The 57,671-nt window shown below is 69.2% G+C and carries 44 protein-coding genes (1 of these 44 running past the window's edge); 21 read left to right on the top strand and 23 right to left on the bottom strand.

Annotation, left to right across the window (positions count from 1 at the left end; genetic code table 11):
* Both E8A74_RS27050 and E8A74_RS27045 read right to left on the bottom strand, forming a co-directional pair.
* Positions 1–625 carry the 5' portion of an STAS domain-containing protein gene (locus E8A74_RS27050; protein WP_232379761.1) on the bottom strand. Its footprint begins 305 nt before the window's first position, so the window shows 625 of its 930 coding nt (coding positions 1–625); the start codon lies at positions 623–625; its stop codon lies off the left edge, out of view.
* Positions 626–907: 282 nt separating this feature from the next.
* Positions 908–2,131: an oxygenase MpaB family protein gene (locus E8A74_RS27045; protein ID WP_136931967.1), complete on the bottom strand. Its 1,224-nt coding sequence runs from the start codon at positions 2,129–2,131 to the stop codon at positions 908–910.
* A 96-nt stretch (positions 2,132–2,227) separates the two neighbouring features.
* On the opposite strand from E8A74_RS27045, the gene E8A74_RS27040 reads away from it, so the two are divergent.
* Positions 2,228–2,887 (top strand): TetR/AcrR family transcriptional regulator, encoded by a 660-nt coding sequence (locus E8A74_RS27040; RefSeq protein WP_136931966.1) that lies wholly within the window; start codon positions 2,228–2,230, stop codon positions 2,885–2,887.
* A 106-nt stretch (positions 2,888–2,993) separates the two neighbouring features.
* Positions 2,994–3,779: a class I SAM-dependent methyltransferase gene (locus E8A74_RS27035; RefSeq protein ID WP_136931965.1), complete on the top strand. Its 786-nt coding sequence runs from the start codon at positions 2,994–2,996 to the stop codon at positions 3,777–3,779.
* Between the two features lie 337 nt (positions 3,780–4,116).
* Here the strand turns inward: E8A74_RS27035 and E8A74_RS27030 are convergent, their stop codons facing one another.
* Both E8A74_RS27030 and E8A74_RS27025 read right to left on the bottom strand, forming a co-directional pair.
* Positions 4,117–4,524, bottom strand: a complete 408-nt coding sequence (locus tag E8A74_RS27030; protein ID WP_136931964.1) for an Mpo1-like protein — start codon at positions 4,522–4,524, stop codon at positions 4,117–4,119.
* Positions 4,525–4,554: 30 nt separating this feature from the next.
* Entirely contained in the window at positions 4,555–5,346 is a 792-nt protein-coding gene (locus tag E8A74_RS27025; protein ID WP_136931963.1) for an enoyl-CoA hydratase/isomerase family protein, read from the bottom strand.
* Positions 5,347–5,522: 176 nt separating this feature from the next.
* On the opposite strand from E8A74_RS27025, the gene E8A74_RS27020 reads away from it, so the two are divergent.
* The 5 genes from E8A74_RS27020 to E8A74_RS27000 all read left to right on the top strand — a co-directional run bounded on the left by E8A74_RS27020 (position 5,523) and on the right by E8A74_RS27000 (position 11,300).
* The gene (locus E8A74_RS27020; protein WP_170229404.1) at positions 5,523–5,795 is read left to right on the top strand and encodes a phosphopantetheine-binding protein; all 273 of its coding nucleotides are present in this window, start codon (positions 5,523–5,525) and stop codon (positions 5,793–5,795) included.
* A gap of 67 nt (positions 5,796–5,862) precedes the next feature.
* Positions 5,863–8,088, top strand: coding sequence for a beta-ketoacyl-[acyl-carrier-protein] synthase family protein (locus E8A74_RS27015; RefSeq protein WP_136931962.1), 2,226 nt, complete (start codon positions 5,863–5,865; stop codon positions 8,086–8,088).
* Positions 8,088–8,876, top strand: coding sequence for a hypothetical protein (locus tag E8A74_RS27010; protein WP_136931961.1), 789 nt, complete (start codon positions 8,088–8,090; stop codon positions 8,874–8,876). The genes E8A74_RS27015 and E8A74_RS27010 overlap by 1 nt, the downstream gene beginning before the upstream one ends.
* On the top strand, positions 8,873–10,792 hold the full coding sequence (locus E8A74_RS27005; protein ID WP_136931960.1) for a beta-ketoacyl synthase N-terminal-like domain-containing protein: 1,920 nt from the start codon (positions 8,873–8,875) through the stop codon (positions 10,790–10,792). Before E8A74_RS27010 ends, E8A74_RS27005 begins: the two co-directional genes overlap by 4 nt.
* Before the next feature lie 31 nt (positions 10,793–10,823).
* Complete coding sequence (locus tag E8A74_RS27000; RefSeq protein WP_232379760.1) at positions 10,824–11,300, top strand: hypothetical protein; 477 nt, start codon at positions 10,824–10,826, stop codon at positions 11,298–11,300.
* Between the two features lie 336 nt (positions 11,301–11,636).
* Here E8A74_RS27000 and E8A74_RS26995 read toward each other — a convergent pair whose 3' ends face one another.
* The 3 genes from E8A74_RS26995 to E8A74_RS26985 are packed head-to-tail and all read right to left on the bottom strand — an operon-like array spanning position 11,637 to position 14,113.
* Entirely contained in the window at positions 11,637–12,554 is a 918-nt protein-coding gene (locus E8A74_RS26995) for a patatin-like phospholipase family protein (RefSeq protein WP_136931959.1), read from the bottom strand.
* A 58-nt stretch (positions 12,555–12,612) separates the two neighbouring features.
* Entirely contained in the window at positions 12,613–13,302 is a 690-nt protein-coding gene (locus E8A74_RS26990) for a hypothetical protein (protein WP_170229393.1), read from the bottom strand.
* Entirely contained in the window at positions 13,277–14,113 is an 837-nt protein-coding gene (locus E8A74_RS26985) for a class II glutamine amidotransferase (RefSeq protein ID WP_136931957.1), read from the bottom strand. Before E8A74_RS26985 ends, E8A74_RS26990 begins: the two co-directional genes overlap by 26 nt.
* Before the next feature lie 271 nt (positions 14,114–14,384).
* Between E8A74_RS26985 and E8A74_RS26980 the strand changes: the two genes are divergently transcribed.
* Together E8A74_RS26980 and E8A74_RS26975 are read left to right on the top strand one after the other, a co-directional pair.
* Positions 14,385–15,203, top strand: coding sequence for a PDZ domain-containing protein (locus tag E8A74_RS26980; RefSeq protein ID WP_136931956.1), 819 nt, complete (start codon positions 14,385–14,387; stop codon positions 15,201–15,203).
* Between the two features lie 3 nt (positions 15,204–15,206).
* On the top strand, positions 15,207–15,728 hold the full coding sequence (locus tag E8A74_RS26975) for a TrmH family RNA methyltransferase (protein WP_136931955.1): 522 nt from the start codon (positions 15,207–15,209) through the stop codon (positions 15,726–15,728).
* Between the two features lie 8 nt (positions 15,729–15,736).
* On the opposite strand, the gene E8A74_RS26970 is transcribed toward E8A74_RS26975, so the two are convergent.
* The 6 genes from E8A74_RS26970 to E8A74_RS55620 form a co-directional block, all read right to left on the bottom strand.
* Positions 15,737–16,873 (bottom strand): deoxyhypusine synthase family protein, encoded by a 1,137-nt coding sequence (locus tag E8A74_RS26970; protein WP_136931954.1) that lies wholly within the window; start codon positions 16,871–16,873, stop codon positions 15,737–15,739.
* 59 nt (positions 16,874–16,932) lie between these two features.
* Positions 16,933–20,055, bottom strand: coding sequence for a hypothetical protein (locus E8A74_RS26965; protein WP_136931953.1), 3,123 nt, complete (start codon positions 20,053–20,055; stop codon positions 16,933–16,935).
* Positions 20,056–20,109: 54 nt separating this feature from the next.
* Entirely contained in the window at positions 20,110–20,931 is an 822-nt protein-coding gene (locus tag E8A74_RS26960; RefSeq protein WP_136931952.1) for an undecaprenyl-diphosphate phosphatase, read from the bottom strand.
* A 7-nt stretch (positions 20,932–20,938) separates the two neighbouring features.
* Entirely contained in the window at positions 20,939–21,457 is a 519-nt protein-coding gene (locus E8A74_RS26955; RefSeq protein WP_136931951.1) for a helix-turn-helix domain-containing protein, read from the bottom strand.
* 417 nt (positions 21,458–21,874) lie between these two features.
* Positions 21,875–23,908 carry a TolB-like translocation protein gene (locus E8A74_RS26950; RefSeq protein WP_136931950.1) on the bottom strand — a complete coding sequence of 678 codons (2,034 nt, stop codon included), beginning with the start codon at positions 23,906–23,908 and terminating at the stop codon, positions 21,875–21,877.
* Between the two features lie 100 nt (positions 23,909–24,008).
* Positions 24,009–27,401, bottom strand: coding sequence for a hypothetical protein (locus E8A74_RS55620; RefSeq protein ID WP_170229389.1), 3,393 nt, complete (start codon positions 27,399–27,401; stop codon positions 24,009–24,011).
* A gap of 795 nt (positions 27,402–28,196) precedes the next feature.
* Between E8A74_RS55620 and E8A74_RS26940 the strand changes: the two genes are divergently transcribed.
* The 8 genes from E8A74_RS26940 to E8A74_RS26900 all read left to right on the top strand — a co-directional run bounded on the left by E8A74_RS26940 (position 28,197) and on the right by E8A74_RS26900 (position 36,953).
* Positions 28,197–29,120, top strand: a complete 924-nt coding sequence (locus E8A74_RS26940; protein ID WP_136931949.1) for an RNA polymerase sigma factor — start codon at positions 28,197–28,199, stop codon at positions 29,118–29,120.
* A 66-nt stretch (positions 29,121–29,186) separates the two neighbouring features.
* On the top strand, positions 29,187–30,410 hold the full coding sequence (locus E8A74_RS26935; RefSeq protein ID WP_136931948.1) for a peptidase associated/transthyretin-like domain-containing protein: 1,224 nt from the start codon (positions 29,187–29,189) through the stop codon (positions 30,408–30,410).
* 2 nt (positions 30,411–30,412) lie between these two features.
* The gene (locus E8A74_RS26930; protein WP_136931947.1) at positions 30,413–31,576 is read left to right on the top strand and encodes a hypothetical protein; all 1,164 of its coding nucleotides are present in this window, start codon (positions 30,413–30,415) and stop codon (positions 31,574–31,576) included.
* Between the two features lie 955 nt (positions 31,577–32,531).
* On the top strand, positions 32,532–33,266 hold the full coding sequence (locus E8A74_RS26920) for a hypothetical protein (protein ID WP_136931946.1): 735 nt from the start codon (positions 32,532–32,534) through the stop codon (positions 33,264–33,266).
* Positions 33,267–33,474: 208 nt separating this feature from the next.
* Positions 33,475–33,681 (top strand): hypothetical protein, encoded by a 207-nt coding sequence (locus tag E8A74_RS26915; RefSeq protein ID WP_136931945.1) that lies wholly within the window; start codon positions 33,475–33,477, stop codon positions 33,679–33,681.
* Positions 33,682–33,992: 311 nt separating this feature from the next.
* Positions 33,993–34,955 (top strand): carbohydrate kinase family protein, encoded by a 963-nt coding sequence (locus E8A74_RS26910; protein ID WP_136931944.1) that lies wholly within the window; start codon positions 33,993–33,995, stop codon positions 34,953–34,955.
* A gap of 160 nt (positions 34,956–35,115) precedes the next feature.
* Positions 35,116–36,312, top strand: coding sequence for a putative sensor domain DACNV-containing protein (locus E8A74_RS26905; protein ID WP_136931943.1), 1,197 nt, complete (start codon positions 35,116–35,118; stop codon positions 36,310–36,312).
* Between the two features lie 233 nt (positions 36,313–36,545).
* Positions 36,546–36,953, top strand: coding sequence for an RNA polymerase sigma factor (locus tag E8A74_RS26900; protein WP_136931942.1), 408 nt, complete (start codon positions 36,546–36,548; stop codon positions 36,951–36,953).
* A gap of 39 nt (positions 36,954–36,992) precedes the next feature.
* On the opposite strand, the gene E8A74_RS26895 is transcribed toward E8A74_RS26900, so the two are convergent.
* The 3 genes from E8A74_RS26895 to aspS form a co-directional block, all read right to left on the bottom strand.
* Positions 36,993–37,787 (bottom strand): hypothetical protein, encoded by a 795-nt coding sequence (locus E8A74_RS26895; RefSeq protein WP_136931941.1) that lies wholly within the window; start codon positions 37,785–37,787, stop codon positions 36,993–36,995.
* Between the two features lie 95 nt (positions 37,788–37,882).
* Positions 37,883–38,164 (bottom strand): hypothetical protein, encoded by a 282-nt coding sequence (locus tag E8A74_RS26890; protein WP_136931940.1) that lies wholly within the window; start codon positions 38,162–38,164, stop codon positions 37,883–37,885.
* 263 nt (positions 38,165–38,427) lie between these two features.
* On the bottom strand, positions 38,428–40,233 hold the full coding sequence (gene aspS / locus E8A74_RS26885) for an aspartate--tRNA ligase (protein WP_136931939.1): 1,806 nt from the start codon (positions 40,231–40,233) through the stop codon (positions 38,428–38,430).
* 212 nt (positions 40,234–40,445) lie between these two features.
* Here aspS and E8A74_RS52725 point away from each other — a divergent pair, with 212 nt between their 5' ends.
* On the top strand, positions 40,446–43,475 hold the full coding sequence (locus E8A74_RS52725) for a hypothetical protein (protein WP_170229392.1): 3,030 nt from the start codon (positions 40,446–40,448) through the stop codon (positions 43,473–43,475).
* 541 nt (positions 43,476–44,016) lie between these two features.
* On the opposite strand, the gene E8A74_RS26860 is transcribed toward E8A74_RS52725, so the two are convergent.
* The 5 genes from E8A74_RS26860 to E8A74_RS26840 all read right to left on the bottom strand — a co-directional run bounded on the left by E8A74_RS26860 (position 44,017) and on the right by E8A74_RS26840 (position 49,473).
* Entirely contained in the window at positions 44,017–44,415 is a 399-nt protein-coding gene (locus tag E8A74_RS26860; protein ID WP_136931938.1) for a response regulator, read from the bottom strand.
* 158 nt (positions 44,416–44,573) lie between these two features.
* The gene (locus E8A74_RS26855; protein WP_136931937.1) at positions 44,574–45,563 is read right to left on the bottom strand and encodes a hypothetical protein; all 990 of its coding nucleotides are present in this window, start codon (positions 45,561–45,563) and stop codon (positions 44,574–44,576) included.
* 28 nt (positions 45,564–45,591) lie between these two features.
* Positions 45,592–46,905: a serine/threonine-protein kinase gene (locus tag E8A74_RS26850; RefSeq protein ID WP_136931936.1), complete on the bottom strand. Its 1,314-nt coding sequence runs from the start codon at positions 46,903–46,905 to the stop codon at positions 45,592–45,594.
* A 68-nt stretch (positions 46,906–46,973) separates the two neighbouring features.
* Positions 46,974–47,273: a hypothetical protein gene (locus E8A74_RS26845; protein WP_136931935.1), complete on the bottom strand. Its 300-nt coding sequence runs from the start codon at positions 47,271–47,273 to the stop codon at positions 46,974–46,976.
* 85 nt (positions 47,274–47,358) lie between these two features.
* Entirely contained in the window at positions 47,359–49,473 is a 2,115-nt protein-coding gene (locus tag E8A74_RS26840; RefSeq protein WP_170229391.1) for a D-alanine--D-alanine ligase family protein, read from the bottom strand.
* Positions 49,474–49,627: 154 nt separating this feature from the next.
* Here E8A74_RS26840 and E8A74_RS26835 point away from each other — a divergent pair, with 154 nt between their 5' ends.
* Complete coding sequence (locus E8A74_RS26835; RefSeq protein WP_232379759.1) at positions 49,628–51,958, top strand: ATP-dependent helicase; 2,331 nt, start codon at positions 49,628–49,630, stop codon at positions 51,956–51,958.
* Between the two features lie 152 nt (positions 51,959–52,110).
* Positions 52,111–52,932: a PAS domain-containing protein gene (locus E8A74_RS26830; protein WP_136931932.1), complete on the top strand. Its 822-nt coding sequence runs from the start codon at positions 52,111–52,113 to the stop codon at positions 52,930–52,932.
* Between the two features lie 7 nt (positions 52,933–52,939).
* Here E8A74_RS26830 and gpmA read toward each other — a convergent pair whose 3' ends face one another.
* Positions 52,940–53,686 carry a 2,3-diphosphoglycerate-dependent phosphoglycerate mutase gene (gpmA, locus tag E8A74_RS26825; protein WP_136931931.1) on the bottom strand — a complete coding sequence of 249 codons (747 nt, stop codon included), beginning with the start codon at positions 53,684–53,686 and terminating at the stop codon, positions 52,940–52,942.
* Between the two features lie 175 nt (positions 53,687–53,861).
* Here gpmA and purU point away from each other — a divergent pair, with 175 nt between their 5' ends.
* Entirely contained in the window at positions 53,862–54,758 is an 897-nt protein-coding gene (gene purU, locus E8A74_RS26820) for a formyltetrahydrofolate deformylase (RefSeq protein ID WP_136931930.1), read from the top strand.
* Positions 54,759–55,104: 346 nt separating this feature from the next.
* Here the strand turns inward: purU and E8A74_RS26815 are convergent.
* Positions 55,105–57,671 (bottom strand): MGH1-like glycoside hydrolase domain-containing protein (locus E8A74_RS26815; protein WP_170229390.1); only part of this gene is annotated, 2,567 nt, incomplete at its 5' end.

The following is a 57,671-nucleotide window of genomic DNA, read 5'->3' as shown; positions in this document are numbered from 1 at the left end:
CCTGCTGCGCGCGCGCGCCATTCACGACGCCGATGAGCGGCATGACCACCACGCCCTTGGCGATGGGGATGAGCGGCGTCGACAGGGCGCGCAGGGCCTCGGCCTGCATGCGAATGATCTCCTCCTGGAGGCGTACGTTTTCGGCCTCGGCGCGCTGCGTCTGCTCGATGGCCCGCTGGGCCCGCTGCTGCGAGGTGACGTCGATGTTGAATTCGACCACGTACTCGGTGCCGTCGTCGCCCTGGATGGGGATGTAGGTGGTCTCGGTCCACACCACGCGTTCGTCGACGGTCGCCAGGGTGGACCCCGCGGTATCGTACGAGGTCGGCGGCATCGTGATGTTCGTATGCTCGGCGGCCGCCCGCTCGAAATTGGCGACGAACCCCATCGATATCGATGCCGGATCGCTCAGGATGTTGAATTTCCCGATGATGTCGTCTCGCACACCCCCGATGACGTCGAGGGAATTGCGGTTCATCGCGACCGACAGCCCATCCCGCCGGTAGACGCCCAGGCCCACGGGGATGGCATCGAAAATCTTACGATAGGGAACGCGCCGCTCGTGTTCGGTGAGGGTGTTTTCCAGCACCTCGCGCTCGGCGAGCGCACGCTCGAGCTCGGTCACCCGCGCGCGCAGGGCTGCGTTCTCGGCGCGTAAGACTTCGTAGGTAGGCTCGTCGTTCACGCCTCTCCTCCTTCCAGGGCCGCACCGCCAGCACGCATTGGTTGGGACAGCAAACAGCCGGAATGCACCCGCGTATCGTATCCGCGAGCAACACCCGCGAGGAAGGGAATCCGTGCGGCACGAGGCAGGATCCTTCGTCTTGTGGGGCGGTGTAAGGAAGGCGATGCGACAGCCGATTGACGCCCACGGCTTTCTTCTTCCGCGGAAGCGTATCTCGTGATTCTAGCGGCCCTCGCTTCGCGGCGGGTACGGCCGGTACGCGGGGGGCTTGCCTTCGAGCGCGCGCTCGACGTTGCGCCGGACCCGGTCCCGGCGGATGCGCGTGAGGAGCGCATTGCCGCCGGGGATCACGAGCCGTACGATTTCGGTCGCGAAGTTCCACGCCGCGCTGCCGAGGACCAGCCATTTCCACGCGTTGTTCGGCAAACCGAGCTCGTCGCCCGCTTCGTCGCCCAGCACGAGCCGCGAGAAGCCCGCGCGCCACTGCGCGTCGACATAGACGAGCGGCCGTGGGCGATCCGGCTCCACCGGCACGGCGAGCAGCGCGGCGGCGAGCTTGCGGCTGTCCTCGTCGCCTCCGGGCTGCGTGGCGGCCGAAAGGTAGACGAGCGCGCACGCCTCCTCGAAATCGCGCGGGAGCAGGTCGAGGCGGACGCCCATGAGATACCCGACGTACCGCCAGAAATGCACGAGCGCGTCGGCCTCGCGTCGCGTGATGATATGGCCGAGGGTGCGGAGGCCGATCACGAACACCGCCGAAAAGAGGAGGTTCGTCGCGAGCAGGTCGGCCTGGTTCACCGGCAGGCCCCACGCCTCGTTTTGCCATCGCGGATCGTCCGCGAGCCGGACGCGCACCATGGCGTGCATGAGCCGGACCATCACGGCGCCGCGAAACCCGGCCGAGTCGCGCGCCACCGTACGTGACGCGTACAGATCGAAGACGAACTTCGACGTCTCCGCGAGCCGCCGATACGCCATCGATTCGAGGGCGCCCGTGAACGCGATCGGCTTGTTCGCGGCCGACGAGCGGTAGCCGCCGGTCAGGCAAATGCAGCTCAGGACCCGCTCGCCGCTCATCCCCACGCGATCGGCCGTCCGCGCCGCGAGCTCGAGCTTCTCGTCGTCGACCCACGCCGGCCGGGCGTCGAGCTCGGCGAAGAGCGCGACGAGCGCCGCGGGCGCCTCCGGAAGGCTGTGGATGCCCTCATCGACGGCGCGCCCGAGGAGCCGATACCCCTCGCCGCGTGGCAGCTCGGCGAAGCTCCGGACGACCTCGTCCGCGAGCGGATCACCGTCGAAGAGGGTGTCGCGGAAGCGCGTGATGTGCTCCTCGCGTGGCGGCGGAAGCCGGTACGCCTTCCGGAAGAGCGCGTTGCGCGGGCTCTCCTTCACGAGAGGGTCCTGGTACCGGGTCGGAACGGCGCGGGCGCTTGTGTGGGCGGCCATGCGGGTCTCCTGCGTCTCCTGGTTGCCCCCGATCATGATCCGAGCAAGAACGTCGATCAGCTCGGATTCCTCCCCTCGCCTCGGCGGTGCACGCGCATGATCGGAAAAGTCTTTGATCCGAAGCCGCGGAAGTGGCCCCGGCAGGGGCGGTCCCGGGCCACCTTCGACGCGATCCTGGATGCGACGGCTCGGATTCTCGAAGAGCGCGGCTACGAGGGGCTGACGACGAACGGGGTCGCGGAGCGGGCCGGCGCGAGCATCGGGACGCTCTACGAGTATTTCCCCGACCGCGAGACGCTGGTCGCGCTCCTCGTCGAGCGTGAAGCGCGCCGGGTGCTCGCGGCGCTGGAGGCGAGCATGGCCTCCCTCCATGGCCTTCCGCTCGAAGCGGCGATGCGGATCTGGCTCGAAGCGATGTTCGCGGAGCTCGAATCGCGCCGGGCGCTCGTGGCCGCGCTCCTGACGGGCGTCCCGTTCGTGGGCCTCTTGCCGATCGCGACCGAGTTTCCGGCGCGCCTCGTCGGCATCGCGGCCGCCGGGGGCAGCCATCGGCGCGAAGAAATCACGCTCGACGGGCTCCCTTCGGTCTTTTTCCTGATGGCGAACATGCTCCGCGGCGCCTACCTCGCGATGCTCCTCGAACCCCCGGCGGGCCTGTCGCGCGCGTGTTTGCTCGACGATCTGACGGTGCTCGTGATGCGCATGCTCCGCCCTTTGCAGCCGGCGACGCCCCCCGCCGCCGACGAGGGCGCGTGACCCGTTTGTCAAGCTGATCTTCCCGGACGCCAAGCGGCCATGCGAGGGAGGCGGGGCGGACGAGACGGCCCTTGAGCCGTCGGGGGTTGCCAGTCATGCTCCGTCGATGCCGACGTCCGACGGAGCGAGGAGCACGAGCTACGAGCGCCTGCACCACATCATGGCGGCGGCCGAGGATCGCAGCGGCCCGTGCGCGGCGCAGGTCTTCGGCCTCTTGCGTGGCCAGGGCATGGAGATCCGCAGCGTGCTCGATGTCGGCTGCGGCCTCGGATCGTGGCTGGCCGCCGCGCGGGACGCGCTCGGCGCGGAGGTGCTCGGCGTGGACGGGCCCTGGACGAACCTCGATCTGCTTCGAATCGACCGCGCCCGCTTCCAGGTGGCGGACCTCGAAAAGCCGCTCGCCCTCGGCCGCTCGTTCGATTTGGCGATTTCCGTCGAGGTGGGGGAGCATCTCCCCGCGGAAGCGGCCCCGGTGCTCGTGGCCTCGCTCGCGCGCCACGCCCCCGTCGTCCTTTTCTCGGCGGCGATTCCGGGGCAGGGCGGCATCTCGCACGTGAACGAGCAATGGCCCGCGTATTGGGCGGAGCGATTCGCAGAGCACGGATTCGGTTGTTACGACGTGCTGCGCCCGATCCTGTGGGAGCGCAGCGACGTCGATTGGTGGTACAAGCAAAACCTGCTGCTCTTCGTCCACGAGGCGAGGGCCGCGGAGGCAGGGGTGCGGCTCCACCTGGGCAGCCCCGAGACGCCGCGCCGGCTGGTCCACCCCGATGTATTCGCGGTGCGCTGCCCGCCCCGCAACATCGATATCTTTTACGAGAATGGGACGGCCAAGGGCCGGTATTGGGAGTGCGATCGCGAGACCGGTGAGCTGCGGGAAAGCGGTCGCTGAGAAGGTCACCAGGTCGCGCGCCGACCTCCGCGCGCGTCCTCGTCGAGCGACCAGGTCCCGCTCCCTCCTCCCGCCGCACCCTGGCGAGCTCACAAGGTCGCGAGCGGACCTCCCCACGCGTGCTGTTCAACCCACCAGCGCAGGATCCCGACGCCTCGTGCGTCCTGGTCCATGCACCCGAACGGGATCCCGGCTCCCTGCGTGTGCTGGTGGGCTGACGCGTCGGCGATCCCGCGGAGGTTTGTGACCTGGCGAGGCGGCCAGGCCTCTCCGGCGGCTCGGTTCGCGTCCTTGTCGACGTGCGAGGGATGGATATCCCTGCGGTCGACGGGGTCCTTCAGTTCACCCCGTTCGTGCCGGCCTGGTAGTGCGTGTAGCCGGCCGTGGCCTCGTCCTCGTCGTGGCCTTTGCCGTTGCTCGACATGACGCGCTCGACCTCGGCGTCCATCGTGCCCTTGAGGATCTTGCTCCACATCACCCAGTCGGCCGCGAAGGACCAGAGCGGGTACTTGAAGCTCGCGGGCTTGTTCTTCTCGATGAAGAAGTGGGAGAACCACGCGGGCCCGTAGCCGGCCACGAGCGCGATCGGGACGAGCGCCGGGCGGCGCAGCGCGATCGCCGCGAGGGCCGTCAGCCCCGCCGCGGTCGTCCCGGCGAAGTGGAAGAGGCGCGTCGCCTTGAGGCTGTGCTCGCGCACGTAAAACGGCCAGAACTCCTCGAAGCTCTCGATGTCCTTCGTCGACATGCCTGACGTTCTACCACGCCCGGCCGCGGTTCACTTGCCCTGGAACGACGCCTTGCGTTTCTCGACGTAGGCCGCGATGCCCTCGCGGGCGTCCTCGGAGGCGAAGAGCTCGGCCTGGAGCTCCCGCTCGAAGGCGAGACCCTGCTCCAGGCCCATTTCCATACCGGTCTGCACGGCGCGCTTGATGCGTCCGACGGCCAGGGCTGCGCGGCCCGGGGTCGTGAAGCCCTGGGCATATGCGATCGCGCGGTCGAGGAACGCGGCGTGGGTCTCCGTCTGCCAGACCTCGTCGACGAGGCCGTAGGCGAGCGCCGTGTCGAAGTCGAACGTCGTGCCCTCGCACATGAGCTTGATGGCGCGCGGTTTTCCGACGAGCCGCGCGAGCCGCTGCGTGCCGCCCGTGCCCGGCAAGACGCCGAGCGCGACCTCGGGCAGGCCCACCTTCCCGGCGCCGCGCCGCGCCACGCGCAGATCACAGGCGAGCGCGATCTCCAGACCGCCGCCCACGGTGTGGCCGTTCAGCGCGGCGATCACGAGCTTCGGCGTGTGCTCGAGGCGCAGGAGCGTCTCGTTCGCGTGCAGGCAGAACTGGTATTTGAAGCTCGGCGCCGCGGTCTTCAGCATGTTGATGTTGGCGCCGGCGCAGAAGAACTTCTCGCCGTGACCCGTCACGACGAGCGCCTGCACCGCGTCATCGAAGCGGCAAGCGAGGATCGCCGCGTCGAGCTCCTTCATCATCTCGTGCGTGTAGCCGTTCACCGGCGGGTCGTTCAGCGTGAGGACGGCGACGCGAGATCTTGTTTCGCACTCGACAAGAGCCATGGCGCGCCCCATTTACCGTGGCGGCGCGACGGGATCCACCGCCTGCGCCACGGCGGGCACGCTCGCGATGCGCGCGTGTTCTCCTTACCTTCCGCGACGCCGGCCTCGGGGCGCGGCGGCGCGAACCACCTTCAAACGGGGCACGGTTTCGTGCTACCTGGGACGCGTTGAACCCCATGGATCCTGCGGACGTGCGGCAGAAGCTCAAGGAACTCATGGTCACCGAGCTGAACCTCGAAGGAAAAGCGCCGTCGGACATCGACGACGCGGCGCCGCTCTTCGGCGAGGGGCGCGGGCTCGGGCTCGACTCGCTCGACGCACTTCAGCTCGCCATGTCCGTGGAAGAAAAATTCGGCGTGCGTGTCCCGGAGGGGGACGAGGCCCGCAGCATCTTCGCCTCGGTCAACGCGCTCGCCGACCACATCGTGCGCGCGAAGGCCGCGGCCTGACGAGGACGTTTTCCTTTGTCGCCCGGCCGAACGCGCCGGGCGGCGCCGTGACGAGGCCGAGGGGCGCATGCGCATCTGGGTGACCGGCATTGGCGTCGTCTCGCCCCTCGGGCGCGGGGCCGGCGTCACCATGGACAGGCTGCTCGCGGGCGATCGTGCCTTCGGCGAGCTCTCGCTCTTTCATCTGCCCGACATGCGCACGCGGCTCGCCGCGGAGGCGCCCGGGATCTCGGCGGCCGAGGTCGCGCCGGAGGGCGACGCCGAGGCGTGGTCGCGCACGGACGCGATGAGCGTGCTCGCGGTGCGCGAGGCGCTCGTGCAGGCCGGCGTCGCGCCCGCGGCCGCGCCCATCGATCTGATCGTCGGCGGCACGACCGCCGGGATGTACGAGACCGAAGATTTGCTCGCGGAGCTGTCGCGGGACGCGGACGCGATCAAGCCGCTCCGGGCCATGCTCACGCACCCGCTCTCGTCGACGGCCGATCACGTGCGCGCCGCGGTGGGGCCGTTCCGCCGCGTGCGCAGCTTGTGCAGCGCGTGTTCGAGCGGGGCGAACGCGCTCCTGCTCGCGGCGGCCTGGATCCGCGCGGGCGTCTCGCATTGTGTGGTCGCGGGCGGCGCCGATGGGCTCTGCCGGCTCACGTACACGGGGTTCGGCGCGCTCTCGGCCGTGGACCCGAACCCGTGCCGCCCGTTCGACAAACGCCGCGCGGGCCTGAACCTCGGCGAGGGCGCGGCGTTCCTCGTGCTCGAACCCGAAGACACGAGCCGCGCGCGGGGCGTGACGCGGCCGATCGCGGAGCTCGTCGGCTGGGGCGTGGGCGCCGAGGCGCACCACATCACGAACCCCGAGCGCGAGGGGCGGACGGCGGCGCGCGTGATGCGGGCGGCGCTTGCGAAAGCGCGCCTCTCGCCCGCGGACATCGACCACGTGAACGCGCACGGGACGGCGACGCCGCTGAACGACTCGATGGAGGCGGCCGCGATCCGCGCTTGTTTCGGGCCGGAGGTCGAGCGCGTCCTGGTCTCGTCGGTGAAGGGCCAGATCGGGCACACGCTCGGGGCCGCGGGCGCGATCGAGGCGGCCGTGTCGGTCATGACGATCGCGCGGGGCGAGATCCCGCCGACGCAGGGGCTCGAAGAGGTCGATCCCGCATGCCCGCTCGCGCACGCGACACGCGCGACGAAGGCCGACGTGCGTGCCGTGATGTCGAACTCGTTCGGCTTCGGAGGAACGGACACGTCGCTCGTGTTCGCCGCGCCGGGCGTGTTTCCCGCTCCCGAGGCGCCGCCGCGGCGCGCGGTGGTGGTGGTCTCCGCGGCGACCATCGGCCCGCTCGGGGTGCTCGGCGCGCGGGAGAACGACGCGTACCTGAAGCCCGGTCCCGCGCCCGCGCCGGGGCCGATCGCCTTCCAGGCGGCCGATCACCTCGACGTGGGCCGCGCGCGCAGGCTCGATCGGGCGGGCCGGCTCTCGGCGGTGGCGATCCAGCGGGCGCTGCGGGACGCGGGCCTCGATCCGCTCGATCCCTCGATCGGCGCGGACGTGGGCGCGATCCTCGGCGCGGCGTTCGGCAGCGTGGATGGCTCGACCGCGTTCATGCGGCGCATCTACGAGAAGGGCGTGAAGTTCGCGAGCCCGGCGGATTTCCCGAACCTCGTGCCCTCGTCGCCCGTCGGGCACGCGTCGATCTACCTCGGGCTGCGCGGGCCCGTGTTCGCCGTGGCCGACCTCGGGGTGACGGCCGAGTGCGCGGTCGTGACGGCGGCGGATCTGATCGCGGTGGGCGAGGGGGAGGTGCTCGCGGCCGGCAGCGTGGAGGAGGCGAGCCCGATGATCGAGCGTTGCCTCGGGCCGATCTGCTCCGGGGAAGCGCGCGGCGTCCGCAGCGAGGGCGCGAGCGCGATCCTGCTCGAAGCCGAGGAGCACGCGAAGGCGCGGGGGATCCGGCCGCTCGCGCGTTTGCCCTGGTGGACGTCGTGGCGCGGCGCGGGCGCGGGCGTCTTCAAGGACGCACCGGCGCCGTCCCAGCGTTCCGCGGTCCTCACCGGGCAGGAGGATCTCCCGCCCGGCCTGCATTTGCCCGAGGCCTGGGCGCGTGTCCCGCATCGCGCCGTCGCGCCGCGGGCGGGCGTGCACGAGGGCGCGGGCGGGTTCGCCCTGGCCGCGGCCCTCGCCGCGATCGCGCGGGGCGAGCTCGACGCCGCGCTCGTCGTGGGGCACGCGCCCGAGCGGGGGTACGCCTTGCTGCTCACGGCCGAGCGATCGCCGGACGATTCCGGTTCGTCGTGATGGGCCGCGCCGGCTTGCTCGGGGCTTTTGCGGTGCTCCTCGGCGTGACGTCGTGCGCGGCGCCGGACGCGCTCGCCCCGCGCGCGGCCGAGGCCCCCACGCTCGCGCGCTGGCGGGAGGCGCGGCGCAAGCTCGCGGTGATCTCGAAGGCGGCCGAGGGCGAGGGCGCGCGGACGCTCCGGCTCGCGCTCGCGCTGCGGGAGCCTTTGACGGGCCGCACGCTGGAGGCGCGTGGCGCCGTGGCGATCGCGCCGCCGGACGCGCTGCGCATGATCCTGCTCGGGCCCGGCGGCACCACGGCGCTCGACCTCTGGGTGCGCGGGGAGCGCTTTCGTTTTGCGGTCCCCGCGATCGACCTCTTGAAGCGCGGCGACGCGTCGACGCCCCGCGCCGAGACACGCGGGCTGCCCGTGGATTTCCTCCGCTGGTGGCTGCTCCGGCCCGCGTCGGGGCGGCTGCTCTGGCACGAGGCCGCGCCTTCGGGGGATCGGTTCACGTTGCGCGACGGCGCGGCCGTGATCGAGCTTTACGCGGCGCATTCGGGGGCGCTCTCGGCACGGCGCACGACGTGGTCGAGCGAAGGGAGCCGCGCGGAAAAACTCGACGAGGAGAGCGTGGAGGCCGATCGGATCGGGTGCGGCACCGTGCGCTACCGCCAGGCCTCGACGGGGCTCACCGTCACCGTCACGTGCGAGGGCGAGGAGAAAGGGCGCGCGCCGAACCCGCGCGCCTTCGTGGATCCGGATGCGCCCGCGGAGGACGTTTCCGCGGGAGGAGGCGCCTCGTGAGTGATGCATGCGTGATCGCGGTCGGCGCCGTCTCGGCGCTCGGCGTGGGCCCGAGCGCGTACCACGCGGGGGACGTCGGCGCGCCGGCGCGCGTGGTCCTCGCCCGAGATGAAGAGCTCGCCCGCGCCGGCCTCGCCCGCCCCTTCGCCGCCCGCGCGCCCGGCGCGCTCCCGCTCCCCGCGGGCACGGCGTTCGAGGATCCCGCGGCGGCGCTGCTCGCGTGTGCGCTCGGGCAGATCGTGTGCTCCCTCGACGAGACGCGCCCCGATTGGCGGAACGAACGCCTCGGGATCGCCGTCGGCACGTCGAGCGGCGGGATGATCGGGGCGACGCGGTGGTTCGCGGCCCGCGAAGCCTGGGCCCGCGGCGAGGCGGCTCGCGAGGACGAACGCGCCGCGCTCGCCCGACGCGCCACCTACTTCGCGCCCTTCGACGAAGCGCTCGCCGCCGCGGATCTTTCGAGCCCCAACGTTCGCCGCGTGCACCTCGTCGCCGCGTGCGCCGCTTCGACCCTGGCGATCGGCCTCGGCCTGCGATGGCTCGACCGGGGCGCCTGTGACCTCGTGATCGCCGGCGGCTACGACGCGGTCTCGGGCTTCGTCGCGACCGGCTTCGAGGTTCTCCGCGCGACCACGGCTTCACGTCCCCGGCCTTTTCGCGTCGGCCGCGACGGCATGAGCCTCGGCGAAGGCGCCGGCCTCGTCGCGCTCGTCCGCGAACCGCACACCCGCGGCGCCTCGGTGTTCGTCCGTGTCGCCGGCTTCGGCGCCTCCACGGACGCCGTGCACATCACCGCGCCCGACCGCACCGGCGACGGCCTCGCGCGCGCAGGGGCCGCGGCGATCGCCGACAGCGGCCTCGCCCCCGCGTCGATCGGCCTCGTCAGCGCCCACGCGACCGCGACCCCCTTCAACGACGCGATGGAGTCCCGCGCGATCGCCCGGCTCTTCGAAGCCGTGCCCGCCCCCGTCGTCCACCCCTTCAAGGCCCAGATCGGCCACACGCTCGGCGCGGCCGGCGTGCTCGAATCCCTCGCCGCGGCCGACGCGCTCCGCCGCGGGATCGCGCCCGCCGCGGCCGGGGAAGGCGAGCTTGATCCGGACGCCGCCGTCGCTCTGCTCGATCACGCCGAGGCGCGCCCGCTCGACGCCGCGCTCAAGCTCTCGGCTGCGTTTGGCGGCGCGAACGCCGCGCTCGTCCTCACGCGCGCGCCGAGCGGACGCGCGCCGCGCCGAGCGCGCCCCGTGTACCTGCACGCGCACGCCGCGATCACGAGCGTCGACCTCGTCGAGCTCTCCGCGCTGACGGGGGTCGCGCGGGATCGCCTCGCGCGGCTCGATCCGCTCTGCCGGCTCGGGATGCGCGCCGTCGCCGAGCTCGCGCGTGTCGTGGGACGCGAGGCCCTCGCGGGCGCCGGCATCGTCGCGGGCCACGCGCTCGCCACGCTCGACACGAACGAGCGCTTCGACGCGCGCCGCCGGGCGCGTGGCCCCGGCGCCGTCGATCCACGCCTCTTCCCGGCCACCTCGCCGAACGCCGTCGCGGGCGAGTGCGCGATCGTCTACCAGCTCCGCGGCCCGAGCTTCGCCGTCAACGCGGGCCTCGACGGCGGCACCGAGGCGCTCTCCGTCGGCGCGGAGCTCGTCGCGATGGGCGACGCGGATCGTGTCGTCGTGCTCGCGGTCGACGAAGCCGGCCCTGCCGCGCGTGATCTTCTGTCATGCACGTCCGCCGCGGGCCGCGCCTACGCCGAGGGCGCGATGGCTGTGCTCCTCGGCGCTTCCGCGGAAAATGCGCTTGCTTCGATCGACCCTGACATCACGAGCGACCCTGACGCGGGCCCTCTCGGGCATCTTGCCTTGCAGGCAATCGTCCTCGATTTCGTGACAAAATGGCGGTCGGCTTGCCGGGGGTAGGGGTCCTCTGGCAAGTTGCGCGTGGACCTCGATGCCTTCGACCCGAACCCTTGCCGCCTTCGCGATCGCCCTCTCCACGCTCACGGGATGCGCCACGCGCTACATCCCCAACACCGACGTGGAGGACACCGACGAAAACCGCAAGATCATCGCATTTTGCGAGAAGTATCGGCACGCCGTCGAGGAGAAGGATCTCTCCGTCCTCTACAGCTTCGCGTCGCCCGACTATTACGAGGACGGCGGCAACGTCGATCCGGGCGACGACATCGATTACGCCGGCTTGAAGGCCTACCTGAGCGGCGCCTTTCAGGACGCGCGCGCGATCCGTTACGAGATCCGCTACCGCCGCATCTCGCACGAAGACGGCATGTTCTTCGTCGACTACACGTACAGCGCGAGCTACCGCATCCCCGGCACGCGCGGCGAAGAGTGGCGCCGCAAGGTCGAGGACAACCGCCTCGAGCTCGTGCCCTACAACAACGAGTTCCGCATCGTCGGCGGCATGTGACGAGGCCGCTGCGCTGGGGCTTTGCCCCAGGCCCCAGGAGGGGGCTGTCCGCCCCCTCCACCCCGGACCAGCGAGGCGCTGGACCCAAGCTCGATGACCTGCGCTCCGCGCAGCTCATCGAACAGGCCCGGTCAAGACCGACAACGACGTTCCCCACCAAAACAGCCGCGCTGCTGGTTCGGCTGGCACCCCGGCTTCTTCGTCGGCCTGTTTGAAAAACTGCGCGGAGCGCAGGTTTTCAACCCTGGGTCCAGCCCCTGGCTGGTCCGGGGTCGAGGGGGCGGACAGCCCCCCGCGGGGTCCGGGGCAGAGCCCCGGGCGCGGGCGGCTCCCGGGTCAATTCAGCGGGCTCGTCTGCTTGTTCGTCCGCTCGAACAAGCCCTTCTCCTTCGCATCGGCCAGCACCCGCAGCGCTTGCCGATATCCACGCAGCACGAGCGATCGCACCGCGAACCGGTTCAGGTAGCTGAAGGCCCCGATCTCCGGCGCGACGTCGAGGAACGTGACGTGCGGGTGGAGCTTTCCGTAAAGCTCCACGCCCTGCCGCTCCTTCTCCGTGAGCAGCACGCTGAGCGACTGCCGCAGCACGGGGAAGGGGCCGCGCCGCGCCAGGCTACGCCGCCCTTCGCGCACGTGCTCCGGCTTGTACACGTTCGAGACGATCACCACGTCGGCCCCCGCCGCGATCGCGATGTCCGCCGAGAGCGTGCGCGCCACCTCGCCGTTCACGTAGTACCGGCTGCCGATGCGGAACGGGCGAAAGATCCCGGGCACGCAGCAGCTCGCCGCGACGGCGCGGCTCACCGGCGTCGTCTCCTCGTAGCCCGGACCGAACACCACGCGCTCGCCCGTGTCGATGTCCACGGCCGTCACGAACACGGAGTTCGGGAGCTTGCGGAAATCGTTGATGGGCAAGAAGCTCGAGAGGTAGGTCTCCAGGCGGTCGGCCGAGAAGATCCCCGAGACGAGGTGCCCCGGATCGAGCAGCTCCGCGGGCCTCGGCAGGCCGAGGAACGTGGACGGGAAGAGCCGAGGGCCACGATGACGGCGCCGCCATGGAAGGCGATACGCGTCGAGCAGGACGTCGAGCGGGATGTCCTGGCCATAGGTCGCGGAGATGAGCGCGCCGGAGCTCGTCCCCACGAAGATCTCGGGCAAGACGCCGAGCTCCTCGCACGCCTTGAGGACCCCGAGGTGCGCGAGGCCTCGCACGGCCCCGCCCGACGCCACGAACGCGACCTTGAGGCGACTCATGGCAGGCATTGTGGTCACCCGCGCGAGGTCGGGCAATCGGGCAACCTGGCCCCGATTCTCAAGGCATCTGAAAATCTTCGACGAGTCGATAGATGCGGTATCGCTCGCCCTCGCGGCGCAGCCAGAGCACGATCTCCTCGCCGAGGAGTCGATCCGACCCCACGCGCGACGTCGTGATCGGCACGCGCACCACGACGTCCCCCATCGAGAGCGCCTCGACGCGGATCGCCGGGTGCGGCGAGGACGTGAGCGCATCCTCCGCGCGGTAGACCTCGAGCTCCACCTCGCGGAAGACGACCTCGCCGGCGAGCCGCGTGTAGTCGAGCCGGCGCATGCGTTGCGTCCAGAAGAGCGGCGCCGAAGGCGAGCTGCCGCTCGGGCCGTAGGTCGTGCTGATCGACAGCGCGTCCCGCGTGAAGAGCCCTTCGAGCGCCTCCATGTCCTCGTTCACGATCGCCCGGAAGAACCCGCTCACCGTGGTGAGCACGGCCTCCGTTCCGAGCGGCGTGCGCAGCGTGACGAGCCCCGCCTCTGCGTTCGCCACGTCCCGCGCGCGCGGCGGTGCGCTCGCCGGATCCACCGCGACGCCGTCCGGCCTCCGGGATCCTTCGGGCAGCTCCGACGTGGTGGCAAACAGAGGCGCCCCCGCGCCCCCGCAGCCAAGCAGGCCCATGGACAGGAGCACGCACGCCGCCAGGGAGACGCGCGCGCGGCGAGGCAGCTCAGATCGGCTCGACGAGAGGATCATCCGTGCGGGTGAGCGTGACGATCGCACGGTCCTGGACGGCCGTCCATCCGGGCGGCGTCTGGTCGTCGTCGAAGTCGGAGGCGAGGATCGAGAGGCGGCAGGAGGCGAAGTCGGGCAAGCGCATGCGCCCGAGGCCGCCGTCGCCGAGGATCCGTTCGAGATCCGAGGCGCCCTGGAAAACGCGGCGAACCATGCGGCCGCTCCCGTGCATGGCGATGACGTAATCAGGGGCCGCGACGAGGAGGTTCATGCGGCTCGGTCCCTTGCCCTCCTCGGCCGAGAGCCCGTCGACGAGCGCGATGCTCGAACGGAGCGCGCTGCGCGCCGTCTCCGGCGGTACGTCCTGACGTTCGAGGGCCCCTGCGTCATGGAGGAACGAAAGGAAGAGGTGGAAGAGCAGCTCGCTGTCCGTCTCGCCCCGAACATCCCGCTGCAAGAACTGCGGGAGCGAGTCCGAGAGGCGGCCGCGCAGCGTGGAGAAGGCCTCGATCGTGCCGGTATGCGCGAAGAGCCATTGCCGGTACCGGAAGGGATGCGTGTTCTCCGTGCGTGAGCCGCCGACGGTGCCGAGCCGCACGTGCGCGATCAACGTGTCGGCGCGCAGGCCGTGGGTCATCTCGGCGATGCTGACCTGCGGACGATCGTCGATGGGGCGGCGTTTCAAGAGGATCTCGCCACCCTGGTAGAAGCCGACACCCCAGCCCGGGATCCGATCGGGCTGCTTGTGGACTGCGAGGTGGCGCGCTTCGAGCTCGAGGACCCGTGCCCCGAGGTCCGGACGGTTGCCGACGAAGCCGACGAGACGAGCCATGGCTTTATTTCCCTCTCCGCGAGCGCGGTGAGACGTGGGGGGGGATGGACGGAGCCTGCTCCCTTTTGTGATGAAACGGAGGCGTCCGGGCAAGTCACTGCTTCGCTTGCCGGCCCGCATTCGGGCCGCAGACCCGAACGACATGGGGAGAGGGAGCGAGGCGTCATCGGGGGCCCCCGCAGCGCCCCACGATCTCTGATAGACAGGAGCTTCGTCCTTGGCCAGGGTGCCCCGGACGTGCCGTGACTCCGTCTCGAACTTCCCCTCCGCGATGAACACGAAAAGACTCGCCTCCGCGCTCGTGCTCGCGAGCACCCTCGCCGCCTCGGCGCTCTCGACCGGATGCGTCGCGCTGTATCCCGAGATCGGGACGAACATCCGCAAGATCACCGCCGAGCAGGCGCTCGATCCGCCGCCGCCCGAAGACCTGCGCTGGATCCGCCTCGTCTCCGCGACGATCAAGGACTCGATGCGGGACGGCAGGACCTGGAAACAAGCCCTCGGCAAGCTGCCGGATCCCTACGCCAAGCTGTACATCAACGACCAGGAGGTGCTGCGCACGAACCCCAAGAACGAGACGCTCGAGCCGAGCTGGGACGACGCGCCGCGCGGCAACTTCCAGGTCTCGTCCGCGGACAAGATGCGCGTGGAGATCTGGGACGCGAACACCGTCACGGACAAGCCCATCGGCGTGAAGGACTTCCGCGCGACCGAGGATCTCGTGCTCGGCGATCGCATCCGCATCGACGTGCCCGGCGCCGGCGAGGTCGTGATCGCCTACGAGCGCGCCCACGCCATGTTCGGCCTCGGGCTCTGGTTCGAGCTGCGCACGGACACCTGCTTTCTGACGCGCATGATCGGAGGCAGCCCCGCCGAGCGCGCAGGCGCGCAGCCAGGCGACGAGGTCGTCCAGATCGGCGGCAAGGACGTGAAGACGATGAGCAGCAACGCCGTGCGGAGCGCCTTCAACTCGATCCCCTCGGACGGCCTGCCCGTCGTGCTGCGGCACGCCGACGGGACGACCGCGAGCGTGACCTTGCGCGAGGGGCCCATCTACCCGGCGTTCGCCGAGTTCGGGCGAGTCGACTGATCCGTGAAGGTCCCCGCGTTCAACCTGTCGACCGACGAGATCCGCGAGGAGCTCGCCCCGATCCGGCACCCCTTCTCGATCGCCGTCTGCCGCGCGAAAAACCCCTTCAACATCGGCGCCATCATCCGCACCGCGCACTCGTTCCTGGTGCGCGAGATCTTCCTCGTCGGCACAGAGCCCTGGTACGAGCGCGCCGCGATGGGGATGGCCAAGTACGAGACGATCGTCGAGTGCCCCGATGAAGACGCCTTCCTCGAAGCCGTACGCGGCCGCCCGCTGATCGGCGTCGAGCGAGATCACGCGCGCACGACCTTGTGGGAAGCCGAGATGCCCGACGGCCTCGTGTTCCTCTTCGGCAGCGAGAACGACGGGCTCTCGGACCACCTCCTCGCAGCGTGTAGCCAGGTCCTGGCCATCCCCATGTACGGGATCAACCACTCGTACCCCGTCGCGATCGCCGCCGGCATGGTGATGTGCGAGTGGGCGCGGCGCCGCGATCCGCGGGGAAATCCCTCGCTGCGGTAAAGGGTCTCCTACTTGACCTCGGCCGTCTTGCTGCGGCGCTTCTCCAGCCGCTCGAGCACCGCGCGCACGATCAGCGGCCACGCGACCGTCGCGTCGGCGTACACCTCGGCGTAACGACCGCCCTCGTTCGGCGGGACGAATTTGCCCCAGCTCACGCCCTCCGAATAGGTGCAGCCCGAGAGCCCGCCCCAGTGCACCGGCTCGGGGCAGATGCGCACGCCGTACTGGAAGCGCGGGTGCGTCACCTCCACGCCGAGGCGGTGGCCCACGATGTCGTAGAACGGGCCGACCTGCTGCGCCCAGTTGCGCGGCACGCCGCCGCCGATCGTGAAGATGCCGAGCTTCTTCTTCGTTCCGATGAGCTTCGCGTAGCTGAGCAGATCGAGGAACGGGTTGTAGGCCGGCGGGGCCGCGTGCTTGAACGGATCGAAGTTCGGATCACGCCCGTGCTGGGCGTGGATCTGCCGGAGCTTCCACACCGCGACGTCGAGGCCCATCTCGCTGTCCGTGAAGGCCGGCACGTAGACGGGCACGTTGTGCAGGTAGGCGCTGCGCAGGATGCCGGGAGAGTCGCCCATCGCCGCGAGCGCCTTGCCGAGCTGACGGCAGATCATCTCGCTCGACCACGGCACGTTCGGGTCGAGCTGGTCGAGCTCTGCCCGGACGAACGCGTCGATCGTGTTGAGGTTCTTCTCCATCTCCAGCGTGTCGTAGACGCGGTTGTAGCCCTTCTGAAAGAGCACCTCGTCCGGCACGTTGGGGTTCGCCTTGTAGTGCGTGAGCCCCACGGCCTCGCTGAGCCCGTGCGCCATCAGCGCGCCCGTCGAGACGATCGCGTGGATCATCCCCGCTTCGATCATGCGGACGATGACGAGCCCCATCTTCGCGACCGTCATCGCGCCGGAGAACGTCGCGACGATCAGGCACTCCGGGTCGAGCGTCATCTCCGTCAGCACGTCGCACGCCTCGCCGAGCGAGCGGCCGCTGAAGGCCGTGCGGCCCATCGCCGTGACGAGATCGTCGAAGCTCTTGATCTGCAGGGGATCGAGCGCCGTGATCGGCACGAGCTGGTCCTCGACGCCGTCGCTCAGATCCCGGACGGCGCGCGGCGGCTCGTGGGCTGGGTGGGGAGGTCGGTCGGACATGACGAACACCTCTTGGGTTGTTCGGTCCTTCCGTACAAGTCAGGGGGAGACGGCTTCGATCACTTCCGCTCTTCGAGCGTGCAGGACAACTTGAAGACCTGGTCCTTGGCCGGCAGACCACGGTCGCCGCCCTCGGCCTTCTTGCCGAGGAAGTCCGCCCGCGCGAACGTGATCGGGCCCTTCTTCGCGGGCGGAGGAGCCCCCTTGCCGGGTCCCGGAGGCGGCGGCGGCGTGGGCCGCGCCGAGGCGCGGTCCGGCGCGTAGAGCGTGGACACCTGCGCGATGCAGGCGTCGTTCCCCGAGAGGCGCACATCGTAGAGCGCCGAGGCGAGCGAGCCGACCGCGCCGTCGATCGCGGCCCGGGCATACCCGCGCGTCACGAAGAACCGCACGCCCGCCTTGGGCTTCGTCCCGCATGGAGCGAGCTTGCCGACCAGGTTGCGGAGGTTCGGCACCGTCGCCCAGCCTTCGAGCGTCGGCGCGAGCGGCAGGGGCGCCGGCGCGCCCTTCTTCTCGGGCGGCGGGATCGGGAAGACCCGCATCGCGCTCCAATCGTTCGCGCTCAAAAGGACCGGGATCCCGTCCTTCGTCGGCTCGCCGAGCGTGCGCGTGCTCCGCGCCGCCACGTGCCCGATGATCCGCGGCGCCTCGCCCGTGACCCACACGACGAGCGCCGTGTCGCGCATCCACGCGATCGGCTCGCCCTTGTCCACGCCGAACACGACTTCGTTCGTGGGCAGGAGGTCGTAGCCGACCTCGGCCGTCTCCACGCCGCCGCCGGCCTTCGTGCGCACGAGCAGGTTCTTCGAGCTGCCGACGCGCAGCGTGAAGAGCGCGCGGGCGCCGCTGCCTGCCGCCGCGCGCAGCTCCGTGCCCCACGCCGTGCCCTTCGGCGGCGGGCCGCTCCACGTGCGCACCTTGCCGCCCACCTCGGCCGCGTCGTGCCAGGAGAGCGTCCACTTCGCCGGCTCCGAGCCGGGCTTGTCCGGTCCCTCTTCTTCGAGCAACGCGACCACGTCCATGAGCCCGTTGCGCGCCGTGGGCGCCGTCCGCGTCGCCCTCCGCGTGCCCTTCGGCGCCGCGCCCTTCTTGCCGAGGAGCTGCGCGATGAGGCTCGAGCTGGAGAGCGGCGCCGTGGCCTGGATCGAGCCCTCGCTCGTGCACGCGAGCACGCGATCCGCGCCCGGACCGTAGGTCGTCTCGGCGCGCGCGATCGTCACGTCGAACGGAGGCTCGGCGCGGTCCTCGCGTGGCTCCTCGGCGCCCCAGCCGATCCGCACGTGCCGATCGAGCATCAGGCCGACCTCGGATACGCTGAACACCGAGGCGTCGTCGAGCAGGCCGCTGACGTCGGAGAGCGACGCGCGCACGGGCTCCGGCAGCGGCACGCCCTGCCACGTCTTGCCGCCGTCGCTCGACGCGCTGATCCCCTCCTCGCCGATGGCGATGCCACGCCCGCCGCGGATGCGCGCGCTCGACGCGTCCTTGAGCCGGTGCGGCTTGCGCGCCTCCTTGCCCGAGCCCGCGGGCTGCGAGACCGCGTAGATCCCGTCGTCGTCGGCCATCACGAAGGAGAGCGTGTGATCGTCGTCCTCCTCGATCGCGCTGATCACGCGCAGCTCGCCGATCGGCTGGAAGTCGACCGTGGCGATGCGCTCCTCCTTGCCGTTCTCGCCGAGCGCGGCCACGTAGACGCGCTTGTGCTCGGGGACGGGTTTGTCTTCGCGATCGCCTTCGCCCTCCTCGCGCGGCTCCTCTTCCTCCTCGCGGTCGCGCCCGGATTCCTCCTCGTCGCGGCGCTCGGACTCGGGCACGTCGCCCTCCCAGAGGTTGCGCACGAACGCGATGCGGCCGTCGGAGAGCGGCCCGGCGCCGCGCGGGTAGAGGTCGATCTCGCCGTGCAGCGTGAGCCAGCGGCCGTCGGGCTGGCGCGCGCAGATGTCGCCGTCGTCGTCGGTGCTGCAGGGGCCGAGCAGGAGGACGCCGCCGCTCGGCGAGGTGCGGAGCTCGGCCTCGCCGCTGCGGAGGAGCGCCGGGCGCTCCGGCTTCAAGGTGCCGCCTTCGAGCGAGATGCGCATCACGCCGAAGGGATCGTACCGATCGCCGCCCATCTCCTCGCTGAGCGTGCAAGCGATCCACGCGTGCTTGCCGGCGCGGCTCATGCCACACGCGCCGAGCCCGTCGCCGCGCGCGAACTCCGTGGTGGCCGTGACCATGCCGGTCTTCGTGTCGACCCGCGCGAGCAGGCCGTGGCTCGCCACGAGCGCGCTGCCGTCGGGCAAGAACACGCCCGCCGCGGCCGCGGCCGCCAGCGGATCGCGGTGCGTCGCGCGGATCCATTTCACGAGCGCCGGCTCGTCCTCCTTCGGCGTGTGATCCGCGAGCCGCCCGAGGCGCGCCTGCGCCACGTCGATCGGCGCGTCGCGGCCCTCGTCGTACACGAACGCGCGGAGCATGCCGTCCCGCAGCGCGAGCTCGAACACGCGGAGCGCGTCGCCCTTCACGTCCTCGGTCACGCGCTTCCACGTCGCGCCGCCGTCGGCCGTGACCGCGAGGCCCACGCCGTCGAAGACGCCCGCGCCTTCCTTGCTGTCGCGGAACGCGACCGCGCGCAAAGGCAGGGGCGGCAGCGTGGTCACGGGCTTGATGCGCCCCGTCTCCACGTCGACGAAGCGAGGCATGTCGCCGCCGAAGGTCCACACCGCGACGAGGCCCGCGTACGCGCCCATCGCGCGGATGTCCTGCTCGGCCTGGGCGAGCGGCTTCGGGGCGCCGAGCGGATCGTCGAGCCGATAGACCCCGCGATGACCCCGCGCCACGAGGCGGCGTCCGCCACCCGGCATCGGGACCTCGACGACCTCTTCGAGCGGCTCGGGCGAAGGCACGGTCTCGGCCTTCACGGAGCCGTCCTTGCCCACGAGCGCGCGGCGCCCGCCGACGAGGACGAGCGTGCCCGCGTCGAGCTTCGGGCCCACCTCGGTCGCGCCGCCCGCGGACGACCAGCGCGATGGCGGCAGGGGCGCGGGCGCGGCCACCACCAGGGGCGGCGGCGCGGGCTTGGCGATGGGCTTGGGCGCGGGCGGCGGCGTGGACGAGCAGGCGGTGGCTGCCGCGGTCGCGAGCGCGGCGAGCGCCACGACGGAGGAGCCGGCGCTCGTCCGGCGAAGCAGGGACCTCTTCATGAGGCGCGCACTGTATCGACTCGTGATCTCGAAATGAAGCGCTCTTTCGTCGGCTCAGCCGCGCGCGATCCAGAGGACGAGCGCGCCGAGGGCGATGCGGTAGACGCCAAACGGCGCGAGCCCGAAGCGCGTGAGGTACCGCAGGAATGCGGCGATCACGAGCCACGCGACGACGAACGAGGCGGCGAGGCCGAGGGCGAGCGAGAGCGGACCCGAGGGGGACGCGAGGAGCGCCGCGCCGCCCTTGGCGAGGTCGTACACGGTCGCGGCGCCGAGCGTGGGGATGGCGAGCAGAAAGGAGAAATCCGCCGCGGCCTTCGTGCGCAGGCCGGCGAGCTGGCCGCCCACGATCGTGGTCATGGAGCGCGACGCGCCGGGCCAGAGCGCGAAGCACTGAAAGAGGCCGATCACGGCGGCGCGGCCGAGCGTGACGGAGGCGAGCTCCGGATCGTCGTCCGCGCCCGCCTCCGCGCCGGTCCTGCGCCGCCACGCGTCGACGCCGGTCATCACGACGCCGCCGACGATGAGCGCGAGGCCGACGGGCCCGGGGCCGAAGAGGCGCTCCTTGATGAAGCCGTGCAGCAAAAAGCCCACGAGCGCGGCCGGGAGGAAGGCGACGGCGAGCGCCGCGAGCAGGCGCAGGCTCGCGGGGTCCTTGCGCAGGCAGCCGCGGGCGAGCGCGGCGAGGCGGGCGCGGTAGTACACGACGACGGCGACCACGGCGCCGAGCTGGATCACGACGTCCAGGGTCTTCGCGACCTCGTCGTGTTTGCCGAGCCAGGCGCCGAGCAGGATGAGGTGACCGGTCGACGAGACGGGCAAGAACTCGGTGAGGCCCTCGAGCGCGCCGAGGAGCAGTGCGTCGAGCCAGGTCATCCGAGGGTCAAGCCGCAGCGCCGCGTCGGGCTTCGAGGCTGGCCTGGTCGGCGGCGGCCTGGGTGGTCGCGTAGCGGGCGAAGCGCTTCGTGCCGCCCATGAAGATGCGCCCCTGATCCTTGAGCACCTTCAGCGCGGAGCCGACGGCGGAGCGCGTGAAGCCCGACTGCCGCTCGATCTCGCCGACGCTGAGGCCACTTCCATTGCCGACGATGCGGGCGATGCGCTCGATGGCCGCGGCGCGCTCCTCGTGCGTCGGGCGAGCCGCGTTCCGGCGCTCGGAGACGGGGGCGCGGACCGTGGCCGGGGCGCGGTTCGGCGCGCGTTTCGTGCGCGAGGAGGTGGGCGCGGAGGGCGTGGAGGCCGGCGCGGACCGCACTTGCACCGTGCGCGGGTTGGGGGCGCGCGGGGCCGGCGCGCGCTCGATCCCCAGCCGGCGGAGGAGGAGCGCGCGGATCTGGTCCGCCAAATCGCGAGAAAACTTGCTGACGAGCTCTTCGAGCTCCGCGTCGAAGGGTTGCGCCATGGGACCCGACCCTAGCATGTTCGGGGTGATTTTCCGCGAGCGCGGGTTCTTGGTTCTCGAAGCCGCGGAGCTGGGGCTTTGCCCCAGACCCCAGCAGGGGCTGTCCGCCCCTGCACCCGGACCAGCCAGGGGCTGGACCCAAGCTCGATGAACTGCGCTCCGCGCAGTTCATCGAACAGGCCCGGTCAAGACCAGCAGCGGCGTTGCCCACCAAGACAGCCGCGCTGCGGGTTCTACTGGCAACCCCGCCTCTTCGTCGGCCTGTTTGAAAAACTGCGCGGAGCGCAGTTTTTCAACCCTGGGTCCAGCGCCTCGCTGGTCCGGGGTCGAGGGGGCGGACAGCCCCCCGCGGGGACCGGGGCGGAGCCCCGGGCGCGGCGCCGCCTCTCGCGCCGGGGGTGCCTGAGGGACGTTGCGTCACTTCGGCCCGTCGGACGCGCAGAAGCCGCCGATGCATTTCGCGTCCGGGTCGCAGCAATTCGCGGACGTCATGCAGGCCTCGCCGAGCTTCGAGCAGCCTTGCGCCTGGTCGGAGCAGACGAGCGCGCCGCTTTGCGCGTCGGGTTTGCAGAAGCCGTCGCAGCAGTCGAAGCCGGCGTTGCAACCCTCGCCGAGTTGCTTGCAGGGCGACTTCGCCCATTCGCCGCGCATGTTCTGGTTGTCGAGGCCCTGGCCGGGGAGCCAGAACGCCGGGTGGCTCGGATCCTGGCCGGGCACCGGATTCGCGTCGATCGCCGTCACCCAGAGCTGCTTGCGCCGCGTGTTCGGGTTCGTGTCGAGCAGCGTATTGCCGTACTTGCGCTCGGACACGATGACGAGCCAGAAATACCCGCCGAGCGAGAACGGATTGAACGTCGGCTCGTAGTTCGTCGTCGTCTGCTCGGCCTCGATGTGGTTCATGCCATTCGTGTTGTCGAGCGGGATGACCACCGAGCCGTCCGTGTTCGTCAGCCAGATCTCGGCGAGCGCGCCGCGCGAGCGCGCCATCGTCGAGCGCTCGAACGCGATCCATTTCGAGTCGGGGCTGAAGGTCGGGAACGTGACCGTGGGCCGGCCGGCGTCGTTCGTCACGATCTGCTTCGTGTTGGAGAAGGACGGGACGGCCAGGTTCACGTCCGTCACCCACAACGTCGATTGCGTGAAATCGAGCCCATTGCCGTCGGTGCGCATGCTGAACGCGATCTTCTGGCCGTCGCCCGACCAGGCCGGGTGCGAGGGGAAACCACCACCCGGGTTCAACTGGGCGAGCTCGACGTCGCTGTTGTACGTGCTGAGCGAGAGGAAACCCGTCCCATTGAAGGCGCCGTCGTTCCAGTGCCGCCAGAGCACGTGCGAGCCGTTCGGCGAGATCGCCTGGAAGCCGGACGAGGCATTCGTGTTGAAGAGCGACGTGCCCGTCGCCGTGTCGAACGTGCCCCAGGGGCTATACCCGCCGTGGAACGAGGCCACGAGCCGCGTCCCGTCCTTCGAGACGCTGTGGCAGGCCACGCAGCCGACGCCGGGGGGCGGCGTGAGGAACGCCTCGGGGCCGAGATCGCCCGGCTTGATGCGCACGACGCTGCCCGTGTTGACCTCCCAGTAATAAATGGTGCCCGCGAGGTTCGCCGGGGCGATCTTCCAGGTCTGCGTCTTCGCGACATAGGCCTTCGTCCCGTCGAAGCGGGCGATGTCCACCTGCACGTCGCCGTTCGTGGAGTCGGTGAGCTTGCGCCAGATGTCGTCGGGCAGCTTGGGGAAATCGAAGCGCGAGGGCGGCGGCACGGTGCGCCAGGTCTCGTATTCGAATGCGGGGCTCTTGATGTGAATGTGATAGACGTCGCCCGCGTTTCCGCCATTCCACTGGATCGTGGGCCCGAGCAGGCCACGCGGGAAGACGGTCTTGTCGTAGGGATAGAGGAGCGAGAGGGCCGGATCCGCCTCGGCAGCCGTGGGGAACTGCTGCTTGATGCTCGGATCGATCATCTGCGAATCGTCGAGGTAGCGGAGCTTGACGGTGGCCGTGGTCGAGCCTTTCACGCCGTCGGCCTCGAACGTGACGGTGCCCGTGCCGCCGAGCAGGCCGCTCGCGGTGAACGCGCCGTTCGCCGGGACGATGTTGCCGATGTCGCCGCGATCGTAGGTCCACGATCCGACGACGTCGACGACGCTGCCCGAGCTCGTGAGGCCGGTCGCCTTGTAGGTGATGGGCGGCGGGATCTGGCCATTGACGACCTCGATCACGAGGTCCTTCGGCGTGACGTCGATCGAGACGAGCTGGCCGACGCCGCTGTCGCCGAAGATGTCCCCGCCGAGGCCCTCGCCGCCGTTGCCCGCGCCGCCTGCGCCGCCCGAGCCGCTGCTGCTCGCGGCGCCGGCGCCCTGGGTGGTTTCACTGCCCGATCCGCCGCACGCGGCGAAGAAAGCGGCGATGAGGGGAATCGCGATGGCGGCGAGGGTGAGGGGACGACGCATGCGGCAAGCTCCAGTCTCAGGGTAGAGGGGGGAGATCCTACCTGAGGCGTGGGGCTCGCCGCATCTGGAAAGGTGGGGTTCGGGATCAGCGCTTGTCGTGCTACCTGCGGTTGCGGCGCCGGCCTGCGGCGAAGAGCGCGCCCATCAGGAGGAGCCCGAGGGAACCGGCGTTCTCCGTCGGAGCGCCGGACGCGTGGCAGCCGCCGCCACCGCCGGGGTCGCCGCCGCCGCCCGCGCCGCCGGCTCCACCATTGCCACCTGCGCCGCCGGCTCCGCCTGCACCACCGGCTCCGCCATTGCCGCCGGCTCCGCCATTGCCGCCTGCACCACCGGCACCACCACTGCCGCCATTGCCACCGGCGCCACCATTGCCACCTGCGCCGCCGGCCCCGCCGACGCCGGCGTTCGGCATCACGCAGACGCCCGCGTCGCAGGCCCCCGAATCACAATCCTCGCCCACGTCGCACGCGTCGCCCAGCGCCTGCGGGACCCGCAAGAGCCGCGCATGCACCCGGCTCGCCGCGTAGGGCATTTCCGGGACGAACCGCTCATAACTGACCAGCGTCTTGCCATTCCCCCGCGCGACGAGCGCGGGCGGGCCCTCGACCGGAGGCCCGGACGAGACCGGGAACGTTTCGAGGACGGTCCCGTCCGTCCCCACCCGCGCCCCGAAGAGATCCACGGTGGGAGTCACCTCGTCGGGCGGCGATCGCCAGACGACCACGAAGCTCTTGCCGTCGTACGCCACGGCAGGGCAGGGCCCGTAATACTGGGTGACGTAGAAGGACGAGCAAGGCGCGTCGTATTGCAGGCTCGGGATCTTGTCGACGAGCACGAAGCCACCCGGATCCAGCACCATTCCATTCGCGTCCACGCGCGCCGCGCGCAGGGTGGAGCCGGTATTGCTCGGGACGGCCGGCTCGGGCCAGACCACGAGGTGCATCGTGTCGTTCGACGCGATCGCCGGCCGCCCGACCTTGGCGGTCGGCGACGTCGAGACCTGCAGGAAGCTCGGATCGAGCAGGTTGCCCGTCGCGTCGAGCCTTGATGCCACGAGGCCCTGGCCGTTCAGCTTGTCCCGGAAGGCCAGGAGGTAGCCGGCGCCGCCATGCGAGACCGCGGGCCGGAGGCCGAACCAGTTCTCGATCACCTCGACGGCCATCGTCGGCGGCGCGGCGAGGGTCCCGGCCGAGGTCACACGCGCGATCTCGATGCCATCATAAGAGTCGTTCGCGAGGAGCGCCTCCGTACCGTTCGAGGCGATCGCAATGGGCTCATTCTCGTACCCCCACACATTGATCACGAGGGGGACGGCGTCGAGCACCGTGCCCGCGGGGCTCACCCGCACGGTCTCCGGGTTCCAGCTCGGATCGCCGCCGCCGGACGGCAGGCCGCCGATCCGCCAAGCGGCGACCACGTGGTTCGTACCGTCGAAGACGACGCGCGGGGCGAAATTCCAGCCCGCCGCGCTCCGGATCGGGATCCCGCTCGGGTCGAGGAGGACGCCGGCGGGGCTCACGCGCGCGCCCCAGAGATCCAGGAATTTGTTCCCCGTATCGTAATTGCGGTGATCGGCCCATACCACGAGGAAGTTCGTCCCGTCGAACGAGACGGCGGGGATGAACTGCGCATTGGCGCTCTTCGACAGCAGAATGCCCGGCACCTCCAGCGCGGCGCCGCCCGGCGCGAGGCGTGTCCCGGCCAGGAACGTGTCCTCGGCGGGTCCGTCCGACGTCCCGTCGTCCGAGTACACGGCGAGGGAAGGCGCGGGGGCCACGGTGATCGCGTGGCCCCGGCTGTCCGGGGCGAGCGCCACCGGCGTCGCGTCGAGCAACACGGCCTGCGCATCGAGGCGCGCGCGATACGAGCCCCACTCGTTTTCGTGAACGCCCTTCGTGAAAAGCACCACGGCGTCCTGCCCATCGGAGCCCACGGCGATGTTCGTGAAGTACGTATCCTCGTCGGCCGTCTGCGTGACGACGACCCCCGCCGGGTCGAGCACCACGCCATTCGGATCCACGCGTGCAGCGATCACCGTTTGGGGATAGAAGGTGTCGCCGCGCGCCCAAGCCACCATGTAGGCCCCGTGGACGAAAGCGAGCGCCGGGGCCTCGTCGCGATCATCGCCCACGACCGGCGGGCTCACGGGGAAGGGCGTGGCGTCGAGCACGTTGCCCAGTGGGTCGATACGCGCGCCGAGGATCCGGCCGTCGTCCCAGAGGAGGAGCGAGCCCTGGCCATTCGAAGCGATGGCGGGCTCGTGCCCGCTCCCGAGCGACGGATTGCCCAGGTCCGTCGCGGTGAGCACGCCGCTCGGGTCGAGCAGCACGCCCGCCGGGGTCACGCGCGCGCGGTAGATGTCGGAGCGGGAATCCGAATAATTGCGCCTGTCGTCCCAGACGAGCACGTAATTCGTGCCGTCGAAGGCGACGTCGGGGGTCCGCTCCTGTTTCGGCCCCGCGCTGATCGTGAGCTCGCCCCCGGCCACCTGGCCAGCGCTGGTCACGCGCGCGGCGTAGACGTTTTGCAGGGCCGTGTACGTGACCAGGAAGTCCTGGCCGTCGGAGGCCACGGCCGGGTCGGTGCCCCGCCCGAGATCGATGCCATATTCGTCGAGGACCGTGCCGTCCGGCTGCACGCGCGTGGCATAGATGTGATCCACGTACGCGCGTCGATCCTGCCAGACCACGAGGTATTGCCCGCCGCCGTACGCGATCGCCGGGTCGTCTTGCTGGTTGGCCGGCTGGACGAGCAGCGGCGCATCCATCCCCACCTCGGGCGAGACGATCGGGTCGAGCACCGCGGGGTACGCCGACGCGTCGATCGCGTCCGCCGGCACGGTGAGCTCGAGGGAGCCACCCGCGACGCGCACGGGCACGTCGGTCTTCACGCCCCGCGCGTCGACCCAGGTGGCCTTGCCAAACTTCACGCCGAGGTTCGTCCCTGGATCCACGAAATGGTGGCCCGAGGCAGTCTCGCCGGAGGGCGCCATGCCCGAGACCTCGATCCGGACGACGAGATCCCCCGCGCCGGCCGGCCGTTCGGCGAAAGAGTACGAAAGCTCGACGCCGCCCTCCGCATTGCGCAGGTGCTCTTCCACGGCGCCGCGGGGGATGGAGAGGTGGCCGTCCGGGGCCACGCGTGGGCTCGGCGCGCCGTCGAGGTGCGCCCCGCCGCGCGCGACGTCCACCGTGCGAAAGCGCGCGGCGGCCGAGGTGCTGTGATCGCCCGGCCGGGGCGCCACGTCGAACGCGCCCGCGTGATACGCGACCTCATAAGCAGGGCCGCCCCCGACGAAGTGGTCGCCGGAGGCCCGATAGGCGAGGCGCACGGAGCGCACGACGGCGTCGAGGTCCACGGGGGCGGAGGCGCGCGCGGGCGACGCGGCGGGCGGCGAGGCGGGCGCGGACGGGCCGGAGCTACAAGCCGGGATGACGCCGAGGAGGCCCCCGAGCGCGAGGGCGCCGAGGATGCGGGCGATGCTGGATTTCATAGGGCTGGCCGATCGTGTCTGGAAGGCGGCAAGATGCGTTGGCATACGTTCCTCCGAAGTGCCTCGCCGAAACGGCGGGGCGGAAAGAGCGGGCGCGGCAGCATCACCGCTGACCGTTGGGGTGCCAAGGGTTACGTCGAGCTGCGCACGAAAACGACCGACAGGCGTCGCGCACGCTCTGGCGTGACGCACATCACGTCGGGTCCTCCCCCTACGACCGGAACCGATGTGCGTATCGGTTTGGGTCCTCCCTCCCACGACCGGAACCGATACGCGTATCGGTTTGGGTCCTCCCTCCCACGACTTGAACCGATGCGCGTATCGGTTTGGGTCCTCCCTCCCACGACTTGAACCGATGCGCGTATCGGTTTGGGTCCTCCCTCCTACGACTTGAACCGATGCGCGTATCGGTTTGGGTCCTCCCTCCTACGACCTCTCCTGGTCTCGCATGACGGCCGGCTCCACCGCTCGCCTCCGTGGCCGAGCTTCTCAAGCGCGTGGTTGCCGAACCGAACGACCTCATCTATCTTCGCGGCGCTCGTCGTGGTGGGGGGCGTGCTCGTGATCCGTCGGCCGAAGGAGGCTTGAGGGCCGACGCCGCCTGAGTTGCCCCACGAGCGACCTGCCGGATCCGCGAGCGTGTCCTCCCGTCCTTGACGGGGCGAGGAACGTCGAGCGCGTTCATCCCGGTTCCTTCGCCCCATCCTCCTGTAGCCGACGCCACGGATCGGTCCCAAATCGACCTCCAGGCGAAAAACGGCAGTCACCTTTCCCATCGACCGGCCAATCGTAAACATGGCCAAAGATCCGAAGGGCAAGCCCGGGGCAGGCTTCCTCGCCCGGCTCGTCGAGGTGCGCGCAGACATCGAGCGCTTCCTCGCGAGCGAGGGCGTAAAACGAGCGAACGGCAACGACGGCGTCGAGGACAAGGCGCAAAACGTCCTCACCACGGCCGTCGAGAGCCGCAACAACTACGATCCCAAGGCCGGCGATCTCCGGGCCTGGACGCTCGGGATCGCCGCGAACGTCGCGCGCGAAGCAGACCGCGCCAAGCGGCGCTACGACGCGCGGTTCTCCCCGGAGGACGGCGAGGCGGATTCCACGCCCGCGCCGACGGCCTCGCCCGAGCGCCTCGCGCACTTGCGCGATGTGCAGCGGAAGGTCGTGAAGGCCATGGAGGAGATGCCTGCCGAGTTTTTCCAGGTACTCATGCTCGTTGGTTTCGAGGGCTGGTCGCATAAGGAGGTCGCCGAGGAGCTCGGCATTTCGGAAGACTTGGCGAAGAAGCGTCTCGAACGGGCTCGGGCGTTCCTCCTCAAGAAAAGCGGCCTTTCGCGCGATGATTTGCGCGCCTTCATGCCCCTTCTGTGGCTCGTCGGGGAGGGGCACGCGTCTCGCCTCGAACGGCTCCGCAAGCTCCTCGGTTCCGCTCCTCCAGCAGGAAACGCGCTCGGCGTGATCATCGGTCTGCTCCTGCTCGCGCCGGGGCCCGAGCGTGCCGTCGCGCATGCCGGGCTCCGGTACCGCACGCCCATCGTGGCCACCGTGCAGGAGGCGCCCCAGCAGCCGACCACGCCTCCGGTCGTCCCCGCGGAACCGGTGCCCGATTCCGCGGTCAAGCCTGCGAAAGCACAGGCTCCGCGTGCGCCGACCGTGACCCGCCCCGCGGTCGTGGTCGATCTTTCGGGCCTCTCGTTCCTCCCGAAGGGCAACCGGTAGCCCTCGCGTGTCGGTTTGTCTCGTCCCTCTTGACAGGTTTGTCGCGGGTCGTGTACTCTTGAGCGCATGGCGCGGTCGGCTCTCGTCATTGCTACGATTCTCCTTCTCGGGGCGCCTGCGCTCGCGGAAACCTCACCGCCGCCCGCGATGGACGAGGCCGTGGAGACCGCACGATTCACGGGGCTCGTCGCCAAGGCGGACCGCGAACGGACCGCAGGCAGGCTGCCCGAGGCCGCGATGGCCTATGCCGAGGCCTTCAAGATCAAGGAAGATCCGATTGTAGGCGGTCGGCTCGGCGCTCTGCTCGTCGAGCTGCGTAACCCCGTGCAGGCCGCGGATCTGTTGCTCGACGCGATCGAGCGCGGACGTGGGCCGGAGGTGTCGCCGGAGGAACGGCATGCCTGGCTCACGGCGTACGACGTAGCGATCTCGCAGGTTTGCCGCGTCGAGGTGACCGTCTCCGAGCCGCATTCGCGTGTCACCTTGGATGGTTTGCCCAAGAATCGGGACGGGCATACCGGGTTCATTCTGTTTGTGCCTCCCGGGGAGCACGAGCTACGGGCGACCCTCAAGGGATTCGAGGACGCGGTCATCGATTTCAAGGCGACCAAGGGCGGGACGTTGCGGTATACGTTGGCTCTGCGTCCGCTGCCCTCATTCGCGCCGATCGATCCGCCGGAGCGGCTTTTGCGGCGGCGTCAGATCGACCCGGCGACGAATGTCGAGGAGCCGCCCGAGGACGAGCCGCCGGAGCGGGAGCCGATCCGTGGTGGTGTGGTTGGCGACGAGAAAAAGAGCGGGAGCCGTGGCTCGATCAACGCGGGGCCGGTCGTCTTGTTCGGCGTGGCGACGTGGGCGCCCGCGGTGGGGGCGGTGGTCGGCGGCAGCTTGCAGGTACACGAATACGCGTCGCTCGGGCTGGAGGCGCGCGCGGCTTGGCTGACTTCGGGAATCGAGGGGCTCCAGATCGATGCGATGACCGCAGGCGGGATCGTGAGCGCGTGCGGCCACTATCGATGGTTCTTCGGGTGCGCGCTCGGGCACATGGGCATGATCAGGGTGGCCTTTTCTCGTGAGAGCTACGAGCCGGTGAGCGTCGTGGATGTGAAGCCCGGCGGCGGAGGCCGTATCGGCGCCAAGGTTCGACTCACGCCATCCCTCAGCCTACAGGCTGCGACAGAGGTCCTTGCCCTGTCGAGCGGCGTCAAGGTTTTTGTCGGCAACACCGTGGTTTCGTCTCAGCCGCCCGTCATGATCGGCGTGGGGGTGGGCGCAGGGTGGGAGTTTTAGTCATGCGAATGTCAATTCATTTGATGGTGGCGGTTCTATTTCCAACGCTCGCAGCCTGTTCGGCGCCGGACACGTTCGTGCAATCTCGCTGCGACCCGAATGCACCGATCCCCGACGAGTATTGTCGAGGGCTCCTGGCAGACGCGGGCGCCGATGGGGGTGGAAACGATGCGGCTGCCCCCGGCCCCACGCCGCAATCCATGGGCACCTGCACGGAAGCTTGCGTGCCCGTGCCGAGCGGCGGCGCTGGCTACTGGAGCGAGGTTCCGGTCTCGGTCCGGTTTGACAAACCGGAGGCGCTCCCGAAGTTCTGCCCGAGCAGCGTGCCGAACGAGAAGTTCCGCCTCTTCGACGAGCTCGTCGCGCCCCCGGCCGCGTGCGAGGCGTGCGCGTGCGAGCCCTCGGAAGGGACGTGCGAAGGCGGGCCGCCGCAGACGATCGAGATCCGCGCTGGGACTTGTTTTGAAAGCGCGGCCGTATCGCTGCCGTTCAGCGGGCCTGCTGGATGGGACGGCTCGTGCACGAGCTCGAACGCGCTTCCAGCCGGAGCGTCGTGCGGCGGCGAGTTCTGCGCGCAGTCTGTGCTGGCCTCGGCGCTTCCCGGTCCGACGAGTGAGTCCTGCGCACCGAAGAGCGCCGCACCCTCGTTCACCACGGAGAGAGAGTGGAAGCTCGGCGCGCTCGCGTGCATGGCGAACACGAACGACGACACGTGCGGCGAGAGTGCGACGAAGAGATACTGCGTGGCCGATCCCGGCCCCGATTATCTCTACTGTGTGCATGGCGAGGGCGTGCTGGAGCCGTGCCCGGACAACTACAACCACGAGCGTCACGAGATGTACCCCGAGGAGCCGCTCGATGATCGCGGCTGCGAGGCGTGCGAGTGCGGGGCGCCCGTGGGGAGCGTCTGCGTGGGATCGCTTCATCTATACGACGATGCAACGTGTTCGTCGCAGTTTGAGCAGGCCGGCCTCGCGTCTACCGATGAGAAGTGCATCGACATCCTGCCTGATGGGCGCGCCATCGGTGCGAAGGCGGTCACGGGCGTGACGTACGTTCACGGCACGTGCGGGAGCTCCGGCGGAGCGCCGAAGGGGTCGGCGTCGCCGAACAAGATCAGCGCGATCACGTTCTGCTGCCGCAGGTCGAACTGGATTGTCGAGTAGGCTGCGCGGCCGTTCGTCCACTCCGCTCGGTCATTCAAGGGGGCCGCGAGAGCCGCGGTTCCCCTTGCGGGGCGTTCATCGCCAACGGTACACTTTCGTTGCCCGACGCGCCTCGCCCGAGAGCAGGCGCTCGAGAGCGACATGCCGACGGATTCGGTTCGGTGTCGAGTCGATATCTTGGTGGTGGACGGAAAGCTGGAAGAGGCGCTTGAAGAGCTGCGAATGAGCCGTGGCGGCGCGCTCCGCGAGCTCCGCAAACGGCGGCGGCATGGGCCAAAGCCGAGCGAGAAGCGACGATACAAACGCTACTTCGCGCGCAGGTTCTTGCGCTGGCGCTGGAGGTGGCGTGACCAGGCCGAGGACGAGCTGGAGCGTGCTCGACGAGATCAGGCGATGTTCACGAGGAGAACGACCTCTCGGCGATGAGCGCTCCGTCCGACCGCCGCCGAACAAGGGCCTGAGCCGACGGCGCGGATGCGTTCGCGGTGCTCGCGGAAGGAGCTCAACGAGAGGTCTGCGGCCGTCGGTCGTACAGGAGCGTCGACAAGTAGGTCGCCGGGGTCTCGCCAGAAAAATCTCGTGCTTCGCTGTCACTGCGAGCGGCGTGCGGCCAATATCCATCTGAGGGGCGATGGAGCCTCAACGCTCGCAGCGAGCCTGCATGCGCTTTGGTGCATGCAGGCTCGCTGGGGGCGTCTGGGCATAAAACGACCCCCAGCCTCACCCTTCCCGGGCCGGTTTCGGCCTTGGGACGCCCTGCTCGCGCGCCTGGTCAGGAAAGGGCACCGCGATCGGCCCGGGAGGGGGAGGTTTTTCGTTGGCTCGTCGTTCGGGGACGGGGCGCGGGCGCGCGCCTGACTGCGTCATGGCAATGGCCAGGTCCGTGTAAAAACGGAGGGGTGCACGCACGCCTCGTCCTCGGGCGATGAGCCTTCGTTCGGAAGGAGAGCGCGTCATGCTCGCCCAGCAAGACCGACCTACGCCCGTTCCCACAGGTGACGACGAGGACGAGGACGCCGCAACGCTTGTTTGGCAGGAGTCGCCGATCGTGGACGGCGGCGCCGGTATGGCTGCGATGGCGAGCACGCCGACGGGCGCCGTCGTCCACGATCGGCAGACGCTCGCCGAGCCCCGCGTGGACGTTCGCGATACGGTCGTCGGGCCCACGGCGCTGCCGCTGTTGTTGCGGTGGAAGGCGGGATGGGCGTCGTTCTGGAGTGCCGTGGCGGATGCCTTCTTCGGCGGGTCGCGCGTGTCCGAACGGCTCCCGCCCGTTCCTCCGCTGCGTTCGCGGGAGGTGACGGGCGTTTCGTTCGGGAACGTCGCCGATCATGAGCATGGCGAGTTTCTACTTGTCGAAGTCGTGCTCGCGGCTCCGCTGTATCAGAGAGCGGCGATTGAGGTGGCTCGCGAGGCGTTGGCTGCCCGGCGTGAGGGGGAGGTCGCCTATACGAACTTCGTTATCCATCTGGCGATCTCACGGCTGCGTCCTGACAAGGATGGCCGGGTTTCAGTTGTCCGGTTGCGCGAGAAGGTCCCGCACCTTCCGTACGAGCGGGTGATCCTGCCGGCGCTCGTTCGTCTCGAAGAACAGGGCGTCGTGACGCTGGTGCAGGTCAGAACGGGGGACCCGATGGCGGAGATTCTCCGCGAGGGCGTTACCCACGTTGAGCTGCGGGTTCCTGTGTGAGCCGCCTTGTGAGGTTCCAAGGGATCGCCTTCGGCTATCGGGTTGAGCTGCGAGGACGAGTGATCGGAATGCTTCGGCGGGTCCGTAGGGAAGACGGGCGGTGCTGCTGGGGGGGCGAACTGCTGGAAGGTGCGTCGGTGCTGGAAGGACCCGAGCGGCTGCGGGATGCGACTCGGGTCTTGATCTCGATGGCCAGAGGCGCGGTCTGATGAGTAGGCCCGCGGGCCCGGAGCTGCGTGAGCTCGCCGCGGTGCAGGCCGCGCTCCGGTGCTTCGGCGTGGATGGTCCAGAGGTCGAGGATCTCTGCCAGGACGTGCTCGTGGTGGCCGTCCAGCGGGGCGTCAACTCTTGCGGGTGGCTGGTGCAGACGGCGTGGAAGTTGGCGGCGAACCATCGGCGCCTGCATAGCCCATGATGTGTGGTCCCGAAGGGTTCTAAATTTGTCTTGCGGATTGGGGACGTATCGTGAGATCCACACTTTGTGGGCCTGGGTGATGCTGGGAGCGTCTGGTCAACGAGCCACGGTCGCGCCGCAGGGTGGCGAGCCGTAGCGCCGATCCGCAGCGCAGCGCCCCTTCGCCTCTCATCGGGCGGGCCGGCATCATCGCGAACACGTCGGTCCAGATCCTTCCAAAAACCAGACTTTCAACCGTCGATTACAGTCGTTGACTATTGTGCGACTCGCCTCTCAGCACGGCGCTGTGATGCGTTTCCAAGGAGACCTCAATGATTCTGAGCTGTGGCGAAGCCCTGATCGACATGCTGCCGCGGAAAACCACGCTGGGTGAGTCAGCATTTGCCCCCTATGCGGGTGGGGCAGTGTTCAACACCGCCATCGCGCTGGGCCGACTTGGGGTGCCTGCGGGCTTTTTTTCGGGACTCTCGACCGACCTACTGGGCGATATCTTGGCCCAAACCCTAGAAAAATCAAATGTCGATACCTCCGTCGCCGCGCGCTCGGGCCGCCCCACGACGGTTGCGTTCGTCAAACTCGTAGACGGGCAGGCGACTTATACCTTTTACGACGAGAATACCGCTGGGCGGATGTTATCCGAGAATGACCTTCCCGATCCGGCCCGGCTCACCGCCGTGGATGCGCTGTTTTTCGGCGGTATCTCCCTCGTGAACGATCCCGCCGCTTCGGCGTACGAGGCGCTTCAGGCGCGTGAATCCCCGTTGCGTGTGACGATGCTCGACCCGAACATTCGCCCCGGCTTCATCGCTGGGAAGGAGAGCGTCTACCGCTCCCGCATCGAGCGGATGATTGCAAGAGCCGATATTGTTAAGCTGTCGGAGGAAGATCTGCATTGGTTGATGGGAGATGGAGACCTGAACCAACTTGCTCAGAAGATTATCGAGAAGGGGCCAAAACTCGTCTTCATCACTAAAGGCGCTCAGGGCGCGCGCGCCATTAGTGCGACGCAGGATCTTTTCATGGCTGCCGAGAAGGTCACCGTGGCCGATACAGTAGGCGCGGGCGACACCTTCAACGCGGGCGCTCTGGCTGCACTACACGCGGAGGGCGCGCTAACCAAGCAAGGGCTCGTCGGTCTGCCCGATCGGGTTCTCGATGCAGCGCTCATGCTCGGCACCCGGGCGGCTGCCGTCACTGTCAGCCGCCCAGGCGCGAACCCACCCTGGAGTCGTGAGCTATCAGCGGTGCTTAAGGTCAAGAAGTCTGGTCCGTGAACGCTTACGATGAATTTACCACATGCAATCTGGTTAGGCCGCCCAACAAGGGCTTGCTGACCGACACGTGGGTGCGCTGCGCGGCCAGCCACGCGCAGCAGAAGGCTGAGGTTGGGCCGGCGGCCGGTAGCGTACGGTGAGACAAGGTAGGATAGTGAACATGAACGCGATGGCTGAAGACGGTTCCGCGACGACGAACGCACCCGAGTATCCGCGTGCGGTATTCGAACGATTGCCCTGGCTTCGCGATGAGGAGCCGATAAGTCGCGACGTCTTCCTGAGAATTGTCGACACGGTGTTCTTCGCGAGCATGATGCCAGAAGAAGGCGAGCCGGTTCCGATTGCGGTTGTTGTCGACGCCGATAACTGCTTGGAGGAGGTCGTCGACGACAGTCCGTGGGGCGGTGACGAGCGTGCATGGTTCGTATGGCGATTCGCTGAGCTTGAGTTCAATCCGAAAAATCTCAAAAAGCTCGCGCACGGGATCGAGTACGGTCGCGACCTGGCAGTCGTGACCATTCGCGATGGTGTCCCCATCATGACCGGAATCGCTCGGCGGCAGCCGTTTACAAATGGTGGCAACGTCGTTCGCATCGCCGCTCCTCGCCCTGGAGTTCTGGTTCTCGAGGATCAAGACGGTCAACTCGGCGTTCGCTATGAGGCTGGTCACGAGATGCCGGCCGACGTAGAAGTCTTTCTGGAAGACGGGCCCGTGCGCGACGGGCTTCAACGCTGCGGTCTCTTAGATCGTGCGTGGATGCTGGCTGAGACGATTCGACACGCGCGAGTTTCTCAGGCTGGTGCGATGTTCCTTTGCTCGCCAGCTCTGGATTCGTGCTTTCTTCCCAAATATCGCTTCGTCGAGCCATCCCTGATGGCGCGCCTCACTGATCGAAAGCGAACTCTGAATTTAAAAAGAATTGCCTTGGCGCAGGTGGGCGGAAACGCGACCTCGGAGGATGCTGACGAGGACGCCGAGATCAGGAGCGAACTTGAGCAGGTTCGTGCAAGCACGACTGCGGCTATCGAGATGCTGGGACGCCTTGCAGCAAACGACGGTGCAGTAATCATCGAGCCAAATTTTATGGTTGCGGGAGCTGGCTGCATTGTCCGTGATATTCGTCCTCCCCAAGGTCCAAATGAAATGCCAACACCCAAGGACTGTCGCAATGCCATGGGAACGGATTATGTTGATCTGGTGCAAAGCGGCGGTGCCCGCCATGCGGCCGGCCTCCGCTTCGCCTGGGCAGTCCCCGGGGCTGTTGTTTTCATCGTATCCGCGGATGGTCCGGTTCGATGTGCCACTCGCCGCGCCGATGAACTACTGACGTGGCCCGTGAGGGTTCCTGAGACCTGATGACGGCGGCCCAACTCAGGCTTGGTGCTGGCGGTGCACCTGGGCCGCGCGCAGCGCGGTCCGGCGCCCCGCAGCACAAGCCCAGCCGTTAGTCGGCTCGCCAAAGCGCGCCAGGTTCCTGGGATCGTAGGTCAGTCGTATGCAGGGCTGTGTTCGACGACTATCAGAGCTAACCGCCTGTTCTCAGGCGCTCACGCTCCCCTTTTGGTTCTGTCCTCGTCGAGCATGGCCGTGTGGAGGCGCGTGAGGTCGACGACCTCGTGCAAGAGGTCTTCCTCATCGCCTGGTGTCGGCGTGACGGATTCGTGTGGGGCGAGCAAGCGCGGGCTTGGCTCTACACGATCGCGCTTTATCGCGCGGCGAACCATCTCAAGCTCGCGCGGAATCGCTTTGAATCGCTCCCGGGCGAGCTTCCCGAGCCTCGGGTCCACCCGCGAATGACGCAGGCCATGGACGCGGCCCGCCTTTTCTGGAAGATCATCCAGAAGCTCGGCGAAAAGCTCGCCTCTGTGCTGGTGGCTTACGAGATCGAGGGCCGCTCGATGCTGGAGATTGCCCGAGCGCTCGGCATCCGCCTGAACACCGCCTACGCCCGCCTGCAACTGGCCCGCAACCGCGCCGCGCTCTGCATCCCCCGCTGACGCTCCCGCTCGCGCCTCCGTCTCCGCTCCTCGCCCGCGTCACTCCTCAACGACGCGGATAGGCAGCCACTGGAACCCGGTCACGCCCGCGTCGCGGAAGATGCGCCAGACCTTGGGGGTGACGACGAAGTACGGTTGCCACAAGACGGCCGTCTTCAGGTCGCCGTTCCATCGAACGTATCCGAAGTGCTCCCACATGCGGTTCACGTCCTGGGCCCCTTCGAGGTCCTTTGCGCGGTAGGCGAAACGCACGGGGCTCGTCGAGTCGAGTTTGCCGCGCCTGCAGGTCTTGCATGCGCTGTCGAAGTCGATCCCGGTCGAGCGCGGGGACAATGGGGGCAGGGTGTGCGACGCCCATAGCTGCCGCCAGATCAGCTCCATCGGCACCTCGTCCGGCTGGATCGCGTACACGCTCCGAAGGGAGAGCCCCGCGAGGTTCGCGCGCGCGAGCGTCTCGGCGAGCGGCTGGTCGACGATGATCTCGCTGTAGCTGGACACGGCGCGAAATCGGCCGAGCCCCACGATGCTCGAGCCCTCGCCATCGAGCATGTACGTCCCGGTCTGTCGCATCCCCGCGCCACACGCCGGGCAGGCGTTCGAGAGATCGTACTCCGTGTAGAAGCGTGGGCCTCCGACGACGTGGTTCTCCGACAGCGCCTGTACGACGATCAAGGGCGCGGCCTCGTACTCCTCGTCCGTGTACTCGTCCCAGCGGTGCTCCAGCCAGTCGATTTTGTACGCGAGGAGAAGCTTTTGCAAGAGCGGCAGACGGGGGTCCTCGACATCGAGGATGACTTCGACCGTGACCTGCCGTAGAGCCGTGTAATCGTGCACCTTGGCGACATCGGACCCGCAGCCCGCCGGAGAAAGGATGGTTTGCTCTCCCCCTGGGATACGATGGCTATCAAATAAAATTCGTGCCCTGGTCCTCATTGTTGTTCCTGTTGACTTGCAATGGTCATGCGCACGCTCTCGGGCGGGGCATGAGGGTCAAAAATATAGGTGGCGCGCCCCTCGACCTTCCGCGCGAACTCCACCCGGCTGCGTGTGGTCCACACCGTCGCCGACCCCTGCTCATAGGCCCACTGGGTCAGGCCGGGCGGGACGTCCGGCGGCTTGACACAGACACGGAACTCCAGCGCATGCGCAGGCGAGTCCTCCATGACGATGGCCAAAGGCAGCAGGAGCGGGACGAAGAGATCACGGCGCATTCGAACTCCCGCCCTCAGGATAGCGGCCCTTCGAACCCAACCGCTAGCGTGCGGGCGCCGCCGCGAAACGGCGACGTCCTTCCTCGACGGACGTCCTCGCTCCGTTCTCCAGGCGAGAGGCTTATCGTCTTATCTCGTCATCCCGTCGGAGAACCCGCGCATCGCGCGGGTTCTCCGCCATCGGTCCAGGCCGTGCCTGGCCGGGGTGAAGGGGGCGGGGAGCCCCCTTCTCGGGGTGCGGGGCGACGCCCCGCGATCCCTGCTCAGACCTTCTTCACCTGCACGCCGAGCTCGTCGAGCTGCTCGGGGGCGACGCCGGTCGGCGCGTCCGTCATCAGGTCCGTTCCCTTTTGCGTCTTTGGGAACGTGATGACGTCGCGCAGGCTGCTTGCATTGCAGAGCAGCATCGTCAGGCGATCGAGACCAAAGGCAATGCCGCCGTGCGGGGGCGGGCCGTACTTGAATGCGTCGAGGAGGAAGCCGAACTTTGCGCGGAAATCGTCCTCGGAGAGGCCGAGCGAGGCGAAGACCTTGGCTTGCACCTCGCGCTGGTGGATACGGATCGAGCCGCCTGCGATTTCGTTGCCGTTGAGGACGAGGTCGTAGGCGCGCGCTTCCACGCGGCCGTTGTCCGTGCCGAGGTATTGCACGTGCTCCGGCTTCGGCGACGTGAAGGGGTGATGCGCGGCGACCCATTGCCCGCTCTCGGCTTGCTCGAACATCGGGAAATCGGTGACCCAGAGGAAATGCCACTGCCCCTCGGGGATGAGGCCGAGCTTGTGGCCGAGGTGCAGGCGCAGGCCGCCGAGCACCGCGTTCACCAGCTTGAACGAGCCGAACTGGAAGAACAGCAGGTCTCCGGTCCCGGCGCCGAGCGCTGCGTTCACCGCGGCCCGCGCCTCGGGCGTCACTGTCTTGCTGAGCGGCGATTGCGTCCACTCGCCGCCCTCGCCGACGCGGGCGCGCGCGAGGCCCCGCGCGCCGAATCCCTTCACGAACTCCTCCAGCTTGTCGGCCTCCGTGCGCGAAAGCGACGCGGCCTCCTTCGCGGGGATCCGCAGCGCCTTGATGATTCCCTTCTGCTCGAGCGCGGTCTTGAAGAGCGGCACGCCGCCGCCTTCGAGCGGGCCGAGGACCTCCGTCAGATCGGCGAGCTCGAGCCCGAAGCGAAGGTCGGGCTTGTCGGAGCCGTATTTGAGCATCGCCTCGCGGTAGCTCATCCGCCGGAACGGCCGCGGGAGCTCCACGCCGAGCACGTCCTTCCAGGCGCGCGAGATGAGGCCCTCCATCGTCGTGTAAATGTCCTCCTCCGTGATGAAGGACATCTCCACGTCGATCTGCGTGAACTCGGGCTGGCGATCGAGCCGGAGGTCCTCGTCGCGGAAGCAACGCACGATCTGGAAATATCGCTCGAAGCCCGCGACCATGAAGAGCTGCTTGAAGATCTGCGGCGACTCGGCGAGCGCATAGAAGTTGCCCGGATTCAGGCGCGAGGGGACGAGGAAGTTCCGCGCGCCGCCGGGGGTGTACTTCACCATGAAAGGCGTCTCGAGCTCGGTGAAGCCCTCGCCGTGGAAGTAATCACGCGCGGCGCGGTAGAGCTTCGAGCGCACCAGGAAGTTTCGTTGCAGCGCGGGCCTGCGCAGATCCAGGTAGCGGTGCTTCAGCCGGATTTCTTCGCGCGTGTCGATGTCGTCTTCGATCAGGAAGGGCGGCGTCTCCGACCGGGAGAAGATGTGGAGCGTCTCGGCATTCACCTCGACCTCGCCGGTCGGGAGCTTTGGATTGGGCTGCCCGCCCGACGAGACGCGCGTCACCACCTTGCCAGCGATGCCGATGCAGTACTCCGAGCGCAGCTCACTCGCGAGCTCGTGCGCTTGCTTCCCGATCTCCGGGCCGAAGACCACCTGCGTCAGACCCTCGCGATCCCGCAGATCGATGAACACCCGGCCGCCGTGGTCCCGGCGATGCGCCACCCAGCCCATCAGCACGACGTCCTTGCCAACGTCGCTCGTGCGCAGCGCGTTGCACGAGTGCGTGCGCTTCTTGTCCACCAAAAATTCCGACATGGCGGCGCAGCATAGTCGCTCACGCCGCCACATCAACGGGCCAGGCAGCTCGCATGGTCGCTTTTTCGTGACCCTCCCAACGCAGCCCCGGAACGCTCACGGGGGCAAAGCGGACCCGTCGCGCCGTAAGGCTTCGCTCTGGAAGGGCGGCTTTGGTAACATGGCCGCTCGTCCAGAGTGTAGCTTTTTCCCTTCACGAGACGGGGTGCAGAATGTTGGCAGCGAAGCGATGGTGGTTTGCTCTTCCGGTCTCGCTCGCGGCAGCGTGCGGGGCGGACGACAGGGGTCCGCAATCGGGGGATGCTTCCCTTTCAGCGCAGGCGAAGGCGCCCCCAGCAGCGGAAGCGGTGGATCACGCGGGGCTGCGCGCGGCCTACGTGGCGGCGGTGCAAAAGGACGCCTCCCCCGCGTATCGCCTGGAGCGCGGCGCGAAAGGCGCGATTTCCGCCCGAAACCCGGCGCAGGGCCTCTCCGCGGAGCTCTCCGCGGCGGGCGTGCGGGTCGCCGTCGACGCGCACGCGGATCGCCCGTTCGAGCTTTCCCTCGACGCCGTGGGCTGCGAGGGAGACCTCACGCCGGCCGCCGAGGCCTCGCCCGAGGCGAGCGGCAATCGCGCCGAATATCGCCGCGGTGACGTCGTGGAGTGGTATTTGAATGGCCCGCTCGGCCTGGAGCAGGGCTTTGATCTCGCGAAGCGGCCCGCGTGCCGCGAGGACGGCGGCGGAGCCGTGACGCTCCAGATGCGCGCCGAGGGGCTCCTGCCCGAGCTCACGGCCGAGGCGGACGCGGCGCTCCTGCGCGACGAGGCCGGCGAGGTGATCCTCCGCTACACCGACCTTCACGTCACGGACGCGAAGGGCCGCGTGCTCCCGTCGTACCTCTCGGCCGCGGAGGGGCGGCTCTCCATTCACGTCGACGACACGGGCGCGATCTATCCGATCGTGGTCGACCCCATCGTATGGTCCGAGGCGCAAAAGCTCCTGGCGAGCGACGGGGCCGCGGACGACGCCTTCGGGTATGCGGTGGCCATCGACGCGGACACGGCCGTCATCGGCGCGCCGGACGACGACATCGCCGCCAACGCCGACGCGGGCTCGGCGTACGTGTTCGTCCGGAACGCCGGGAACAACACGTGGACGCAGACGCAGCGGCTCCAATCGGGCGACGCCACGCTCACGGCCGGCGACCGGTTCGGCCGCACCGTGGCCATCTCCGGCAACATCATCGCGGTCGGCGCCCCGCTCGACAACGCCAGCCGCGGCGCGGTCTTCGTCTTCCAGCGCACGGCGTTCGGCTCGAATTTCACGCAGCTCCAGAAGATCATCGCGGCCGACGTGGCGTCGGGCGACAGGTTCGGCTCGGCGGTCGCCCTTTCGGGCACGACGCTCGTCGTTGGCTCGCCCTTCGACGACACCGCCCCCAACACCGATTCCGGATCGGCCTACGTCTACCTGAAGGGCGCGACCACGTTTGCAGCACAAGGCGGAAAGCTCACGGCGGGCGCGGCGGCCGCGAGCCAGGACGAGTTCGGCACGTCCGTCGCGATCTCGGGCGATACCATCGTCGTCGGCGCGTACGGCGACGACGACAATGGCTCGGTCTCGGGCTCCGCGTTCGTGTTTTTCCGGACCTCCGGCGCCTGGGCCCAGCAAGCGAAGCTCGCCCCGCCCGACGGCAAGGCGAACGATTGGTTCGGCTACTCGGTCGCCGTCGCGGGCGACACCGCGCTCATCGCAGCTCCGCTCGCGGCCGGTTCGCAAGGCAAGGTGTACGCGTACACGCGCGCGATGGGCGTATGGGCGCAGCAGGCGCAGATCCTGGCCGTGGACGGCGACGGCGGGGATCAGTTCGGGCATTCCGTGTCGATCGTCGGGGACACAGCGGTCATCGGCGCGCGGTACGACGAGCCGCAGTCGACCGGCTCGGCGTACGTGTTCCTGCGGAACGCGGGCGTGTGGGCCCAGGAGAAGAAGATCACGGGCGCGGACGCCGGGATCGGGGCGCAATTCGGTCACTCCGTCGGCGTGAGCGGCTCGTGGGCGCTCGTCGGCGCCGAGGCGCACAGCGGCGCGGCCGCGAACAGCGGCGGCGCATACCTGTTCACGCCGCAGAACAAGCTCGACAATGGGCAGGCCTGCCAGATCGGCAAGGACTGCGCGAGCGGCTTCTGCGCCGACGGCGTCTGCTGCAACACGGCGTGCGGCGGCGGCGCGGCGAGCGATTGCCAGGCCTGCAACCTCGCGGGCGCGGCGGGCACCTGCACGCCTTCCGCGGCCGGCACCGAGTGCCGCATGGCGGGCGGCGCCTGCGACGTGGCCGAGGCGTGCGACGGCACGAACACGGCCTGCCCCGCCGACACGAAGGTCGCGGCGAACACCGAATGCCGCGCTTCGCTCGGGGGCTGCGATCCGGCGGAGACGTGCGACGGCGCGTCGAACGATTGCCCGGCGGACGCGTACGCCGCGGGCAACACCGTCTGCCGCGCGGCCGTGGGCGCGTGCGATATCGACGAGATCTGCGACGGGTTCACGCCGCTCTGCCCGGGCGACAACCTCGTCCCGGCGGGGACCCCGTGCCGCCCGGCGGCGGGCGGCTGCGACGCGGCGGAGAGCTGCGACGGCGCGAACGGCGCTTGCCCGGCGGACGCGAAGGTCGCGGCGGGGACCGAGTGCCGCGGCATGGCGGGCGGATGCGACGCGGCGGAGGCGTGCGACGGCGCGTCGAACGATTGCCCGGCGGACGTGGTGTCGAACGCCGGCACCGTGTGCCGCGCGGCGATCGGCCTCTGCGACGTGGCCGAGAGCTGCGACGGCGCGACCGTGGATTGCCCGGTCGACGCGCTCGCCGTGGCGGGCGCGGAATGCCGGGCGGCGGCAGGGGAATGCGACGTGGCGGAGCTTTGCGACGGCACGATGAGCGATTGCCCGGCGGATGGCGTGATGGCCGACGGCACGGTTTGCACCGACGGCCGGTGCGAGGCGGGCATCTGCGAGACGGGCGAGGGCGGCGCGGGTGGTGACGGCGGCGCGGGCGGCGGCGGCGGCGCGGGTGGCGACGGCGGCGGCACGGGCACGGGTGGCTCGGCCGGCGCGGGCGGCGGCCTTCCTGTGGACGACGGCGGCTGCGATTGCCGTGCCGCGGGCACCACGCGTGGCAACGCGGGTTCTGCGGGCGCCCTCGGCCTCGTGCTTGGCCTCGCGGCCTTCGCGCGGCGCCTGCGCACGCGGCGCGCCGGGTTCTAGTCGAAAAAACTCATCTCACCCCTCTCCCGCGAGGGCTGAGCATTGGTCTCATCTCATGAAGTCGCTTCGCTGGGGCTTTGCCCCAGGCCCCAGCAGGGGCTGTCCGCCCCTGCACCTGGACCAGCCAGGGGCTGGACCCAAGCTCGATGAACTGCGCGGGGCGCAGCTCATCGAACAGGCCCGGTCAAGACCAGCAGCGACGTTGCCCACCGAGACAGCCGCGCTGCGGGTTCTGCTGGCAACCTGGGTTCTTCGTCGGCCCGTTTGAAAAACTGCGCGGGGCGCAGTTTTTCAACCCTCGGTCCAGGCTGTGCCTGGTCCGGGGTCGAGGGGGCGGACAGCCCCCCGCGGGGTCCGGGGCAGCGCCCCGGCGCGACGGCTTGCGATGAGACCAATGCTCAGCCCGCGAGGGAGAGGGGCTGGGGTGAGGGAATCGTCCGGCGAGTGAGGGAATCGTCCGGCGTGTGAGAGAATTGTCCGGCGTGTGAGAGAATTGTCCGGCCGGGAAAACCAATCGTCGAACAACCAACCGTCGGTCGATTCAGCCCATGGCCGGCGTCGGCCGCCGCGAATTCCTTCGCTGGGCGAGCCCGGCGACACGCCCGGCGAGCTCTGCGTCCGTCACGCCCTTCGAGGCGTACCCGTGGGCGCCTACGCTCACCGCGAGATCGGCGAGCTCCGGGTCCGACCTGTCTCCGACCAGCATGATCCGGGTTTGTCCGAGCCCGAATGCATCCCGGATCATCTTCACGAGCAGACCGCCGTCGAGGCGCGGCATGTCCACGTCGACGAGCACGATCTCGCAGCCCGTCTCGCGGACCGCGTGCAGGCTGCCGAAGGGACCTTCGTGAAAACGCGCCCGCATGCCGGCCTTTTCCAGGCAACGCACGGCACGCTGGCCGAAGGTCGGGTCGTCGTCGATGATCAAAACGCGGGGCATGAATACCCCTGTTGCAAGGAGCGGTCCATGATCTGGAGTCGCTGGAAATACCCGAAAGGAAAGGGGTTTCTTTGGCCCCTTTGTCCAGGACGTCTTGCAGGGCTAAACGGCGGGCGCGCGCCGGCTTTGCACTTCTGCGATCTCGCCGTAGGCGCCGCTCAGAACGTCCCGCGCACGCCGGCCGTGCCGAGCCCGACGACGGGCGCCCACGTGAACGCGGCCTTTTTCGCGTCCTTTTTGGGAGCCTGCGTCGGGCCCGCGATGAGCAGCGGCACGCCCACGCCGAGCCCCATCACGCCGACCACGAGGCCCGCCGTCGTCGCGTAGCGGAGCGCATCGAAGAAGTCCGCGTCGGCGTGGAACTCCGGCGAACACGTCCGGTTCGGGCACTTCGATTCGAGCTCCTGCTGCTTCGAAAGCGCGAGCCCGCCCGTCACCCCGAACGCCACCATGCCGCCCGCGCCGACGCCGATCCCCACCCAGGCGATCGTCCTCCAGAACGGATCCGGCTCCGGCGGCTTCGGCTTCGGCAGCGGCGGGAGCACGAGCACGACCTTCTCCGTCTGCTTCACGACGAGGTCGACCTTCTTCTTCACCTTCGTCTCGCCGCGACGAACCTCGACTTCGTGCGGCCCCGGATCGATCGGGCGCTTCTGCCCGACCAGCGCGAGCGGGATCTGCGTGCCGTCGACGAACACCGTGATGCCATCGCCCAGAGGCCCCGTGACCTCGATCGTCAGGCTCGGCAGAAGCGGCAAGAGCTCCTCGCGCTCCTTGAGCGCGTCGGCCTGTGCTTTGCGAAACGCCGGCGTGACCTGCGTGCGCGAGAGATCCATGCGCGTCACCGCGAGGTAACGCTCCGTGGCCTCGACGAGGCGGCCGAGCTTCACGAGGCTCCGCGCCGCGCGCAGGCCGAGCGTCGGCGCCGGGACGAGCTGATCGGCGAGGTTGAACTTCTCGAGCGCCTCGGCGTACTGGCCCTTGTCGAAGAGCACGATGCCCTCCTCGCCGAGCTTGCGCGCGGCGCTGCGGGTCGCGAAGTCCTGCCCCGAGCTCACGGCCGGCGCGAGCCACGTGAGCGCGGCGAAGGCGAGCGGCAGGCACGTCCGGAAGGGCGCTCGCGTGGGCTTCGAGGGAGGGCGGTTCATCGGTTCGTCAGGGCTCGGGGTCGTCCGTCTAGAAGCCGAGGACGTCTTCCTTCGTGTTCGTCTTGGTCCCGGTGCGGATCTTCGGGCCTGCGCCCGCGTCGGGCGCGGGCGGCGCGCCTGCGTCGTTCGTCGCGGCGGTCGCCGGGATGGGCATGTCTGGCGCGGCGCTCGTCGCGGCGCTCGGCGGGCTCGCGGGAGGGAGCACGCTCGCGGCGGGGCGGAGCGCGGAGGGCGCCGGGGCCGGCGGGTCTGGGTCACGGCCCTTCACGATCCACACGGCGCCGACGACGCCGATGAGCAGCACCGGCAGCACCGCGAGCGCGATCGTGAGCGCGCGCCGCGAGCTCGGGTTCGAGGCGCCGCGCGACCAGGCCGTGTTTCGCCCCGTCGGCTCAGGCCGGCCCGACTGCACCATCGAGCCGAGCGGCACCGTGGCCGCGCCTCCGCCTTGGCTGCGCAAGAGCACGAGCGAGAGCCCCTCGGCGAGCTCGCGCGCGGACTGGAACCGGTCCTTCGGCTCGCGTTGCGCCGCGCGCGCGAACCACGCGTCGAAGCCGGGCGGCACGTTCCGGGCGACCTGCGAGGGCACGGGCAAGGGCGCCGAGCAGATCCGCATGAAGAGCTCGCCGAGCGTGCTGCCCGAGAAGGCCCGCACGCCCGTCACGCACTCGAACGCGATCATCGCGAGCTGCCAGAGATCCGAGCGGGGATCGATGTCCTTGCCGAGCACCTGCTCCGGGCTCATGTACGCGGGCGTTCCGAGCACCGTGCCCGCGTGTGTCTTCAGGTGCGGATCGTGGCCGCCGTCGGCCGTCTTCGCGATGCCGAAGTCGAGGATCTTCACGACCTCGCGGCCCTCCTCGACGGAGAGGAAGACGTTCTCCGGCTTGAGATCGCGATGCACGATCCCCTGCTTGTGCGCCTTCTCCAGCGCGCGCGCCATCTCGCGGAAGATCCGCACCGCGTCCGACGCAGGCAGCACACGCGTGCGCGTGAGCCGCTTCGCCAGGCTCTCGCCTTCGAGCAGCTCCATCACGATGTACGCGACGTGCCCCTGCGCGCCGTGATCCATCGTCTGGACCACGTTCTCGTTCTTGAGCCTCGCCGCCGCGCGCGCCTCGTGGAGGAACCGCGCCATCGTCTCCTGCGGGTTCTGCGACGACGCGAGATCGACGAGCTTCACCGCCACGGTCGTGCCGAGCGACGTGTGCTCGGCGCGCCAGACTTGCCCCATGCCGCCGGCCCCGATCGGCATGGTGAGGCGATATTTCCCCCCGATGATCGAGCCCGGCGCCCAGGGGCTCGGCCTCACGCTCTGCAGCTCGGGTTCAGGGGGTCTCACGGCGGAGACCAAAGTCTAAACCACGACACGTGGAAACGGGAAACACCCCGTGCGTGGTTCCGACCGATCTAACGCGGCGCGCGGCTCATCCGCATCGGCACCTGGGCCGCGGGACCCTGCGGCGGCAGCGCCGCTCGCATCTCGATCGACCGCGTCTCGTCGTACTCCGGCTCTCCATCGAAGGACAACGAGGGCCAGTCGGGAAAATAGGTCCCCGGCGGGATCACCACGGCATACGTGGGCGGCTCGGGCGCGCGCGGCGCCTCGGCCGCGCGTTGCGCGGCGCCGCGCCCACAGCCCACGGCCGACGCGGCGAGGCCCCACGCGAGCGCGAGCAGGGAGAACCGACAGCGGGCCGAAGATCCCATGCCCGCGCCCCACGCAAGGCGCAGGCCGGGTCGGTGTGCAGGACGTGCGCGACTGAAGACCGGCCAGTCGGGACGGACGCTTCGATCAGGACCCGTTGGCCTTCACGGGGCCCGTGCCCGTTGTGAGGAGCGGGAGCAGCCCGTGCGCCGGGGTCGGGGTCGAGACAGGCGCCAGAGGCGGGGCGGCTGCGGCGCGCTCGCCGCGGTACCGCTTGATGCAGCCGGCGAGGATCTCGCCGATGAGCGTCCGGAAGTCCATGCTCGCGACCTTCCCGATGACGCAGAGATCGCTGAAATCCGGGGTGAGCCCGGGCAGCGGGTTGCACTCGATCACGTACACCGTGCCGTCCTTCGCCATGCGCAGGTCGATCCGCGCGACGTCGCGGCAGTGCAGCGCGAGGAACGTCTCGCGCGTGATCTTCTCGATCCGTTTGAGCTCCGCCGAGCTGAGGTTCGCCGGGCACTCGAAGCGCACGCGCGTCGTGCCCATCTGCTTCTCCTCGAAGCCGTAGACCGGGTGCTCGGGCGGATCGACGAAGACCACCTCCATCGGCGGCAAGACCCGCGGGCGCCGATCGCCGAGCAGGCCCACCGTGAACTCGCGGCCGTCGATGTACTCCTCGACGAGCGCCGGCTGCCCGTAGCGCTCGACCATGAGCTTCGCCGCGGCGCGCGCGCTCGCCTCGTCCGGCACCACGGAGGCGCCGGTGATCCCCTTCGACGTGCCCTCCGCGTTCGGCTTGACGATCACCGGGTAGCGGAAGGGCTTGAGCTTCTCGCGGCCCGTCGTGAGCACCTGCCACTCGGGCGTCTCGATCCGCGAGGCGCGCAGGATCTGCTTCGTCAGGCCCTTGTCGAGGCAAAGCGAGAGCGTCGTCGGATCGCTGCCGCTGTAGGGGATGCCGAGCAGCTCCAGCATCGCGGGCACCTGCGCCTCGCGGCCGCGGCCGCGCACGCCCTCGGCGATGTTGAAGACCACGTCGGGCTGCGAGGCGAGCAGCCGGTGCGGCAGATCCGGCTTGGCTTCGAGCGGGATCACCGTGTGGCCGAAGCTCTCGATGGCGTTCGTGATCGCCTCGATCGTCTGCGGCGAGTCGAACTCCGCCTCCGCGTCCCCGCCGTCGCGCTTCATGTTGAACGTGAAGCCCACGCGCAGCGTGGCCTTCTTCGCGCGGCGTTGCGGCGCGCCGTCGATGAACTGCGACATCCCCCGACGCTTGCACGAGCTGCGCACGATCGACCGGATCACGCCGTCGAAGTCGAAGCCGCCCTTCTTCGCCGCGACGAACATCGCCGCATTCGGATCGAGCGAGGGCAGCGCGTCGACCTCGAGGAAGTGAATGTCGTAGCCAGTCTGGGGCGACCCCGGGGCCACGCGGAACTCGCAGCGGCCGAGGTCCTTGAGATCGAGCGCCCGCACGATCCTGCGCGTCAGCGCCTGGATGCGATCGAGCACCGCCACCGGCAGCTCCGCCACGCGCGACGTCACGTGCTCGGGCCGCACGTTCTTCAGGTGGAAATCGTAGACGTTGTAAAGGTTGGAGTACCGAGGATCGATCACGTACTCCACGGGATCCAGGACCCCGTCGCTGCCGAGTCCCTCGACGAACGCGCACGACACGTCCACGCCGCGCAGGAAGCGCTCGACGAGCAGGCCTGCGGGGTAGCGCGCGAGCTGCCGGTCGACGACCTCGGCGAGCTCGTGCCCGTCCTCGCAGACGCTGAAATCGCCCGAGATGCCCTTCGAGGAGCCCTCGAAGTTCGGTTTCACGATCACCGGGAACGTGACGTCGTCGAGCGCGCCGCTCTCGATCGCCACGCGCGTCACGAGCCGCGCGCGCGGCGTCGGCACGCCGAAGCCCGCGAGCGTGCGCTTCGTGAGCGCCTTGTCGAGCGTGAGGCAGAGCGTGTACGCGTCCGAGCCCGTGTACGGAAAGCCGAGCTCGTCGAAGAGCGCGGGGTAAAACGCCTCGCGCGTCTTGCCCTTGTGCCCCTCGGCCATGTTGAACACGAGATCCGGGGAGATCGATTCGAGCCGCGCGATGACGCGGGAGGCGGGGCCGGAGACTTCGACGCGCTCGACCTCGTGGCCTGCGCGCACGAGGGCCCCTTCGATCGCGTCGATGGTTGCTGGGCTGTCGAACTCCGCCTCCTCGGGGGAGCCCGTGATTTTGAGATTGTAGGTGAGCGCGATGCGCATCGGTTTGAAAAGGAGGGTGCCGAAGGAGAGGGAGGATGTCGCGAGCTTTTCGAAGGGAAAATGTGGCTCGGGGAGTGTGTCGTGCGGGCGGACGGTCCCTGCGTCAAGCGTATGGGCCTCCCATCGCGCGGAGCCACGTGCTACGGCCCCCTCCGTGACGGATCTGGTGGCCTTTCCTCCGCCGGCGTTCCCCGAGCCGGCGGACGAGCTCAACGAGCCCCAGGCGCGGGCCGTGGCCCACGCCGAGGGCCCGCTCGTCGTGTTCGCGGGCGCGGGCAGCGGCAAGACACGCGTCATCACCTACCGCATCGCGAACCTGCTCGCCGTGCACCGCGTGCCCCCGTACCGCGTGCTCGCCGTGACGTTCACGAACAAGGCGGCCGGCGAGATGCGCCGCCGCATCGCGAGCCTCGCGGGCGACGAGATCGCCAAAGAGCTCTGGATCGGCACCTTCCATGCGACGTGCGCGCGCCTGCTCCGCCGCTTCCACGACGCGGCCGGCCTCGAGCGCAACTTCGTCATCTACGACGACTCCGACCAGCGCGCAGTCGTCGCGCGGGTCTTGAAGGAGCTCTCGCTCGACGACAAGCGCTACCCGCCGCGGCAGGTCCTCTCGCGCATCCACAAGGAGAAGCAAGAGGGCCGCGGCCCCGACGCCTTCGAGCCGCAGGGCTTCTTCGACGACGCGATCCTCAAGGTCTACGAGGGCTACGAGCGCTACCTCCGCAAGGCGAACGCCGTCGACTTCGACGACCTCATCCTCTCGGTCCTCCGCATCGCCGAGGACCCGAAGAGCCTCGCCGGCGACGATCTCCGCGCGCGCTTCCGGTACGTCCTCGTCGACGAGTTCCAGGACGTGAACCAGGTGCAGTACCGCCTCGTGCGCGCGCTCGCCGCGAGCCGCAACCTCTGCGTCGTCGGCGACGACGACCAGAGCATCTACCGCTGGCGCGGCGCCGACGTCCGCATCGTCCGGAACTTCCGGCGCGACTTCCCCGACGCCGCCATCGTCAAGCTGGAGCAGAACTACAGGTCCACGGGCAACGTCGTCCGGGCCGCGCTCGGCGTGATCAAGCCGGCCAAGGATCGCGAGCCGAAGGAGCTCTGGACCGCGCGCGACCCCGGCGAGCCCGTTGTCGTCGTGGCCGCGCAGAACGAGCACGACGAGGCCGCGTGGGTGGCCGAGCGTGTCCGCGAGGCCCAGGCCCGTGGCGTCCCGCTCGGCGAGGTCGCGATCTTCTACCGCGTGCACGCCCAGTCCCGCGTGCTCGAAGAGGTCCTGCGCGCCGAGCGCATCCCCTACCAGATCGTCGGCGGCATGCGCTTCTTCGAGCGCGCCGAGGTGAAGGACGGTCTCTCGTACCTGCGCATCCTCGACAACCCGAAGAGCGACGTCGACCTCGAGCGCATCATCAACGTCCCTGCGCGCAAGATCGGCGGCGCCACGCTCGACAGGCTCACGCAGGTCGCGAACGCGCTCAACGTGCCGCTCTACGAGGCGATCCTCCCCCTCACGGATCGCGGCGGCCTCGGCACGGCCGCGAAGAAGAGCTTGCTCGCCTTCCGTGATCTCATCGAAGGCCTGCGCGAAAAAGCCGCCTCGGCGCCGCCGAGCGACCTCGCGCGCGAGGTCCTCGAACGCACGGGCTACGCGCGGATGCTCGACGAGGACGACAGCGCCGAGAGCGACGCGCGCAAGCAGAACCTCCAGGAGCTCGTGGGCTCCATCCTCGATTACGAGGCCGAGGCCGCGGCAGCGGGCCAGGTCGGCACGCTCTCCGGCTACCTCGAGCGCGTCACGCTCTCGAGCGACATCGACGCGCTCGAAGACGCGCCGCGCGTCTCGATGATGACCGTGCACGCGGCCAAGGGCCTCGAGTTCGATACGGTCTTCATCACGGGCATGGAGGACGAGCTCTTTCCCTTCAAGGGCCCGGATCCCAAGCGCAACGAGGACATCGAAGAGGAGCGCCGCCTCGCGTACGTCGCCGTCACGCGCGCCCGCGAGCGGCTCTTCGTCACGCACACGGCGCGACGCATGATCTTCGGCAACACGCGCTTCGGCGTCCCGAGTCGCTTCATTACCGACTTCCCCGTCGCCTCCGTAAAGCCCCTCATGACGGCCGCGGCGTCGAGCGAGCGCTCCTTCCGCGACGGCTACCGCGACGGGCACCGCGACGAACCCGCGCGTCCGCGCGGGCCCTGGTCGCATCCCATGGACCGCGGCAGCGACGCGCCCGCACGCTCCTTCTCTACGCGCTCCCCGTCCACGCCCGCACGCGCCCCCGGGGAGCGCTACATCGAGCGCGAGCCAGGCGAGGCCTCCAGCGAGGGCGGCCTCGCACGCGGAGCACGCGTGATGCACGAGAAGTTCGGCGTCGGCGCCATCATCGACGTCGACCCCGGCGACGACCCGATCGCCACCGTCAAGTTCTCCGGCTGGGGCGTGAAGCGAATCAAAGCACGATTCCTCCGCACCGAGTAACCCCCGTCACGGTCAACACAGGGCCCTGACGCGTTACCTTTCGTAACGCATTGCAATGCGGTGTCCATATCCTTGCTTGCGCTCGCGAGAACGCGACGACGTGGTGTACGGTGGAACCGTAGCGCCACTGTTTTCCAGCGAGGGAGGCAACGATGAGCACCGAGACCAGCCTGCTCCAAGAGCTCGTCGACGGAATGCCGGATCCGATGTTTTTCAAGGATCGGCAGCACCGGTGGGTCGCATTCAATCGCGCATTTTGCGAGCTCCTCGGCCGGCCCTCCGAAGAGATCCGCGGCCGAAGCGACCCTGATTTTTTCCCGCCCGATCAGGTCGACGTGTTCTGGAAGCACGACGACATGGTCTTCGAGACAGGCCGGCCCGATCTCAACGAGGAGACGATCTCGCTCGGCGATGGCAAGCGCAAGGTCCTCTGGACACGCAAGGTGCCAGTTCGCGACGCGTCGCAGGCCGTGGTAGGGCTTTACGGGCTCATCATGGATATCACCGACCAGATGGAGCACGCCCGCCAGACCGATCTCTTCGAAGCCGAAGCCGCGCGGCAACAAGCCATCATCGCGGCGCAGGAGCGCGTCATCGACGGCCTCGTCGTGCCCGTGCTCGAAATATGGGAGGGCATTTTGCTATTACCGCTCGTCGGCGCCCTCTCGCAGGGGCGGGCAGGGCACGCCATCGAGAGCATTCTCGCCGCCGTCAGCCAGCGCGGTACGGAGACGGTGCTCATCGACATCACAGGCGCAGGCCTGCCCGACGCCGCCGGGGCCGAGCTGCTCGTCCGCGCGGTGCGCGCCCTCGCCCTGCTCGGCTGCCGCACGATCCTCGTCGGCATCAGCGCGGAATCCGCCCGCACCTTCGTCGAAGGAGGCCTCGATCTCGGTGCAATGGCGACCTGCGCCACCCTGAAACAGGGATTGTCACGGGCGCTCGCATTGCGACGAGGATCGCCGCGGCGTTGACAGCGATTTATCGCGCCTTGATCTGATTCGCGACGGCCTGGGCTTTTGCCTTCGCCGCCTCCTCGTCGCCGAGGTACCGGCGCGAGATCGGCTTCAGATCCTTGTCGAGCTCGTACAGCAGCGGCACGCCCGTCGGGATGTTCAGCTCGACGATCTCCGAATCCGAGATCCCGTCGAGGTGCTTCACCAGCGCGCGCAGGCTGTTGCCGTGTGCGGCGATGATCACGCGTTTGCCGCTCCGGATGGCCGGCGCGATATCGGACTCCCAGAACGGCAGGAACCGCGCCACCGTGTCCTTGAGCGATTCGCTCCCCGGGATCTCCTCCTTGCGGAGCGAGGCATATCGCGGATCCTTCCCGGGCCAGCGCGGGTCGTCTTCGGTCATCGCGGGCGGCGGCGTGTCGTAGCTCCGGCGCCAGACCTTCACCTGCGCCTCGCCGTGCTTCGCCACCGTCTCGGCCTTGTCGAGCCCTTGCAGCGATCCGTACATCCGCTCGTTCACCCGCCAGCTCTCGGTGACGGGGATCCACATCCGATCGAGCTCTTCCAGCACGATCCACAGCGTCTTGATGGCACGCTTGAGCACCGACGAGTACGCCACGTCGAACGTGAGCCCCTCGGCCGCGATCATCTGCGCGGCGCCGCGCGCCTCCTCGACGCCCTTTTCGCTGAGCGGCACGTCGACCCAACCCGTGAAGCGGTTTTCCTTGTTCCACTGGCTCTCGCCATGGCGGAGGAGGACGAGCTTGTGCATCGCGTTCTTCCCTTTCAGAGAGCTACCATCCGGCCTCACAACGGGGCCGCTCGGGGGGCATCGCGCGCCCTCCGTCCGGCGTCAAGCGTCTCGTCCCGAGGGAACGCCGGGCCGCGCCGCGCCGCGTCGATCCCGCTCGCCTTCGGGCCGTCGTTCGACTAACGGAGGCGACCCGATGAGCTCCACCGTCCACGCCACGTTCCTCGTCGCCGCGCCCGATCAGCCTGGCCTCGTCGCGCGCCTCGCCGGCTTCTTCTACACCGCCGGCCTCAACATCATCGACGCCGGCAACCACACCGACGTCCACGTCGAGGGCGGCCCGCGGTTCTTCATGCGGATGGTCGTCGACGTCTCGGGCCTCTCTGCCCCCGCCGCGAGCGCGGCCCTCGGTGGCTCCTCGACCCGCGCCGCCCTCGAGCGCGCCTTTGGCGACCTCGCGCAAACCCTCTCGGCCACCTGGTCCGTCCGGTACGGCGACCAGGTGCAGCGCGTCGCCATCCTCGTCACGAAGGACCCGGCCTGCCTCTACGACCTCGTCCTCCGGCAACGCTCCGGCGAATTGCCGTGCGAGATCCCGCTCGTCCTCTCGAACCACCCCACCCTCGAGCCCGTCGCCGAGAGCTTCCGCATTCCGTTCTTTTGCCTGCCCGTGACAGCCGACACGAAACGCGAGCAAGAAAAGCGAATCCTGGAGCTCTGCCGGCGTCACCACGTGGATCTCGTCGTGCTCGCCCGTTACATGCAGGTCCTCACCGAGGAATTCCTGAACGAGGCGCCGCCCGTCATCAACATCCACCACGGCTTCCTGCCCGCCTTCCAGGGCGCCAAGCCTTACCATCAGGCCCACGCGCGCGGCGTAAAGATGATCGGCGCCACCGCCCATTACGCGACGAAGGACCTCGATCAAGGCCCCATCATCGAGCAAGACGTCGCACGCGTCACACACGCCATGGGCCCCGACGAAATGGCCCGCACCGGCCGCGACGTCGAGCGCGTCGTGCTCTCCCGCGCCGTCCGCGCGCACCTCGAACGACGAGTCATCGTCGAGGGGCGGCGGACGATCGTGCTCTGAGGGCGTAGCGCCGGGGTTTCACCCCGGGCCCGACCAGGGGTTGTCCACCCCTGGACCCGGACCAGCGAGGCGCTGGACCCAGGACGATGAACTGCGCAGTGCGCAGTTCATCGAACAGCCGGTGGCAAGATCGGCGACGATCCTGCCAACCAAAACGGCAGCGCTGCGGGCTCAACGGGCCACGTGCCCGTCGCTGGCTCGAGACGTACCTCTACAGTCTTGCCACCGGCCCGTTGGAAGAACTGCGCGGAGCGCAGTTCTTCCATTTCGGTCCAGGCCGTGCCTGGTCCGGGTCGAGGGGCGGACAGCCCCCGCGGGGTCCGGGGCAGCGCCCCGGCGCAGTGGCTCAAGGCAAGCCGATCGCGAGCACCTTCAGCTCCGAGATGTTCACCTTGTTGAAGCGCCCGCTCTGGCCGCCCATGCCGTTGTACGAGGCGAAATGGGCGAAGTCGCTCATGTTGCCCGACCCGGTATCCTCCCGGATCACGATCGAATAGGTCTTTCCGGCCACGAGGTCGACCGGCACGAAATTCGAATCACGCCAGTCGTCCCACGTCGCGAGGTGCGGCATCGTGAGCTGCCCGCTGCCCACGAGTGTCGCGCCGTCCCACACCTCGATCGCCTTCACGCCGCAGGTGATCCCCGTCGTGTAATCGCCTGCGCCGTTGCCTGCCGTCACCTGGAGCAGATGCCGCCCCGATTGCTTCGCGGTCACGTTTGTCACCGTGATCGTATGCCCGGGATCGCCCCAGTTCTCGTAATGCCAGCGGCCGTGGTTCAAGACGAGCGTCCCGCCCGTCGCTGAAAAGTTCTGCTGCGCGCCGAACGACTGGATCCGCGCATTGCTCGGCCCCCAGTAACACCAGGGCCGCGCGCGTTGGGACGCGTTGCCCGACGTCTTGTAGACGGCCTCCACCGTGTAGCAATACGTCTTCGTCGTGTGCTCTGTGCTCCCCGTGTCCACGTACGACGTCGTGCCTCCGGGCAGGTCCTGCGCGATCCGTGTCCCGTCACGGTACACGTTGAGCGTCACGTCGTTCGCATTCTCCGTCACCGAGAAATTGAGCAACACCCGATCGTTCGTGATCCCGACGCTCGTGATCGAGGGCGTGTGCGGGCCGAACACGTTCTTGTAATCGGCGATCTCCGCGTCCCCGAGCGCGGTGATCCCCTTCGTCGACGCTGCGCCCGCGCCGAGCTCGATCTCGAACACGCTGTCTTGCCCGAGCGCTGCCGCGTCCACGAAGCCCGTCCCCACGTCCTGCCCGTCGAGCCGCGCCGCCGTCACGTCGAGCACGCCATTGTCGCCCGACGCCGCCGGCAGCTTGACCTTCACCGAGAGCCGCTTCCCCTTGTACCGAATGCCCGACAGCGTGATTTCATCCATGCCGGCGAAGAGCGTATTCCGGAGCCCCCGCGTGATCTTCGGCGCGAACCGGAGTCCCGTCTGCGTCGCTTCGAGCCCGAAGATCACGTCGTGCACGACCCCGACGAACCCGGCCACGCTCCAGAGCTGCCTCTGCGAATTGACCACCGGCCCGCTCGTCGGCCCCTCGTCCTTCCAGTTCGCCCCGGTCACGGCCTCGAAGTTCTCCATGTTGGAGAGGTTCAGCGCCGCCCCGCGCACGAGCGAGCGCACCGTGTTGTCGATCGCGTCCGCGTTGCCCGCCTTCGCGGCCGCCTTCGCCCAGAATGCCGTCACGAACGGCCAGATCGCGCGGTTGTGATAGATCCGCGTCCCCTGCTGCTGCGGCCAGATCACGGGCGGGCCCTTCGGCAGGTGCGGATACCGCGCCACGATCTCCTCCGCCTCGGCCTTCGTCGCCACGTCGAACAGCACCGCGAACGCCGAACCCAGGAGATCGTATTGCAGCGTCGGCGCCGGATCGAGGTACGTCGTCACGAACGTCGAATACATCTGCCGCTCCGGCAAGAAGAGCCGCGCCCGGATCGCGTCCCGCAGCGCCGTCGCCCAGCCCGCGTATTTCTGGCTCGCCGCCGCGTCCCCCTTCTCCTCCGCGAGCTTCACGGCCACGCCGAGCATCACGAGGTGCCCGATGTTCGTCCCGAGCGCCTTGCTCATCCCGATCTGCGCCGTATCCGTCGCGACCCACCCGGGATACGTCTGCTCGCGCCAGTCGAGGAACGATTGCTCGCCGCGATAAAGCCCGTCCGCCTTGTCCCACACCACGAGCCGATCCCGCTCGGCCGTATTCGTGATCGCCTCGTACGCGAGGTCCCGGAACGCCGTCCGCTCCGCGCCGTCGAGGTGCTTCAAGAGCTCGAACGCGCCCATCGCCCACACCACGCGGTCCGAGGAGATCGGATAACTCCCGCCCGTCCCCGTGTCCTGCACGATCTCGCGCTTCGTCCCGTCGCGCCGCTGGCTCGTCTTGAACTCCATCGAGTTTCTCGCCCGCGTCGGATCGAGCAGCGAGAGCCCGAGCGCCACCGAATACGACGTGTCCCGCGTCCAGACGTATTTCCAGAGCCGCCCCGTCTCGAAGCAGCCGCCTGGGGGGCAGGGGAGGGGATTGCCGCCATTGAACGCATAATCGCTGATCGCCGAGACCGAGCACTCGCGCGCCTCCTCCACGGCCAGCGCATACAGCGCGTCGAGCATGTCGTGCCCCGTCCGCAGCACGGGTTGTCCAGGCACCTCCGTGATCGTCCGCGGATTCGCCGGGTTGTCGTCGCGCAGCGGCCCCGTGGTCGAGAGCACGTACGTCCGCGCGCAGCTCGCCGCGTCCTGCACGACGACCGACGCCTGGTTCGGCGCGTCGTACCAGGTGCCCGTCCCGGACGCCGGCGTCCCCGCAGGCGGCAAACATACCGCGCTGCCGCCGCCGCTGCCGCCGCCGCCGCCGCTCCCGCCCGCGCCGCCGCCGCCGCTCCCGCCGCCGCCGCCGCTCC

Origin of the sequence: Polyangium fumosum (assembly GCF_005144585.1) — a bacterium.
Taxonomy (GTDB): Bacteria; Myxococcota_A; Polyangia; order Polyangiales; family Polyangiaceae; genus Polyangium; species Polyangium fumosum.
The sequence above is the reverse complement of the archived record's forward strand: the minus strand, read 5'-3'. Positions and strand labels throughout refer to the sequence as shown.

What these genes read in the sequence shown, in the direction of transcription:
- E8A74_RS26990 (WP_170229393.1), bottom strand. Translation starts at nt 13,302, where the DNA reads ATGATCCTCTCGTCGAGCCGATCTGAGCTGCCTCGCCGCGCGCGCGTC.
- E8A74_RS27000 (WP_232379760.1), top strand. Translation starts at nt 10,824, where the DNA reads ATGCCTTCGACCCGAACCCTTGCCGCCTTCGCGATCGCCCTCTCCACG.
- E8A74_RS26855 (WP_136931937.1), bottom strand. Translation starts at nt 45,563, where the DNA reads ATGAACCGCCCTCCCTCGAAGCCCACGCGAGCGCCCTTCCGGACGTGC.
- E8A74_RS27035 (WP_136931965.1), top strand. Translation starts at nt 2,994, where the DNA reads ATGCCGACGTCCGACGGAGCGAGGAGCACGAGCTACGAGCGCCTGCAC.
- gpmA (WP_136931931.1), bottom strand. Translation starts at nt 53,686, where the DNA reads ATGCACAAGCTCGTCCTCCTCCGCCATGGCGAGAGCCAGTGGAACAAG.
- E8A74_RS27025 (WP_136931963.1), bottom strand. Translation starts at nt 5,346, where the DNA reads ATGGCTCTTGTCGAGTGCGAAACAAGATCTCGCGTCGCCGTCCTCACG.
- purU (WP_136931930.1), top strand. Translation starts at nt 53,862, where the DNA reads ATGAGCTCCACCGTCCACGCCACGTTCCTCGTCGCCGCGCCCGATCAG.
- E8A74_RS26915 (WP_136931945.1), top strand. Translation starts at nt 33,475, where the DNA reads ATGAGTAGGCCCGCGGGCCCGGAGCTGCGTGAGCTCGCCGCGGTGCAG.
- E8A74_RS27045 (WP_136931967.1), bottom strand. Translation starts at nt 2,131, where the DNA reads ATGGCCGCCCACACAAGCGCCCGCGCCGTTCCGACCCGGTACCAGGAC.
- E8A74_RS26845 (WP_136931935.1), bottom strand. Translation starts at nt 47,273, where the DNA reads ATGGGATCTTCGGCCCGCTGTCGGTTCTCCCTGCTCGCGCTCGCGTGG.
- E8A74_RS26980 (WP_136931956.1), top strand. Translation starts at nt 14,385, where the DNA reads ATGAACACGAAAAGACTCGCCTCCGCGCTCGTGCTCGCGAGCACCCTC.
- E8A74_RS26950 (WP_136931950.1), bottom strand. Translation starts at nt 23,908, where the DNA reads ATGCGTCGTCCCCTCACCCTCGCCGCCATCGCGATTCCCCTCATCGCC.
- E8A74_RS26860 (WP_136931938.1), bottom strand. Translation starts at nt 44,415, where the DNA reads ATGCCCCGCGTTTTGATCATCGACGACGACCCGACCTTCGGCCAGCGT.
- E8A74_RS27010 (WP_136931961.1), top strand. Translation starts at nt 8,088, where the DNA reads ATGGGCCGCGCCGGCTTGCTCGGGGCTTTTGCGGTGCTCCTCGGCGTG.
- E8A74_RS26995 (WP_136931959.1), bottom strand. Translation starts at nt 12,554, where the DNA reads ATGAGTCGCCTCAAGGTCGCGTTCGTGGCGTCGGGCGGGGCCGTGCGA.
- E8A74_RS26905 (WP_136931943.1), top strand. Translation starts at nt 35,116, where the DNA reads ATGAACGCGATGGCTGAAGACGGTTCCGCGACGACGAACGCACCCGAG.
- E8A74_RS26840 (WP_170229391.1), bottom strand. Translation starts at nt 49,473, where the DNA reads ATGCGCATCGCGCTCACCTACAATCTCAAAATCACGGGCTCCCCCGAG.
- E8A74_RS26935 (WP_136931948.1), top strand. Translation starts at nt 29,187, where the DNA reads ATGGCGCGGTCGGCTCTCGTCATTGCTACGATTCTCCTTCTCGGGGCG.
- E8A74_RS27020 (WP_170229404.1), top strand. Translation starts at nt 5,523, where the DNA reads ATGGATCCTGCGGACGTGCGGCAGAAGCTCAAGGAACTCATGGTCACC.
- E8A74_RS26940 (WP_136931949.1), top strand. Translation starts at nt 28,197, where the DNA reads ATGGCCAAAGATCCGAAGGGCAAGCCCGGGGCAGGCTTCCTCGCCCGG.
- E8A74_RS26930 (WP_136931947.1), top strand. Translation starts at nt 30,413, where the DNA reads ATGCGAATGTCAATTCATTTGATGGTGGCGGTTCTATTTCCAACGCTC.
- E8A74_RS52725 (WP_170229392.1), top strand. Translation starts at nt 40,446, where the DNA reads ATGTTGGCAGCGAAGCGATGGTGGTTTGCTCTTCCGGTCTCGCTCGCG.
- E8A74_RS26920 (WP_136931946.1), top strand. Translation starts at nt 32,532, where the DNA reads ATGCTCGCCCAGCAAGACCGACCTACGCCCGTTCCCACAGGTGACGAC.
- E8A74_RS26960 (WP_136931952.1), bottom strand. Translation starts at nt 20,931, where the DNA reads ATGACCTGGCTCGACGCACTGCTCCTCGGCGCGCTCGAGGGCCTCACC.
- aspS (WP_136931939.1), bottom strand. Translation starts at nt 40,233, where the DNA reads ATGTCGGAATTTTTGGTGGACAAGAAGCGCACGCACTCGTGCAACGCG.
- E8A74_RS27040 (WP_136931966.1), top strand. Translation starts at nt 2,228, where the DNA reads ATGATCGGAAAAGTCTTTGATCCGAAGCCGCGGAAGTGGCCCCGGCAG.
- E8A74_RS26965 (WP_136931953.1), bottom strand. Translation starts at nt 20,055, where the DNA reads ATGAAGAGGTCCCTGCTTCGCCGGACGAGCGCCGGCTCCTCCGTCGTG.
- E8A74_RS26985 (WP_136931957.1), bottom strand. Translation starts at nt 14,113, where the DNA reads ATGGCTCGTCTCGTCGGCTTCGTCGGCAACCGTCCGGACCTCGGGGCA.
- E8A74_RS27015 (WP_136931962.1), top strand. Translation starts at nt 5,863, where the DNA reads ATGCGCATCTGGGTGACCGGCATTGGCGTCGTCTCGCCCCTCGGGCGC.
- E8A74_RS26830 (WP_136931932.1), top strand. Translation starts at nt 52,111, where the DNA reads ATGAGCACCGAGACCAGCCTGCTCCAAGAGCTCGTCGACGGAATGCCG.
- E8A74_RS55620 (WP_170229389.1), bottom strand. Translation starts at nt 27,401, where the DNA reads ATGAAATCCAGCATCGCCCGCATCCTCGGCGCCCTCGCGCTCGGGGGC.
- E8A74_RS26890 (WP_136931940.1), bottom strand. Translation starts at nt 38,164, where the DNA reads ATGCGCCGTGATCTCTTCGTCCCGCTCCTGCTGCCTTTGGCCATCGTC.
- E8A74_RS26955 (WP_136931951.1), bottom strand. Translation starts at nt 21,457, where the DNA reads ATGGCGCAACCCTTCGACGCGGAGCTCGAAGAGCTCGTCAGCAAGTTT.
- E8A74_RS27030 (WP_136931964.1), bottom strand. Translation starts at nt 4,524, where the DNA reads ATGTCGACGAAGGACATCGAGAGCTTCGAGGAGTTCTGGCCGTTTTAC.
- E8A74_RS26970 (WP_136931954.1), bottom strand. Translation starts at nt 16,873, where the DNA reads ATGTCCGACCGACCTCCCCACCCAGCCCACGAGCCGCCGCGCGCCGTC.
- E8A74_RS26910 (WP_136931944.1), top strand. Translation starts at nt 33,993, where the DNA reads ATGATTCTGAGCTGTGGCGAAGCCCTGATCGACATGCTGCCGCGGAAA.